This window comes from Shimia sp., assembly GCF_965227725.1.
Taxonomy (GTDB): Bacteria; Pseudomonadota; Alphaproteobacteria; order Rhodobacterales; family Rhodobacteraceae; genus Shimia.
Genome location: NZ_CBDDGH010000006.1, coordinates 648,513 through 705,972, shown reverse-complemented (window position 1 = coordinate 705,972; position 57,460 = coordinate 648,513). Strand labels below are relative to the sequence as shown.

The window sequence follows — 57,460 nt, the reverse complement described above, 5'->3', positions numbered from 1 at the left end:
GGCACCGACGACTCCGACACTGGCACCGGGGACAGCGGCAGCGGTGACGATGGAACGGATAGCGGGCAAGGCGAGGGCAATACGACTGAACCGACGCCGAGCGGATCAGCCGAGGACTTTGACAACCCGGCGATCACCAAGACAAACGCGGATGTCGTGATCACCTGGGCCTACGGCACGGCGCGTGTTGTGACGGATTTTGATCCTCAGAGCGATACCATCTTCATTGACTGGATCGGTGCGGATGCGCTTGAGATCACCGAAGAAAATGGCTCTGTTGTGATTGCGGTGCCGTCCAACGCGCAGTCTCTGAATTTGCAGGGTGTCACGCTGGATATGCTTATGACGAGCAATATTCACGCGCTTGATGCGACCGCGCGGGCGGAGCTTGCCACGATTGTCGGGCAAGGCGATGGGCACGACAGTGGCTCAGATACCGGGGATGGGGACACCAGCCACGGCAATGGCGGCCACGGAGATGACGGTCATGGAGGTGAGGGCGATGGAAGCGACGGGCATGGCGACGGCCATGATGGCGGCGCTGGGCACACCCATATGCATGTCACGATCAGCTATGACAGCCCCGCGCGCGTGATTGATGGCTTCCTGCCCAATATGGGGGATGTGATCGAAATCAGTGCGGATGTGACCGCCGCAGATTTTGAGATTTTTGAGGAATCCGGCGATGCACTGGGCCAGACCGTGCGGGTTGCGATCACCCAAAACGGCGTGACAACACAGACCATTCTGACCGGCATTGGGTTGGACGATCTCTCCATTGCCAATTTTTCAGCGGGCAATCAGGGTGTGCTTAACGAAATCGCCAGTGCCATCGGCACCCAGATTTCCACGCCAAATACGGGTGGTTACACACTCAGCTATGATGCCGACGGCTCTAATCCAGCAGAAGTCACGGGTAGCACAGATACGGGCGGACGGATCTTTCGGGCTGACAGCAACGCAGATGACATCGTCGGGTTTGATGCCTCCGTCGATCAGATCGATTTTGGCGGCACGTCGGTCCACGGCATGATCGTGACCAAATCTCTGTCGGGCGAAATTGTCATCGACAGCCCTTGGTCGGATGCCGCCCAGATTGTTCAGGGTGTCACCTATCAGGATGTCAGCATCGAGAGCTTCGGCATCGTCGGGAACGAGCATTTTCGGCAGGATATGGGCGGTGTGATTTCCTGGGAGCAGGGCATTGGCCCCCGCGAGGCGGACACAGTCTACATCCGTAGTCACGAATACGGCAGAGCAGAGGTGATCGACAACTTTGATCCCACCTCAATGAAAATCAGCTTCCTATACTTCGGCACCCGGGAACGTTTGAGCGTTGAGGATACCGAAGCGGGTTTGATGATCTCCTCTCTGCCGAGCGGGCAAAGCTTTACCTTCACGGGGGTGAGCAAGGCTGATCTGATCCCGGGCTTGGTCGAGTTCCACTTCGATCAGGTGATGGAGGACAATCTGGAAACGCCGTTTGGCTTTGATCAGAATGATGTCACGCTTGTCGATCGTACGGTTCTTCTGACGCCGGAGGCCCCTCTTGGGGCCACCACAGATGGCTATCAGACCCGCACGGGCGACTTGACGGGCAGCGCGGGTAATCCTGATGGTGCAGAAGGGGATGGCGGTGCAACCGAAACCGGCGGCAATCCTGATGACACTTCCGATGGCGCAGGGTCAGGCGTGGGGCCCAGCGGTGTGGTGACCCTTGGAGAAGGCGTCGATGTTGTTGACATTGATTGGAACTGGGGTGCGCGCACCACAATTGATGGCTTCAATCCCGATGAGGATATGTTTGATTTCAAATCTCTCAGCGGAGATCAGGTCGACATCAGCGAAGTGGACGGAAATTTGCAGATTGAAGTGCTCAACAATGGCGGGAACGTCACCACATTTACCGGCCTTCAGGCCGAACAGCTGAGCCTTGGTAACTTCACCGCAAGTCCAAATAATTCAATCCTTGATGAGGCTGGATTGTTGATGGCGCAGCTGAGCGAATATGGTTTTGACCCGTTGGGATAACCTGCCTCAAGAAGGGGCGGTGCGCTGCCCCTTCTTTCCATTTGGTCCGAGTTTGTTACCCACGGTTTCACGTTCGATAAGTCTCGACTGAACTTCTGTCGGCGCTGGCGGGCGTTGATCAACAACCCAATTTGCAATGCCTTCGGCCGCCTGCCTGCCCATTTGTTGCACCGGCAAATGCACCGTCGTCAGACGTGGATAGGTTTCCGCAGAGGCGGGCAAATCCTGAATACCCATGACTGATATATCTTTGGGCACAGATTTTCCGGCCCGGTGCAGAGCGTTCAGAGCGCCAAATGCGATGACATCTGACAGGCACAAAATGGCGTCATACTCATTTGGCTGGCTGAGCAATTCCCGCACAGCCTGTGCCCCTCCAGCGACCGAAAGCTCCGTTTCCAGCGCGTTGCGCAGCGTGCCGCCCTGCAGTTCCGCGATGGCGGCAAGGCGCGCTTGTGTGCGGTCATTGAAAGCTGTTGGGCCATGAACCACCGCGATGTTTTCATGCCCCGATGACCTGAGGTGCTGGTAGGCCAGCGCGGCTGCCTTGTGGTTGTCATATCCAATTGTGGGCAAACTATATTCCGGGTCAAAACAGGAAATCACCAAGGCTGGAACGTCTCGCCGCTCCAGCATGTCAAAGAGCGCCTTTGTGTGGGATTTGCCGGTGAGAACCAGCCCTTCCACCCCATTGTCCAAAAGCTCTTTTGCTTTGCGGGCTTCTTTCTCTGGGTCTTCATCTGTCGTCGCGACCACAAGCGAAAACCCCAGCTCCACAAGGCGGTTTTCCATCGCATTCAAGGTGATCGCAAAGATGTCGTTGTCCAGTGTGGGCACCAGCGCGCCAAGGATTTGAGTGCGGCCTGAATTGATGGCCCGCGCCGCGGCGCTGCGCACAAACCCAAGGTCGTCGATCACCCTTTGCACACGGGATCTGGTGGCTTCTTGCACCAGGTCTGGCGTGTTCAAAACGCGGGAGACCGTTGCCACCGAAACCCCTGCTTCGCGCGCGACGTCGCGCAGGTTGGCGCGTTTTTTGTGAGAAGGTGGGCGTGACATTCTGCGACAATAGGAGGGTTCTGTAACTGGTTACAGGAAAATCTTGACTCGTTGCGATTTTCGCCATGTAACTAGTTACATCAAATAAAAAGGAGAGTTGCGTGCAGCAAACGCCGGTTCTCAGAGAGTTTAGCAATATGGGGTTTGACGGCACCCGCCGCCGCTTCCCCGGCTTTCCCTCGCGTGCCCGGTTGCTGTCACAGGTGCTCTTTCCGCGAGAGGCCAGCCGGTTTGAGTTGAAGGCCGGTGACCTCCTGTCTTTTGAAACACCACTGAGCGCGCAACAGATCACCCTGCTGGTTTTGGATGCCCGAGGCCAGATTGCTCCCGGCGCTTTGGGCCTGTCTGCGAACGGGCGGCTGGATCTGGAGAGCTTTGACCACCGCGCGCTACTCGGCTGGAATGCCCGTCATGGCGGTGACGATCTTGATGGGGTCGTTGTCACTGAGGTCGAGGCAGACGGGCTGCTGGTGTTTGCGGCCAAGACAGATTGCACGGTTTGGGTGATCCGCGCCTTGCCGGTGGCGGCGCTGGTTTCCGGCGCACATGTTGGCCAGATCTTCGTCACACGTACCGCCGGCACCCCGAATATTGAGGACTTCCTCCCGACGCCATTGGGCGAGATACGGGATGAGTTCACGGTCAAGCGCGGCACAGCCATGGCCTATGAGCTGGCAGAAGGCGAGACCGTTCAGATCATCGATGTCGAAGGGCAGCAATGCTCCGATTTCACGGCGCTTCGGGTGGATGCGCTGGACCGGGGGCTGGAGCGCGACATCGACAGCACCGCAACCCGCACAATGGTGCGCGGCGCCTATCCGGGGCCGGGGCTGCTGGATAAGTTCTTTGACCGCGATCTGAACCCCATGATGCGCGTGCTGCAAGACACATGTGGCCGGCACGACGCCTTTGGCATGGCCTGCACCGCGCGCGGCTATGAGGAGCGCGGTTTTCCCGGCCATCTGAATTGTTCTGACAACATCTCCCACTCAGTTGCCCCCTACGGGGTTGGGGCGCGTGTGGCGTGGTCCGCGATCAATTTTTTCTGGAATACTTGGGTTGACCACCAGTCCCATCAGCTTCTGACCGAAGAAAGCCACTCTCGGGCTGGGGACTATGTGGCGCTTCAGGCCTTGCAGCCTTTGGTCTGTGCCTCAACGGCCTGTCCGGACGATCTTGATCCGATCAACGGCTGGAACCCCACCGACATACATGTGCGCATCTACAAAAAAGACGCACCGATCCGCCATGCCGTGGCATACCGCGAAAAGGAAGATGCGCCCATGTCGATCAGCCAGCAGAGCGCCTTTGCGCCGGAAACATCCAAGCTGACCAAGCATTTTGCCCCGGCGCGTGATCTTTGGGCGCCCGTCAGTTTTCCCGCCACCGGCACCATCGGAGAGTATTGGGCCTGTCGCGAGGCGGTCACAATTCAGGATATGTCCGGTCTCAGGAAATTTGACATCATCGGCCCGGATGCGGAGCGCTTGCTGCAACGCGCCACCACCCGTGATGTCTCCAGATTGGCGGTTTGGCGCGGCAGCTACACCTTGGTGTGTGATGAGGCAGGGCAGGTCATTGATGACGGCACGCTCTTCCGGCTGGGGCCTGAGCTGTTCCGCTGGTGCTGTGGCTCGGAAGAAAGTGGCCGACAGCTTGATGCGCTCGCCAAGCAAGAAGGCCTGCAAGTGCGTATCCATGCGTTGGGCAATGCTCTGCCCAATCTGGCCGTTCAGGGACCAAAATCGCGTGACCTCCTGCGAAAGCTGACCTTTACCCAAAGCACGGTTCCGGCTCTCGATGATCTCAACTGGTTTGGCGTCACCGTGGCACGGGTTCAGGATCGGGACGGCATCCCCTTCATGCTCTCACGCTCCGGCTACACCGGGGAGTTGGGCTACGAACTCTTTTGTGCGCGCGAAGACGCTGCCGCTCTCTGGCGGGCTGTTGTGACCGCGGGTGCGGAGTTTGGCATCACGCCCATGGGATCAGCGGCTTTGGAGCTTCTGCGTGTGGAGGCGGGGCTGGCGGCCGCACATGCTGAATTTGCGGCCGGTGTGGATGCCTTTGAAGCCGGGCTGGGCTTCGCCGTTAGCCTGAAGAAAGCTGGTTTTGTCGGACATGCCGCTCTGAGCCGGAACGCGCAAGCTCCGCGCAAGTTGCTGCGCGGGCTGTGGTTTGAAGGAGATGACGTGCCGGCACATGGCGCGCCAGTCTTCGCCGGAGAGCGTCCGGTGGGCCAGATCACCTCCGCTGTGCGCTCGCCGATGTTTGAGCGCGCCATCGCCATGGCGCGGCTCTCAGTGGAGTTTTCCGCGACCGACACGGCTTTGGAAGTGGGCCAGCTGGATGGCCATATGAAACGTCTCCCCACCAAGGTGTGTGACATCCCATTTTACGACCCGAAACGAGAGAAGGCCCGAGCATGAGCGATGCGGTTGTCGAAATAGACGGCGTCTGGAAAATTTTTGGTGCTCAGGCGGATGAGGCCATGGCCGCGATCCGGTCAGAAGGCATTGGCAAGGCCGAAGTGCTGGAACGCTTCGGCGCGGTTGTGGGCGTGAAAGACGCCAGCTTTCAGGTCGCTGAGGGAGAGATCTTCTGCCTGATGGGGCTGTCAGGCTCCGGCAAGTCCACACTTGTGCGCCACATCAACCGATTGATTGAACCCACCGCCGGTGCCGTGCGCATTCTGGGCGAAGACATTGGCAAAATGCGTCAGGACGCCCTGCGGGCAGTCAGGGGCACCAAGATCGGCATGGTGTTTCAGAACATGGCCCTGCTGCCGCACCGCTCTGTGCGCGACAATATCGGCTTCGCCCTCGAGCTGCGCGGCATGGATGCGTATCACCGCGCACAGCTCGCAGATCAGGCGCTCGAAACGGTGTCATTGCATGGCTATGGCGACAGGCTCCCCTCAGAGCTCTCCGGTGGGATGCAACAACGGGTGGGGCTTGCCCGGGCATTGGCTGCAGATCCTGAGATCCTGCTGATGGACGAGCCGTTTTCCGCGCTGGATCCGCTCATTCGGCGCAATTTGCAGGACGAGTTTCTGGGGCTGTCCGAAAACCTGAAAAAGACCACAGTCTTTATCACCCATGACCTCGATGAAGCGATCCGGATGGGGGATCGCATCGGCATCATGAAAGATGGCGAGATTGTTCAGATTGGCACCGCCGAAGACATCGTCACCGCTCCGGCTGATGACTACGTGGCGGATTTTGTCGCGGGCATTTCGCGCCTCAAGCTGGTGTCGGCGTCCAAAATCATGGTGCCGCCAGACGCCTATCAGGCCAAGCGAAAGCCGCTTGATCTGGCACTGGAGCATCCGGAGGCCCGGCCGGAGGATGATCTGGACACGCTTGTCGAGCTGAGCACGCACTCGGATTTGCCGGTCCTTATCAGGTCAGACGGCGCGCTGGTGGGCGTGGTCGACAAAAACACACTGTTGCACGGACTTCAGGGGAGTGCAGACCAATGAGCATGCAGGCGAGCACAGGGGCCGAACAGCGCAACATCGAGGACCGCGACGTCTCGATCGAGGCGTTCTGCGTCACCAAAGCGGACTACTACGCCCCGATCTTTGAGCGCCACCAACGCGGGCAACTGCCGCGCTGGCATATGAATATCTGGGGCGTGATTGCGCCTTGGCTCTGGGCCGCCTGGCGGGGTGTCTGGCTGATGTTCTGGGTGTCTCTGGCAATCGACATCATTGCCATTGTCTGTCTCATGCAGGTGATCAAGTTCGCGCCGCTTCTGGCAGAGGCACAACTCGATCCCAATGCCAATAAAACGCTCATTCCCCGCTACACCAACTGGATCAGCACCTACGGCACCATCGGGTGGATGCTCCTGATCTTGGGGCGTCTCTGGATGGGGAGCCAGGCGAACCGGTGGTATTACGACCAATACAACCGCTGGCGCATTGATCCCACTGTGGCCAGCGGCGCGACGCCAAAACGGTTGGGAATGGGATTGGCCATTATCCTGATCTGCAGCCCGATCACCACCTACCGCGCGACACAGCTGCGATTGGATGAACGGGCCTGTTTCAACCAGATCCGGGCCGCCGAAAGTGTCGAGAGCCTGATGGCGCAGTACCAGCTGCCCGACGTTGCCACGCTCAGCACAACGGTGCGTGCCGATGCCACTGCGGCGCAGGCGCTTTATGATCAGCTGGACGCGATTTCTGACCGCACCGCAGAGCAGAACACAGCCCGCAGCGCCGCCCGCCGCGATGCGCGTGACCTCGGTCGCAGCGCCGATCTGGTGGAAGAGTATGCGGCCATCACAACACGGGACCGGTTTGACTGCTTCTTTATTGATGATTTCCCAACACTGGCGCGCCTCGATCCACCGGAAGACGTGACCTACCGCCGTGTCACGGATGACGCGGGCAACACTGAGGTTGTCGCGCAAATCAAACCGCCAGTTGAAGGCCGCAAGGTCACGCTGTTCACCTATTCTGCGGAAAGCATCGACATCTCCATCAACTGGCTGCGCGCCTCCTTTGCCGGAGCCTTTGACGCGATGACCAATGTGCTGCGGCAATCGCTGATCCGGGTGGAAGTCGCCTTCATGCAGACGCCTTGGCCGGTTGTGGCCTTCCTGTTTTTGGTGCTGAGCTGGACCTTTACCGGCATGGGCACCACGGCTTTCGTGGCCTCGTCTCTGGCCTTTCTCGCGTTGTTTGAGCTGTGGCAGATTGCCATGCAAACCATGGCGCTTGTGGTTGTCTCGACCGCGGTCTGTGTCTTTGTCGGGCTGCCCATCGGCATATGGATGGCCAAAAACAAAATCGCGCGTTTCATCACCGAGCCCATTCTGGACGTGATGCAGACCATCCCGTCGCTCAGCTATCTGGTGCCGGCGGTGGCCTTCTTTGGCATCTCACAGCCGCCTGCGGTATTGGCCACGGTGGTCTTTGCGATGCCCCCCATGATCAAGCTGACAGCGCTTGGTATTCGGCAGGTGCCCGAAAGCACCAAAGAAGCTGCGCTTGCTTTTGGCGCATCAGAACGACAGCTCCTGCGCAAAGTGGAGCTGCCAATGGCGGTGCCTTCAATCATGGCCGGCCTTAATCAAACCATCATGCTGGCCCTCTCCATGGCCACCATATCCGCCTTCATCGGCGCCGAAGGCCTTGGCGCTATTGTGACGGCCGCGCTGGGCGATGCTCAGGCCGGCAAAGGCCTGCTTGCGGGGATCGCCATCGCGCTGGTTGCGATGATGATCGACCGCATCCTGCGCGGCATTCGAAACTCGTTCAGCCGTATCTGACCCAACCAAAAAACACACAGGGAGAACCACTCATGAAAACTCTTAAGACATCCGTTGCGCTGGCGGCCCTGCTCGGGGCGGCTGCGGGGGCCTCTGCTCAGGAGAAAGTCACCTTCTCAGATCTGAGCTGGAACGGGGCTCAGGCCATTGGCCATGTGCTCTCCACCATCATCGAAGACCAGATGGGCGGAGATGCGGAAATCGTTTCCGGTATGAACCAGGCCGCCGTTATCATGGCCGGTATGGACAAAGGCGATGGCTCCATTGACGTCTTTACCGACCTCTGGATGCCAAACCAGCAGGCGCTTTGGGACGAATATATCGATGGCAATCAGACCGTTGTGACCAACGCGCCTTATCAGGGCACGTCCAACATCTATGTGCCGTCCTACATGAGCGACACGGTCAAAAGCATTGAAGACCTCAAAAATCCCGAAGTGGCTGCCATGTTTGACACCGATGGCAACGGCAAAGGGGAATATTGGGCAGGTGACGTCACATGGGCCTCCACCAAGCGCTGGCAGATTAAGTTCAAATCCTACGGTCTGGATGGGTTGTGGGAGCCAAACATCGTGTCTGCCGACACGTTTAAGGCAGGTCTTGAAGCCGCTTATACAGCGGAGAAGCCGCAGCTTTTCTACTATTGGACACCAGAAGCCATCCACGTCAAATATGATCTGACAGCCGTGCAGGAGCCAGCCCGGACCGATGGCTGCGAGGATGTGGATCTCGATGCAGAGGACTGGCTCGAAGTGTCCGAATTCAACTGCGTGATTGCGTCCAACGACATCTACGTCGCCTACTCAAAATCACTGGAAGAGCGCAATCCGCCGGTCGCGCAAATGCTCTCCAACGTGCAGTTCACCGGAGATGAGATCAACGGCTGGATCGTTGAGATGTTTGAAAATAAACGTGATCCGCGCGAAGTGGCCGAAGACTGGATCGCAGACAATATGGACACGGTGAAATCCTGGATTGAGGGCTAAGTCCGACGTGTCTTCAAACGGAAACAGGCCGCATCAGATGCGGCCTGTTTTTTGAATTTGAGTGCGTGCGTTTCAAGTGATCGCCCAAAGAGGGCGCTTAGTTCTGCCCACGTGCTTCTTTGACCCAGGCCACAATCAGCTCGCGGGAGTCGCGATCCATCTCGATCGCGTTTGGCGGCGGCATGGCGTGAGACAGACCGGCTTGCAAGTAAATCTGATCCGCATGACGCGCCACATCTGCCTCGGTTTCCAGCACAACGCCCTTTGGGGGCCAGTGCATGCCCTCCCATGAGGGTTCGCGCGCATGGCACATCGAGCAGTTCCCGATCACCGCATAATAGGCGTCTTCAAAGCGCTCCGCAGATGCGTATTTCTGCTCGTAAGGCGTCAGTTGACGCGCTTCTGACTCCTCATAGCTTTCACCTGAGCGCGCGGTGGACAGCCACGCAATCACCACCATGAGCACCGCAGTGGCAAGCCAGGTCCAGTTCGGTCCTTTCCCGGTTTTGTGCATGGTGTTGAAATAGTGGCGGATGGTCACGCCGGTCAGGAAAATCAGGCTTGCGATGATCCACGAATATTCCGTCGCAAAGGCCAGAGGGTAGTGGTTGGACAACATCAGGAACACGACCGGCAAGGTCAGGTAGTTGTTGTGGGTCGAGCGGACCTTGGCAATCTTGCCGTATTTCGCATCAGGCGTCCGCCCAGCTTTCAGATCTGCCACCACAATCCGCTGATTGGGCATGATCTGAAAGAAAACATTGGCGGTCATGATGGTCGCCGTGAACGCCCCCAGATGCAGCAGCGCCGCCCGGCCCGTGAACAGCTGATTATACCCCCAGGACATGAACACGAGGATGGCAAACAGCAGCAGCATCAACAGGGTGGGCTGTTCGCTCAGTTTGGATTTGCACATCGCGTCATATGCCAGCCAGCCAATCGTCAGTGAGCCACCGCTGATCAAAATCCCTTGCCAGAGCGCCAGATCGGCTTTGGTCGGATCGAGCAAAAAGAGTTCGCCGCCAACCCAGTACACAATCATCAGCAACGCGGCACCGGACAGCCAGGTCGTGTAGCTCTGCCACTTGTGCCATGTCAGGTGCTCAGGCATCTCAGCAGGCGCGACGAGGTATTTCACGGTGTGATAAAACCCACCGCCATGGACCTCCCATTCCTCGCCAAACGCGCCCTTGGGCAGGTGCTCGGCGGGTTTGAGCATCAGGTCGAGTGCGATGAAATAGAATGAGGCCCCAATCCAGGCCATCGCTGTGATGACGTGAAGCCAGCGTACTGAAAATGCGATCCAGTCCCACAAGATTGCCATATCGTACATGGCGGTCCTCCTAAAAGTCGTGTTCTGACACACTTTATTGGAGGCATGTTTATTCTGCTATCGCAGTCAAAAGCCAAGCAGTATCAAAAAAAACGAAACAATGGTCGGCTTTCGGGCGGCTCGCACCATTGGTGGTGCGTATGAATTGGGCGGATTGGCGGTTTCTACGCGTCAGGATTGGCGGGGTCTGACATGCAAAAAAGCCCGGCGTCATCAAGACACCGGGCCGCGCATACAGTCAGGGGGAGTGAGTGAGATGCGCTGAAGGCGTTAGAAATCGACCTCGATGGCAACGCCTTTTTTGACAGCCAGATCGACAACAGCTGCCGCAACCGCGAGATCCTGAAGGCCGACACCGGTGCCATCAAACAGCGTGATCTGATCTGGCGATGTGCGGCCCGCAATCGTGCCATTGATGACCGCGCCGATCTCGGCAACATCAGTGCCTTTGATCAGCCCCTGACCAACCGCGTGCTGCGCTTCGCCGATGGATACCGATTGGGCAATCTCATCGGTGAAGACACTAGCCTTCACCAGCAGTTCCGCCTCAACCTCTTGTTTGCCCTTGGTGTCGGTGCCCATACAGGCGATGTGGGTGCCCTCTGAAATATGATCCGCCATCACCGAAGGTGAAAATGCCGAGGTGATGGAAATGATCACATCCGCCTCTCTCAGATCGGGTAACGCGACAGCCTCAAATGGCAGCCCGGCCTCATTGGCGACCTTCTCAATGTTTGGCAGCATTTCAGGGTGATAGTTCCAGCCAATCACCTTTTCAAAATTGCGCTGTTCCAGCGCCGCGCGCAGCTGGAATGTGGCCTGATGCCCGGCGCCAACCATGCCAATCACCTTGGCATCTTCGCGCGCCAGATGTTTGATCGACACAGATGAGGCGGCAGCGGTGCGCAATGCGGTCAAGAGGTTGCCGCCAACCATCGCTTTGGCTTTCCCTGTGTCCGGATCAAACAGAAATACCGTGGACTGGTGGTTGATCAGATTGCGTTTTTCCAAGTTGTTGGGCCAATAGCCGCCCGCCTTCAACCCAAGGGTCAGCCCCGCTTGATCAAAGCCCCCCTTGAAGCCATATAGCGCCTCTTCATGGCCGATGGCTTCGCGCACAACCGGGAAATTGTAAGCGTTGCCCGAGGCCATGGCTGCAAAGACACGCTCCACAGCGTCAAAGGCCGCCTCCCGCGTCATCAGGTCGGCAATCTCGCGTTCAGGAACAATCAGCATATTTTTCTCACTTTGCATTGGTGCGCCCGCGCGTCGGATCGGAAGAGAAACCGGCGCACAGGTGTCTTTCTGGCAGCTTCACCCTATCGGAGCATTTGCCTCAGGCGTTCAATCAATAGGCTCGGCCGCGCGCTGACACCGGCCAGACGCATTCCACCTTGCCGTTGCGCACACCGACGTACCAATCATGGACATTTGCGGTTGGATCACAGTGCCCCGGCACCAGTTTGAGCTTGTCATTCACCTTCAACGCGCCGTTCGGATCCATGACAACACCGTGTTCGTCAGAGCATTTGATGTATTCCACATCATCACGTCCAAAGATCACGGGCAGACCTGAATCCACGGATTGCGCCTTGAGCCCCGCGTCCACAATTGCTTTGTCGGATTTTGCATGGCTCATCACGGAGGTCAGGATAAAGAAGGCGTTTTCCCATTCGCCCTGATCGATGCGGTTGCCCTCTTTGTCCAGAATGCGACCATAGTCCGCGTCCATGAAGGCATAAGAGCCGCATTGGAGCTCGTTATAGACGCCCGAATTGGACTCAAAATAGTAGGATCCGGTGCCGCCACCGGAAACCAGCTCACATGTGATGCCCGCATCCTTCAAGCCGGCAATGGCGTCTTCCACCATGGCAATCGCGATATCCAGTTTGGCTTTGCGATCCTCATAGCTGTCCATATGTTGCATGGCCCCCTGATAGGCCTGAATGCCGCTGAATTTCAGGCTGTCCGCCGCCTTGACCGCCTTGGCGATTTTCACGACCTCCTCAGTGGAGGTCACACCACAGCGCCCCGCGCCACAGTCGATCTCGATAAACACTTCCAGTTCCGTGCCATGCAGCCCTGCGGCTGAGGACAGGTCGGCGACATTCTCCAGATCATCAACGCAAACGATGGTGCGGCTGCCGAATTTGGGCAGGCGGGCCAAACGGTCAATCTTGGCGGGGTCGCGGACCTGATTGGACACCAGAATGTCCTTGATCCCGCCACGCGCAAACACCTCGGCTTCCGACACTTTCTGGCAACACACGCCAACCGCGCCCCCTAACTTTTCCTGAAGCTTGGCCACATCCACCGATTTGTGCATCTTGCCATGCACCCGATGGCGCATGCCGTGCGCCTTGGCATAGTCCCCCATTTTCTTGATGTTGCGTTCCAGCGCATCAAGATCCAGCACCAATGCCGGTGTCTGAATATCCGCTTCGTCCATCCCCGGTTTGGCGGGAATGTCATAGCCGACTTCGAAATCATTGAGGTTGCTCAGGTCTTTCATTTCATGCTCCTCCGTCAGAATTTGCCCGCGCCTTGGGGCTGTCTCGATGATTGGGTCAGGGGGTGGTGAGCCAGGGCAGGGTGTCGAGATCGACATTCCCACCGGTGACAATCAGGCCGACACGTTTGCCCTTGAAGGCCTCGGGGTTCTTCAGAACCGTCGCCATCGGCACCGCACTTGAGGGCTCCATCACGATCCTCAGGTGTTTCCAGATGAGTTTCATCGCGTCGATGATCTCTTGCTCAGAAGCGGTGTAGATCTCGCTCACGTGGCTGGACACAAAGTGCCATGTCAGATCTTTGAGCGGCACAAGCAGACCATCCGCGATGGTCTTGGGGGCATCATCAGCGATGATATGGCCCGCTTTGAAGCTGCGATAGGCGTCGTCGGCCTGTTCCGGCTCAGCGGCAATCACCTGTGTTTCCGGCGCCAGCGTGGCGAGTGTCAGGCAGGTGCCTGAAATCATCCCGCCGCCGCCAATCGGCGCTACAACCGCATCGAGCCCGTCCACTTGCTCGACGAATTCCTTGGAACAGGTGCCCTGACCCGCGATCACCCGTGGGTCGTTGTAGGGATGGACAAAATCGCCGCCACTTTCCACCTGCACCTTGGCAAAGGTCTCCTCACGCGAAGACGTCGAAGGCGCGCATTCGGTGATTTTGCCACCATAGCGGCGCACAGTGTCTTTCTTCGCTTGGGGGGCCGTGCTCGGCATCACGACATTGCAGGGAATGCCGCGTTTCATGGCGGCGTAGCTCAGGCAGGAGGCGTGGTTGCCCGAAGAATGCGTCGCCACACCTTTCGCGGCCTGCGCGTCGTCCAAGCCAAACACGGCATTGGTCGCGCCCCGCACTTTGAACGCGCCCGGCTCCTGAAAGTTCTCACATTTGAAGAACAGCTTGGCCCCGGTCAGCTCATCAAGATAGTCCGATGTCCGCACCGGCGTTTGGCGAATATAAGGCTTGATCCGCGCGTGGGCGCTCAGCATGTCGTCATAGGTCGGGATATACATTCCAGCTGTCTCTCTCTTATGCGGCGTCTTGCCGGGGCACAGCTGTGTTGCCGCGGTAATAGTCCTGCGCTGCAGCGACGCCTGAGCCCAGTGTGATATCCAGTCCCAAGTCGGCCATGCACATTTCAGCCGTGGCGATGCCGGACAGGGCCATCACATCGGTGAGGCTGCCCAGATGGCCAATGCGGAACACCTTTCCAGCCACCTCGCCAAGTCCAACACCAAAGGCGACGCCGTACTTGCTGGCTGCGTGGGTCACGATGTCTGTGGCGTTGAAGCCCTCGGGCGTGCGGATGGCGCTGACCGTATCTGAGTAAAGCGACGGGTCAGCGGCACAAAGGTCCAGCCCCCAGGCCCGCACAGCCGCCCGCACACCTTCCGCGATGCGATGGTGGCGTGCAAAAACGTTTTCAAGCCCCTCATTGAGCAGCATGGTGCAGGCTTCGTTCAGACCATTGAGCAGGCCAACGGCGGGCGTGTAGGGATAAGCGCTGTTGGCATAGCCCGCGCGCATGTCGGCAATATCAAAGAAGGTGCGTGGCAGCGCGGCGCTCTGGCTGGCCTCAACCGCTTTCGGGCTGAAGCCCACAATGGCCAGACCCGCGCTCAGCATAAAACCTTTCTGTGAGCCGGTCACCGCAACATCCACGCCCCATTCATCCATGCGAAAGTCCATCGACGCGATAGAAGACACGCCGTCCACAAAAAGCAGAGCAGGGTGGCCCGCCGCATCCAGCGCCCGGCGCACGGCGGCGATGTCAGATTTCACTCCGGTCGCGGTTTCATTGTGCGTGGCCAGCACAGCTTTGATTTCATGCTGCGTGTCTGCGCTGAGGATCTCTTCATAGCGCGCCGCCGGCAGGCCTTCTCCCCACGGGGTCTCCACAACCTGAACATCCAGGTCATGACGCTCGCACATGTCGATCCAGCGATGGCTGAACATCCCATTGCGCGCTGCGAGAATTTTGTCGCCAGCCGACAGACAGTTGGTCAAAGCGGTCTCCCAGCCTCCGGTGCCGGTGGCGGGAAAGATGAAAATCTCCGCGTTTGCGCTTTTGAGAATCTCGCGCACGCCTTTGCGGGCCGGATGCAGGATTTGCCCAAACAGCGGGGAGCGATGGTCAATCGTCGGCATGTCGCAAGCCTTGCGCAGGCTTTCGGGAATGTTCGTCGGGCCGGGGATGAAGACGGGGTTTTGAAAGCTCATGGATAATCTCCTTGCGTCACAGAAACGACCATAAGCAGGAGTCCGGCACCTCGATATTTTTTTGATTTTTGGTCGTGAAGTTCGGATGGATCAAAAAATCTGTTTGTTGTCAGATGTTTGATTTTTTCATATAATGAATTTGTTTTTCACTTCGAAAATGTGAGTATTTATGGATTTTCAAGATAATCAGGTTTCGAACGCTCGAAAGTCCCGGGGACGGCCGCGCGGGTGGGATGACAAGACCGCGCAAAACACGATCAAATCTCTGGATCGCGCCATGGAGGTCTTCGAATATCTCAGCGAGGCGCAGGGCAAGCCCTTGTCTCAGCTCGCCGATGAGATGGGGCAATCTCCGGCTACGGTTTACCGGGTGCTGATCACGCTTGAGGGCCGCGGTCTGGTGGAATTTGATCGCTACGAGCAGGTCTGGCACATCGGCCCCCGCGCCTTTGTAATCGGCGCGCGGTATCTGCGCCGAACCAGCTTGGTCGACCGCGCCCGGCCAATCATGCGCCGTCTTATGGAAGAAACAGGTGAGACCGCCAATCTCGGCGTGGAACGTGAAGGCGCGGTGCTTTTTCTCAGTCAGGTCGAAACCCATGCCAGCATTCGGGCGTTTTTTCCGCCCGGCACCCTGTCTCAGATGCACGCCTCTGGGATTGGCAAGGCACTCCTCGCCCATATGGATGCTGACCGGCTGGAGCGTGTCCTCTCAGCCAACGCGCTTGAGGCCTTCACCGATTTTACCATCACAGACCGGGCTGCTCTGCACGCCGATCTCGCGCTGATACGCGAGAGGGGGTATTCGGTGGACAATGAGGAGAAAAATATCGGCATGCGCTGCATCGCTGCGCCGGTGTTTGACCTCAACAATGAAGCGGTTGCCGGGATTTCGGTCTCCGGGCCCACGAGCCGGGTCGGATCTGAAGAGATCGCCCGTTTCAGCCAGCCGGTGGTGGAGGCTGCGCAAGCTCTGACCGTGGCCATCGGGGGAGAAGCGGCGTCAACAATGTCCTGAAGAACGGCGCACTGTGCCCGGCTTATCCGGGCTTAGTGTGCAGGCCACCCACAGAAGGTCTTTGGGCAGCCTGCACGTTTGCTGTCTTGGCGGGGGTTTATTCCGCCGGTGCCGGTGCCTCTTCCACCACCGCGTTCTGGTTCACCATGTCGTCCTCACGGTGAAAGAGAGGATAGATATAGAGGAAGGCGGCGGAGATCAGGTAACCGGCGGTCACACCTGACAGCTCGGGCCAATGCAGGCTCGCGCCATGGATGATGCCAACCGCTGACATGGCTGATGCAGCCAGGGCAAACCCCCCGGCATTGCGGAAGCGGCCATCAATCACACTTGCGACAATCGCGCCCCAAATGAGGCCTGTCAGAATGGCCCCCTGGGACAGGGCGAGATGGCCTTCAAAATGCGCCCCTTGCTGAAGCAGAGCCGCAGTCAGCGCCTCGTCACCAAGCTGAGGCAGCCCGGCAACCCCGACCGCGCCCAAAGCGCCCATGAGGGAGCCCCATTTGACCATAAGAAAGGCTGAGACATGCGGCATCATCGCGATGGTCACAGCGGCCATATGCTCGGTTTTGACCGAATGTGCGGTGTTGGTGATCAGGCTCAGCGCCACAAACACCAGAACCGGCGCGGCGGCGGCCACTGGGATCAGGTTGTTGAGGAAGGCCAGCAGCCCCAGAAAGGCAGCGAGTGGAATGACCACGCCAACCCCGATGATATAACCCGCACGCGCGCCCATGCGCTTGTAAGCCGGATGTCCGATATAGGCCGTGGTTGGGAAGGGCGAGCCAAACACCGCGCCCACCATGGTGCCCAGACCGTCGGTGATCTGGCAGGTTGCCACAGGATAATGATCCCCTGCCGCTTCCGCGCTCTCCACGTTGTTCATCGTCTCAATGAAGTTGTAGATCTGGACCGGTATCAGCACCAGAAACAGCTCCGGATTGGCAAACAGATGCTGAATGCCGGCAATTAGATCGCCGAAATAGGGCAGGGGCGCATAGAAGCCAACGCCGTCCGCACTCAACTTGGCCTCACCAATGCTCAGCGCCACGATTGTGCCCACGATCAAGGCCAACAGACCTGCTGGAATATTGTACGGCAGGCGGAAACGACCAACGAGGCCCCAGAGAATGATGATCATGGAGGCAAAGCCGATGAACGGGTTCTCAAACACGGTGGCGAGCGGCACGGTGCCAATGAACACCAGCGCGATGCCGCACAAGGTGCCGAGCATCCCTGCGCGCGGTGTGACCCGTTTGAGCCAGGGGCCAATCACCGCCCCCAGAGCGGCGACGATGCCCCCCATAAAGCCTGCACCAATCCCGACCTGCCAGGCCAGCATCGGGTCATTGGTGGACCAGTAGATCGGGCCGATCACACCAAACAGGTAGACAAACATCACCGGTGTCGAAATGCCGTAGGGCATCGCGGTCACATCACGCCCATGCTGGGCGGCGGCGCGTTTGGCGAGGCCGACATAGACCGCAATACCGGCGAGAATGGCCACAGCAGCGCCCGGCACGATCCGGCCGTAAACGATGTCTGCGGGCATGTTGAACACGAACTGACAGATCCCTGCCAAGACCATCAGATTGATCAGGTTGTCGGTAAACAGCGCCCAAAACGCGCTGAAATCGCTGCGGTGAAACAGCTTGTAGGTATAACTACCATCCCTCATTGGGACCTCCATCTGTAAGCCGGAGGGCGGTTTCTCCTCAAACCGCTTACCCGGCGTTTCTCACTGCGCCGCGATATGCGGAACAGAGCCCCAAACTTGGGGAGTTGCGGCAGTTTCAGAGGTCAGAGCAGTAATGACGTCGCCTGCAAAAGTCGCGCCAATCACTGCAGGCCGCTTGTCGCGGCTACCGCCTGCCCCGATGGGGCAGATCAAGGGTGCGATGGATCGCCCATCGCAGAATTCAGCGCATCCGGATTTGAACCGGGCGCGTTTGGTTTGAGAACCGGTCAGGCAGACATAGGCGTCGACTCCTGTCACAGGAAGCGCATCTGCACCACTTTGGCAGCGTATTTCGTCCTGATGCGCCATGTGCCCTAGAGGCCTCCTCCGGTCCTATCCGGGTTTTCAGATTGTCGGCAGTCTAGGGATTCTGATTGCGCAAAATAGCGGTGGCTTTCCCGAAATATTTTCAAAGGATTTTTGATAAAAGACGCCGCGAGTCAGGTGCGCTCTGCGCTGTTTGACGTATCTAGAACGCGCCTGCAACCCAGCGAATCCGCATAGGATGCAGGGGTGAGGTGTGGTCTCAAAGAATCGCTTCGCGGCCTCTCAAACGTCAATTTGATAACTTGACAAAAATACTAAGATAAACCTATCAGTGCGCAGCCCATGGCCGCTGCCATGGGAAACATTTTCAGGGAGAGACCCATGTCCGTCACATCATTGACGCGGGGTCTTTGCTCCGCCGCCGCAGCTCTGACGCTATCCATCGCGTCCGCCACGTTCGCATTTGCAGAGACCATCAAATTGACCGACATCGCCGGGCGCGTTGTCGAAGTAGAGAAAAATCCGTCCAAAGTGGTGATTGGCGAAGGTCGCATGATCTATTCCATCGCTTTGCTGGATCAGGAAAACCCGTTTGCCCGTGTCGTCGGCTGGAAAGACGACATGGTCAACTATGATCCCGATGCCTACCGCAAATATCTGGCAACCTATCCAGAGATCGCGGATCTGCCGAGCTTTGGCAGCCCCTATTCTGACGAGTGGAATCTTGAGGCCGTGATCGCGCTGGGCACCGAGGTTGTGTTCATGAACCTTGGCAACCTGCTCAAGGCGCAGGAAAGCGGCATCATCGACAAGCTGGAAGAAGCCGGTGTTGCGACCGTCTTTGTGGATTTCCGCCAGAACCCGACTGAAAACGCCCTGCCCAGCATTCAGCTGATGGGCCGTATCTTTGACAAACGCGATGAAGCAGACGCCTTTGCTGATTTTTATCAGCAGCAAACCAAGCTGATCTACTCCCGCGTGGCGCAGATCCCGGCGGAAGAGCGCCCCATCGTGTTCATTGAAAATGCTGCGGGCTACAATCCAAACAAATGCTGCTCCACCTATGGCGCGGCCAACTTGGGCCGCTTGGTGGACCTGTCTGGCGGTCGCAACTGGGGCTCGCTCAAATTCCCGGGCTTTAAAACCAATGTCAGCCTTGAGGCCATCTTTGCGGATGACCCGGACGTGATCATCGGTACCGGTGCCAACTGGTCCGAGGCCAACCCGGACACCATCGCCGTGCTCTTTGGCTACGAGGCCGATGCCGCCACAGTGCAGGAACGTCTGGCAGGTCTTGCCGCACGTGAGGGATGGCCAGAGCTGTCTGCCGTGAAAAACGGCCGTTTCCACTCGGTCTACCACCAGTTCTACAACAGCCCTTACCACTTTGTGGCCATGCAGGCCTTTGCCAAATGGCTGCACCCGGAGCTGTTTGCCGATGTAGATCCAGAGGCCACCATGCAAGAGCTGCATGACCGCTTCCTGCCGATTGACTATTCGGGCGTCTTCTGGGGCACCCTGAAATCCGGCAGCTGATCACGCTGCTCTTCGCCCCGATTGGCTTTGTGTCAGTCGGGGCTTTTTGCCTTAAGAGGATTTTTGATGAGTGCGGAACTGACAGCGCAGCAGATGCGGCAGAGCTATGGCGCGCAGGTCGCCCGGCGATATGGCATGATTGGCGTGATCGCGACGCTTCTGGCCATAAGCTTCTTTCTCGATGTGGCGACCGGCCCCGGGCATTATCCACTGTCGACAGTGGCCGAGGTGTTTCTTGACCCGCTCTCGCACGGCGTTCGGCTGAAGGTGATTGTCTGGGACTACCGCTTGCCGGTGGCGGTGACCGCCGTGCTGGTCGGTGCCTTGTTGGCTGTGGCCGGCGCGCAGATGCAGACCATCCTGAACAACCCGCTGGCAGAGCCTTTTACTTTGGGCGTGTCTGCGGCGGCCAGTTTTGGCGCCTCCTTGGCAATTGTGCTCGGGGTTTCGGTGATCCCGGCGGTTGGCCCGCTGCTTGTGACAACCAACGCCTTTGTCTTTGCGCTTGCCACCTGTGGGTTCATTCTTTTGGCCACACGCCTCAAAGGCGTCGGCTCTGAAACCATGATCCTCTTTGGCATCGCTATTTTCTTCACCTTCTCGGCGCTTCTGGCGCTGATGCAATATATGGCCTCTGAGGATCAGATCGCGCGGATCGTTTTCTGGATGATGGGGTCTCTCAGCCGCGCGAGTTGGGAAAAGATCAGCATCGGCGCGCTGCTTCTGGCCATTGCAATCCCGTTCAGCCTGCTGCGGACCTGGCCCATGACCGCCCTGCGCATGGGCGAGGCCACTGCAGAGAGCATGGGGGTCGATGTGGCCCGCTTGCGCGTGGAGATGCTGATCTGCGTGTCGCTGCTGGCCGCGACAGCGGTGTCTTTCGTGGGCACCGTTGGTTTTGTCGGCCTTGTCGGGCCGCATATTGCCCGCCTTCTGGTCGGGGAGGATCAACGCTTCTTTGTGCCTCTGTCCGCTCTGGTGGGCGCATTGGTGCTGTCGCTCACCTCGCTCATTTCCAAATCCATCACCCCGGGCATCATCTACCCGATTGGCATCATCACCTCGCTGATCGGGGTGCCGGTCTTCATCTCCATCATCCTCAGCACACGACGGGAGAAATTGTCATGACGCTGCGCGTCACAGATGTGAATGCCGGATATGGTAAGGTGCAAATCCTGCGCGATGTCTGCCTGCCGGACATCGCCCCCGGCAGTTTTGTCGGGCTGATCGGCCCGAATGCCGCGGGCAAATCTACGCTGTTCAAAGTTCTTGCGGGCCTGCTTGCGCCGTCTTCAGGACAGGTGATGTTGCAGGGACAGGACATCACCCATCTATCCCGCAAGGAACGGGTGCGCCGCATCGCCTATATGCCGCAGGCCTTTGGCTGCAACGCTTTGCTTACGGTGTTTGAGGGCGTTTTGCTGGCGCTCAAACAAACCACGGGCTGGCGCGTGCGCAATGACAATCTGGACCGTGTGGCCGACACGCTCAACGCGCTTGGCCTGTCTCATCTTGCAGATCGTGGAATAGCGGATCTGAGTGGCGGTCAGGCGCAGATGGTGGCTGTTGCCCAAACCATCGTGCGCGCACCGGATGTTATCTTGCTGGATGAACCAACCAGCGCGCTGGATTTGCATCATCAATTGTCGATCATGACCTCCATCCGCAGCGAAATGGAGCGCAAGCACCCCATCGTGATTGCCGCTTTGCACGACCTCAATCTCGCAGCCAAATTCTGTGACCGTTTGGTGCTCCTGCGCCAAGGCGCCATCCTTGCAGATGGGACGCCAGAAGACATTCTTGCACTTTCCGAGATCGGCGCCACCTACCGGGTGCAAACCGATCTGGAGCGCACCAAACGCGGCGTACTCTATGTGGACGCAAGGCTGTCTGCATAATCGCAATCAAACGATAAGGGGCGCAGATCTGATCCGCGCCCCCTTGTCAGGCTCTTCCTGTCTCTCGCGCGGAGCAGGTCTATCGCCCCGCGCTTCTGACTATTGTGCAGACGCCACTGGCGTGCCTGCATTCTGAGACCGCACCACACCAAAGCTGTGTCCGCGCCCATCTTTGAACGAGACATAGCTTTTGCTCTCATAATAGCCGAGGAACCGCATTTTGAAGCCAAGGTCCTCAATGCTGTCCGCCGACATATAAAGCGTGAGAACACCGGATTTGTCATAATCCACCCAGGCCCGCGCCTCGCCGTCCTGTGCATAGGGGAAGACCTGTCCGGTTTCCTTCAGATAAAGATCTGCCAATTCCTCAGTCGACCCAAATACCAAGGCGGCATCATACCGCTCCGTGTCTGGGTCCCAATCAAGATCAAACTTGGGAAGCATCTCGTCCAAAGTCTCCCGCATCTCTTCAGCCTGTGGATTGCTTGCATCCGCAAGCCTTGCCTCAAAACCGCTCAGTTCAAACGCGCGGCTGAGGGTTGGGCTCAGCTCATTGTCCACCGGATGCCTTGCAACGTCAAAATCCGGGTCAAGCTGCACAGATAGAGCGGCCGCCTTGAGCGGCAGAGTGATGCTGTCCGAGCGCGCGCTCAGCTCTATCACATGCCGCTCTACCCCGGCTTCCGTTGTGACTGTGACGGGGAGTGTCAGATCATAGGTTGGTTCGGTTTGTGTGATGTTGAGCACCACGCCGTGTGTTTCGCTTACCAAGGCTGTGGCCGAAGCCAGCGTCACATGCGGCAACCCGGCTCTTGTCAGCCATTGCGCAAAGAAGGCTGAGAGGTCACGGTCAGCACTCCGCTCAAATGCGGCCTGAAGGTCGGACCAACTGGCCTTTTGCCCGGCGTTGATCCGGTAGAATTCCTGCAGCCCGGCGGTGAACGCAGCCTCTCCGATCTCTGAGCGCAGCATATGGAACACATAGGCCGCTTTGCCGTAGCCCTGACTTTGATTGCCGTCATGGGCCGCATAGCGGAAACTCGTGAGCGGCTGCATCTCATCGTCTTCCAACAAATCCAATGCGGTGATCCAGTCCACCCGCATTTGCCGCGCCGCATCCGCGCCCTGATCTTCGGCAAGTGTGTAGTCTGCGAGATAGGTAGTCAGACCCTCCGCCCAATTGCCTGCCTCATAGTCCACGCGCACAGCGTTGCCCCACCAATTGTGCAGAATCTCATGCGCAAGCGAGCGCCCCGTCATGTAAGAATGAGACAGCACCGCACTGCCCACATAGGTCAGACCGGGAAAGGCAGCGCCCACCGGAATAGGCGCGGCAACAACCGAAAACCCCTCATAAGGGTAGGGGCCGATCAGCGCCTGATAGCGGTCGATGTAGCCAGCGGAGGCCTCAAGGTAGCGGGTGGAAAGCTCCCTATTTGGCGCATCCATATAGGTGCGCAGTGTCAGATCGCCATGCGCCTGCTCGGTCACGGTGTAAGGCCCGGCAAACAGACCCAAAAGCTTGCTTGGCCCCTCAAATGCAAATGTGACAGAGCGCGTGTCGCCCGTCACTTGGTTTGACAGAATACGTCCGGTCCCGGCGACAGTCTGATCTGCGGGCACCGTCACGGTGATTTCATGGGCAAACTCTTCGGAGTCCGCAACGGGCAGCCATGCGCCCCCCGTCAGATAGCTCCCTGTCTCTGCCCATCCATTCACACCACGCTGTTCTTTGACGTTGGGCAAGGTGCCGGCATAGCTGTCCTGCTCCTGCGCTAGCCAACTGGCAGTGGGCGTTTGACCTGCCTGCTCAAGCGCTGGGCCAGTGGTCTGGATTTTCACCGCGCCTGTTGTGGTATTCAGGTCAATTTTGGTGATCAGCTTGGCCTCAGAGGCCATCCCCGGTGTGCTCAGCAGCGCAGCAAGAGAGACTAGGGTCGGGGCGGTTCTTGGAAATTTGAATGTCATATCATGTGACCTTACAACTGAAGGCGGTTGGTCATGCCCAAAGCGGGTTTTGGGCATGACCCGTTTGTGCTGTCTTAGAACGTCATGCTGGTGCCGAACCAGATGCTCCGTCCACCGATCCACGGGCTGGAATCGGTTGCGGTGCCTTCCGGTGTCTTATCCAGCAGGTTGTTGATCTTCACATCCAGCCGCACCTCTTTGTCAGCGGCAAGTCTTGCCACACGGAAAGAGGTGTTGAGGTTCAGCTGGATCAGGCTGCCAAAGGCATGATCTTCGTAAACATCGTGCCGGATGCCGCCAACGACCTGATTGTCGCCTGTATCAATGACCCCGTCATAGGCCCCGGTGATATCGGCGGCCAAAGCTGCGCGAATACCGCCATTATACCACGAAGACTGGACCTCCACAGAGGCACGCAGAGGTTGGTCAAAGCTGCCTGAAACCGCGTCCCAATCGTCTCCGTCATAGGAGTTGCCATTGTAGAGCACGCGATCCCCAAACACATCACCATTGCTGAAATAGGTGTTGTTGGAGCGGTTGTTCTTGGACCAGGTCACCGATGTCAGAATGCCGATGCCATCAAGGTTTCTGATGCTCTTTGGCTGCCAGGACTTCTGATACTCCAGAACCAGAGATTTGTACTCGCTTGTGCCATCGTTGGTCAGCGTCGCCGTGTCTGCATTGCTGCCGTCTTCAGCTGCAAACAAATCACGCCCCTTACGGTGCAGGGCACGCAGGCGCCATAGGCCCGCCCAGTTGTCGGTATAGGCCAGCGAGACGCTCAGCTCGTCGTTGTAGGGGGTATCCAGATTGCTGCCGGTATAAGATGTTGCCCCGCGATCAACCAACTGGTTCCAGTCCGCGGTGGGTGTCCCCCGAAGCCAAAGCTTGGTCAGCGGGACAGCGTCGTGTACCGCGTAGGCCAGGAAGTTGTCGTCATAGTAGCGGTTTGCACCAAAGGTCAGGGACATGTTGTTTTTTGGTTTCCATGTCGCCGTCAGGCGCGGTGCAATATCGACGTTTTTCAGAACGTCATTGCGGTCCATGCGCAGACCCCCGCGCAGATACCAATCGCCAAAGGTCTGATCAATTTCGGCAAAGGCACCAATCGCATTGGCATTCACGTCCACATCATAGGCATCCTGTGTGTTGCGAATGAAGAAGTACTGATCCGCATTACAGGAGGGATCGCCGGCGTTGCAGGCGCCCGAGAAGTTTCGCAGGGCGTTGGTGTAATACTCCAGACCGGTGCCTTCCCGACCAGCCTTATAGTGGTCAAAGCTCATTCCGGTGATGAGCGTGCCGTTGCCAACCTCGCCAGAAAGCGTTGCATTGAATCCGATCCGTTGATCGGTCAGGGTGCGGACACCGCTGCCGCCCAACAGACAGTTCTGAATGCCTCCAACCGCAAGATCCGCATCGCAGCCGTCAATCGCATCGGTGAAGTCGTTGCCGCTGCGATCAAGACCGATCCAGGAAAAGGCTTGCCGCTCGCCACCGTCGTTTTCTACCTCGTTGTTTTGCAACGTCGTGCCGAGTTCCAAGGTGGCGTTGCGCAGGAAACCGACCTGGCCGAGGTCTTTCTCATAGCCCAGTTCGCCCAACAGCGCCTGATTGGTGATATCCAGCCGGTTGTTGGCGGTTTCCGCGAGGTTCCATGTCTGATCGTAGTCAGTGAAGTTCACAGACCCGGACAGAACGCCGCCATTGTCCAATTCATGCAAAAGCCCAAGGCGGTAGAAGTCGCTGCGGCTGTCGGAGTCCACCTCTTCCGATCCGTATTGCACGGCGCGCTGCTTGGTCGCGGAGGCCCGCTCTGTTGTATAGGCAAACAGCAGGGCAGTGCGGTCAGACACAGGCAGGGAGTAGTCAAAGGCAAACTGCTGTTTGTTCCACTCCGGCTTGTTGCGATCCTGAGGGTTTTCACCATCCTCGGTGCCAAGGGTGTATTTTGTCGTGTCATCGCTTTCAAAGGACAGGCTCGCCGACCCTCTGGGGCCGTCCAGTGTAGGCTTGCGCAGCTTGTAGTTCACAACCCCGCCAAGGAAGCCGCCGTGGCGTGCTGAGACGTTGGAATCAAGCACCTCCGCCTCATCCACTAGGCTGCTTGGGATGTATTGGGTTTGTGAGTGAAGGCCATAGAACGAGGTCAGGTTCGGAACCACCGCCACCTCTTCAAATTCGAGAGTTTCGTTCGGCAGCGCGATCGAGTTGATGCCAACGCCGTCGATCATGATGTTGTTTTCACCAACCTGCGCACCGGAAATCGAGAATTCCTCGGGCTGCAGGCTCAACACGTCATCCGCAGAGTCCCCCAGCTCATCATTCAGCTTGTTTTCGCCGTTGACGTCAGAGCGATACTGCACGTTTGGCAGGGTACGGAAAGCGGTGTTGGCGTCATTGCCAATGGCGCGGACTGCGATGGATGCGCCATCCAGCGTGGTCTTCCCGGAGTTGGCCGGATCATCGCTGTCAATCGCGGTCCCTGCCAAAACTGCAGTCGCCTGACCCGGCGCGGTATTGCTGGCGCCTGCACCCTCATCGCCAGCGTCGCCGGAGGCCAGGGTTGCGTCTGTCTGGTCCGCGTCGGTTTCCAGCTGAACGGTGATTTCATCGATGTCGGTTACTTCTTGAGCCTGCAGCGCCGCCATAGGCAACGTCGCAAGCACGGTCGAGGTCAGAAGCAATGTTCTGACGCTTTTGGAGGAGGTCATATGCAGATACTTGAGTTTTGTCGTTCTGGGAGGATCGGCTGGAAGACTCGAATCAACGCGGTCTGTATCTGGCTGCCGTGGCGGAAATTTCAGCTTCCTTAACGGGATGCAAGGCCGTTTCTGACATTTTTGTGAAGTCCCAAATAGTGGAACTTAATTGGGGTGAAATCTATCTTGAGTAGATTTTTCTGTCAGTGCTTTGCCGCTTGACAATCCCTGGCACGAGGTAGAGATAGCCGCCGTCGCACGCCAAGTCTGCACCCCAGCACCGCCAGCGAAACTCCAATTCTCTGAAGTGATCTCCGTTGCCCTTTGGGTGGCGCAGCCACTCATGTTTCATGCACCACAGGGCGGCTCGGCTATGAATGAACTCTTGGACATTGTTGTTTCCGGACAGGAGGAGGTTCTTGGTTTTCTGAGCGAGGGCGGGGTGGTCATCTGGCTCATTGCCCTGCTCGCTGTTCTGACGCTCACGGTCATCATCTGGTGCCTGTTGCGGCTCTCGATGTCAGGCGTCTGGACGGGTGGTCATAAAACAGAGAAAGCGATCCGCCACTGGCGCGCCGGTGAAGTTGATGCGGCTGTTCAAACGGTGGCCCACCGCCGCTCTATCCGCGCCACTGTGGCCCACACAGCCTTTGTGAACCTGTCCATTCCCGCCTACACCGAGCAGCACGCGCTGTCTGAGGTGGAGCGTGTGGCCAAACGCAAACTTGCCGAAACCCGCGCTGGGCTCAAGTTTCTGGAGCTGATCGCAACCATCGCGCCGCTGCTTGGGCTGCTTGGCACCGTGCTGGGCATGATCGCCGCGTTTCAGGCGATGCAGGATGCCGGTGTCCGCTCAGACCCCGCTGATCTGGCAGGGGGCATCTGGGAAGCTCTGTTGACCACTGCGGCGGGCATGGCTGTTGCGATCCCGGCCACCATGGCAGTGTCTTGGCTGGAGTCCCAGATCGACCGCCTGCGGCTTGATCTTGAGGATGTGGCCACACGGATTTTCCTGCCGCGTCACGAGCCGGTCTCCGAGGTGCAAAAGGCCGCCTGATGTTGTCTCTGGAAAGTCAGCGCACCAGCCGCAAACCCAGCCTGACGCCGATGATTGACGTGGTGTTTTTGCTCCTCGTCTTCTTCATGCTGGCCTCGCGCTTTGGTCAGGACATGAGCGTGCCGCTGATGCTGGGAGGCTCGGGGCAAAGCTATTCCGGCCCACCACGTCTGGTCGACATCTACACCGACACGCTGCGCCTCAACGGGGTCGAGCTGGAATTGCCCCAGATCGCGCAACAGCTTGATGATCTGACCAAAGACCCCACCGATGTTGTCATCCTGCGCGCCCGCGAAGACACCACCATGCAGCGCACAGTCGAGGTGATGGAAGCTCTCGGCAGTGCGGGCTTTCCGGCGCTCACATTGGTCGACATGCCATGAACTTCGAAGAGCTCCGTCCCAAAGCCAACGCCGAAAGCATCATACCGATGATCAATGTGGTGTTCCTGCTTTTGATCTTTTTCCTGATGTCCGCCGAGATTGCGCCGCCGGAACCCTTTCAGGTTGCCCCACCTTCAGCCACGCTGGACACCCCCGCCTCAGGAGAGCTTATCCTGTTTGTCGACGCCGAAGGGATCGTCGGGTTTGAGGATGTGGTGGGCCGTAACACCGAAGACCTCGCAGCCCTAGACGCCATTGTGCAGAGCTATCTGGCGCTTTGCGGTGCACCCGACTGCGATGTCATTGTCAGAATTCGCGCAGACCAGCAGGCCCCGGCGCAGGCGGTGGCGCGCCTTTTGCCCAAACTGGCCGAGGCCGGTGTGCGCAAAGCAGAATTCGTGACTGTGGTTCAATAAGGCACCGCCAGATGAAATTTGCGCAGCTCCTGTTTTCCTTCACCCTGTCTGTTTGCGGTCTCCTGATGGCCTTTGGGTTTTCGCTTTCCCCCGCCGGTATGGACGCTTCCGGAGATGCGGGCGTCTATGAGGTCACCCTCGCGGCCTCAAATCAGACCATGGTGTCCATGGTACAGGCATGGGAAACCCCGCCAAGTGTTTCTGTGCCACAAGTCGAGATGCCGCAAACGCCCATGGAGCAAAGCGACGTGGCGCCCCAAATGGCACCACCGCCTGAAGTGCCGGAACGGCCCTCCACCATGGCGCCTCAGATGGTGGCGATGTTTGAGGCGCCCAAACTGCCGGAGATTGACCGCGCGGTTTTCGCGCCGCCCCTGCGCGAGGTTGCTGCCGCCAAGCCCAAAGCGCCGCCGCCGACGCCTCAAGCTGCTCCGGCCCAAACGCGGCAGGCGCAATCTGAAGCATCTGCGATGCAGTTTGCCCAACGCGCTTCCGGGTCGGGGGGAGGGGGCAATGCGGGCAAGGTCAATACGGCCACTCCGTCGGCAAATGGTAAGGCCCGCCAGGCCAAGCTCGCCCGCCAATGGGGGGCGCAGATCAAACGTCTGGTCGAGCAAAACAAACGCCAGCCGCAAAGGCTGGCGCAAAGTTCCGGTCGCGTGGTGCTTATGATCTCCGTGCGCGCCAACGGCCGCGTGATCCGCGCAAAAGTCGCGACCTCCTCCGGCATTCGCGCCATCGACAACGCTGCCTTGGCCGCTGTGAAACGGGCCGGTCGCCTTCCGCCCGCCCCCGATGGCTTTGGCAAAAAGAAGCATGCCTTCCGCCTGCCCATCAATTTCACCAAATAACCTCTTCTGTCCGCTACGAAGTGGCGCGTGATGGCAACTCTTGGGGTGGCATGAGCGCCTGAACCCCGTTTTTTGTTTACCGGTTGTTTTGTTGGCGGCTAGGCTTGGCGCAGGTTGCACCTTTGGTTTTGGTATGTGCTCTATGCGGTTGTCTTTGCGTGTTTGCGCCAGTTTTGTACTCTGTTTGGCGGTTTGGGCTGCTCCCCTTCGTGCGCAGAGCTGGGATGCGCAATCCACCCACAGCGTCCAAGGTGTCACCGTTTATGACGCCGATGTCCTGCTCACTTTTGCCGGCCAGGTTGCCTTCGAGCGTCACGGGCAGATCACAGCAGAACAGGTTGCCGCCGCGATTTCCCAGATCTATCGCGAGGACGGTTATTTTCTGGCCGAGGCCCGTGTGGCGTCTGATGGCCGCGCGATCGTGGTGGATGAAGGTCACATTCAGGAGGTGATCATCGAAGGTGTCGACGCCCACACATACGCCGCTCTGGAGCGTGTGTTTGCGCCGTTGCTCTCCGTGCCTGCGCTGCCGCTCCAGCGTTTTGAACGCGCGGTGATGCTGGCAGAAGATATCCCCAACATCGACCTCTCCACCGAGATAGATTTCCCATCGTCAAACGGGGCTCGTCTGCGCGTGCTGGTTGAGGAACAGGCCAAATCCGCAGGCACAGCCACGCTCGACAACCCGCCGCGGGAGCTTGGCGAAGCCCTAAGCCTCTATTTGGCTCAGGAATTTTACTCCACATTTGCTGTTGGCGATCTTCTCCGGCTTGAGGCCTCAGGCACCATCAACTGGGATCAGGACAACGAGGAGTCCCTTTGGGGCGCACTCACCTACCGTTTGCCTCTGCACAGCAACGGGCTTTATGGCGAGCTCTATTATGGCTCTGTGAATGCGCGCCGGGACATCTCCGGCAGTTTCGCCAGAACAGAGATCGACGGGGAAAACCTGACGCTCGCTCTGGGCTACCCGGTGGTCAGGGATGTCGAAAGCTATGGCTACCTGCTGCTGGATTATCGCCTGTCCCAATCAGATTCAGAAAGCGGCGGCGTTCCTCTGTCCAGCGAAGCGGATGTCATCGGGCTGACCTATCTTTATGGCAAAAGCTTCGCCAGCGGCGGGGCCCTGGAAGCAGGGGCCACGCTGTCTTATGGAGAGAACGAAGACAGCAATACCGCACCGGGATTTGATGATGGGGATGCCTCCTTCTGGCATCTGCGCGGCGGTTTTGGGTACGAGAGCCCGCTCAGCGCGCTTGCCGCCAATACCGCGTGGCGCACCGAAATCTGGGGCCAGTACACCAATGATCGACTGCCTTCTGTCGAAGAGTTCTTCCTTGGCGATCGCTATGGATTGCGCGGCTACCGCTTTGACGAAGTGGATGGAGATTCCGGCGTCAGCGCTCTGTTCGAGCTGTCCCAAAGCTATTTTCCAGCCACACCCGGCATCAACCGCGTCTCGCCATTTGCGTTTTTGGACCTCGGCTATGTGTCCAACAACGCACCTGCAGATTTTGAAGTCGATGACGCCACGCTGGCCTCCGTCGGGATTGGCGTCGACATCGACTTCCGCCGTAACCTCTTCCTGTCAAGCTACGTGGGATTTCCGCTGAAAGACGGCCCATTGACCGAGGCAGGGGATGCGGCCGCCTATATCGCTTTGACAACCAGTTGGTGAGGGGACCATGCGCAGACAAACACTTGTGATGTTGCTTGCCACCTGCCTGAGCGCAGAGCTGTTTTCCGGTCCGGTACTGGCGCGCGGAAACCACTACGGTTGGTGTCGCGGTGTCGGCAATCCACACCAGTCCGCGCAGGGATGCGGTCAATCCGGATCACAGCACCACAATACCCAAACCTCGGGGCCTTCAAGCCCGACAGCCACCCAACTGCCCCCCAAAGGCACGCCCAGCACGCCGCAATCTGTCGCGGTACCTGTGTTGGCCCCCACAGCGGTGCCTGTTTTGGCACCGCAAAGAACGCCGATTGCAACGCCGGTGGCCATCCCGCCTCAGGTGCCGCCCTTGATTGTCGCGCCACCCCTTGCACCGCAGGCCACGCCTCAGGCAACCCCGACGCCCACTCCCGTGGCTGTCCCCAACGCCGTGCCCACGCCGGTGATCGCACCGCCGCTGGTCCCGCAAGCGGTGCCGCAGGCTGTGCCACCACAGGCGCCACGCCCGATTGCGACGCCCCAACCGATACCACAAGCGAACCCGCAGCCAACCGCGATCCCGACACCCACGCCCACGGCGGTTCCCACTGCGGTGCCGCCGTTGCCAAACGCGCCGGTCCCAACGCCACAGGCGGTGCCCCAAGCCACACCCATCGCGATCCCTTACGCGGTGCCTGCCCGCATTCCACAGCGCGTTCCTGCTGTGATTGCGACCCCAACCGCAACGCCGCAGGCGATCCCTCAGGCGACACCGACACCCCTGCAAACCCCAATAAAAACACCGGTGCCGACACCCGTGGCGGTGCCCAACCAAATCCCTCAGGCCATTCCCCAGCCTGTTGCCAGCACCGCGAAACCTACGGCGACCCATCTGGCGGTTCCCGGTCACAAGTCGCCCACCGGATATGCGGTCATTGTGCGTCCGAAGCCCCGCCCGGCAAAGCTCACCGCCCCCTCAGGGCAGGCCGCGGCTTCCGCCACTCATCAGCCAAAAATCCAATCCGCACCCAAGAAGTTTCAGCACATCGCCGCCGTACCAGGACGGCACGCGCCACATGATCCCCCGCGCTTCAAGGAGAGCGCTTCAGGTGAGGAATGGGAATGTGTCGCCAGCGGCTTTGGGCCACGCCGCATGGCAAATGAGAGAGGTCAATTGCTGGCGTCAGGCGCGCTCCGCCACATCGGCAATGTGGACGCAATGGCAAGAGACGTTCCCGCGCGCCACTTGAAACACTCCGGCTGCATCATCTCAATCAAACGGCGCAAATAGACAGCCTGACAGCGGTTTGCGCGAGATCGTATCAGCGCATCAAACAGTCGCACAGCCCAGCCGGATTACCAGACGGCAAATTCACCAGTAAGAGCGGCGCTCCTCTGTTGACATGCCGTCAAGGCCTATCTAATTACCTCCGTTACCGGGCCCTTAGCTCAGCTGGATTAGAGCAGGGAACTTCTAATTCTCAGGTCGGGGGTTCGAGTCCTCCAGGGCTCGCCATTTGTCCTTTTTCTGCTGTAAATCGACGCCCAAACACCAACGTTTCGACGGGCATTGGTTTATTAAGGCGTTGGCGACGTACTGCTAAGGCGAAGCACAGTTCATTTCGGAAAGGAGGCGGGAATAAACGATCTTCTGCCTCGTAGACCGTACCCCTGAAGCTGCGCTCTGGAAACCTCTCAACGGCACCGGCGCGTTCTTCGCCTTGCCGGTTGCGGAGGCAGTGACCCTCGCACTGGCTCTGGTTCCATTCGGCAATAGAGACCGTGGCGAGACCTCCTCCTGCCCGCAGTTTCCAGTCAGACATCACAGGACGCGCCGGTAAACGGTTTATCAAGCCTATTTCCTCATATTCCGTTTGAAAAATCCCGCCAGCAGAAAGCCGGTCCCAATGCCTATTGCCTCATCCTTGCGTTTCAGCCTTCTGGCTCTCGGCCTCGCGGCGTCCGATGTGCAGGCAAACAGTGTCTCATTGATCCAAAACGGCTTCTTTGCGCAGCGCGCTTCCTTTGACGATACCTCTTCCTTGGTGCCGAACCGTACCGCTCTCGCGCAACCGTCCGGCGCCGATGTCAGCCGCGGTGCGGTGGCCTTGCGCCCCGGCGCCGCCAGCCTTTTCCGGGGTCGTGCCAGTGGCGGTCTTTTTGCGCCGGTCCAGGTGCAGGTCCTGCCGTCCGCAGCCAAGCAGCTCATGACTCTGATTGCAGGAGCAGAAGCGGGCAAGGCTGGCTATGATGCGGTGCAGCATGGCGCCCGGACCCGGCCCGCTAAACGGCCAACGGAAATGACAATCGCCGAGATTTATCAATGGATTGACGCCACCCCGGGCCAGCCCCATGCGATCGGGCGCTATCAGCTTATCCCCGCCACTTTGCGCCGTCTTGTGCGCCATCAGGAGGTGCCGCACAGCGAAGTTTTTGATCCTGAGCTGCAGGACCAGCTGGCACACCAGCTGTTGGAAGAGGCCGGCTTCAGCGATTTCCTCGCCGCTGAAATGCCGCGTGGGGACTTTATGCTCAATCTGGCCAAGATCTGGGCCGGCTTGCCCACGTCAAACGGCAAATCCTACTACGAAGGCTATGCCGGCAATAGCGCTGTCTACACGTGGGACTATTTCGACAGCCACTTTAGAAAGATCTTTCCGGGCTAGCGATTGAGTTGGGTCGGAAGGGGACGTTGCATTGTCGTTTGAAAGTTCGAACTGGATGAACGACAGGCGGGACTTTCGCAACAATCGCGCCCAAAACGCCCCAAGTAGCGGCCAACAGCACTACATTGCTACGCCGAATTCAGAGCAATGTCGGCACTCTACGCGACGCCTCCAACCAGATCATCGCCACGCCGGTTTCGCCAAAACTCAGTAAATTCTTGGCTATGACAGAGACGAGGAAGTTGCTGGCTGATATACAATCGGCCAGCCAGCAAGCAAAACCTCAGATCTTGAAGCTGTCCTCGAGAGCACGAAACCCGCCGATAAACACATCATTGGCCACGAAATCATGCCAATGCTGACTCTGACCGTCTCCGGCCTCAAAATCTGCCCACCATTCCGCAAAAGTCTCGTTGCGGTCAGTGATCGGCGTGAATTTCATCTTGGCGATGTAGTTCACAAACGGCAAAGGCCCATTGGGGAGCATGTCATATGACAACGTATGCTCGAGATCGGAGATCGCCAGCAGCGTTTCGCGGATGCGGCCAGAGCCATCGGTTAGGGCAAAGTTGCGCACGCAGCCCACCTCGCCATTGGCATGCCCCTCTTCGATCTTACTGTCCGTGGCGGCGGGATGCCAGCTCGGCAGCCCATTAAAATCGCGCACCCGCTCCCAGACCTGCGCCACCGGCACGGCGATAACGGTAGAAGAATAAGCTTTAATCATCAGGCAACTCCCTTTTTGACGGCGGCCCCGCGACGCATCGCGCCGAATTTTGCGGTTTGCTCGGAAATGGCGCGCTCGGTCGGCAAGCGCTCCATCGATGAGGCACCATAGAACCCATGACAGTCAGGGCAAAGATCAAGGAAGGCTTGCGCATCCTCAGGCTCGGCCAGTGGGCCGCCATGGCAGATAAAAATCAGGTCGTCGCGGTGCGCACGGGCCGCAGCGGCCCATTCATCATAAAGGCGCGCGCAGTCTTCGATTGCTGGTGCGCTATCGCCCGCGCCGATTGCGCCACCTGTGGTCAGGCCGAAATGCGCCACAATGACATCTGCGCCCGCTTTGGCCATGTCCGCTGCATTCTCAGCGCTGAACACATATGGCGTCGTCAGCAGATCACGCTGGCGCGCCTTGGCAATCATCTCAACTTCCATCTCATAAGACATGCCCGTCGCTTCAAGCTCCTGACGGAAGCGACCGTCAATGATGCCCACTGTGGGGAAATTCTGAACACCGGCAAAGCCCATGCCTGCCAAATCATCGAGAAACTCATCCATGATGCAGAACGGGTCGGTCGCGTTCACACCCGCCAAAACCGGAGTTTTTTTCACCACGGGCAGCACTTCGCGCCCCATGTCTTTGACGATCTCATTGGCGTTGCCATAAGACATATAGCCTGCAAGCGAGCCACGACCGGCCATGCGATAGCGGCCTGAATTGTAGATGACAATCAGGTCAATTCCGCCTGCTTCTTCGCATTTGGCCGACAGGCCCGTGCCCGCGCCGCCGCCGATGATGACCTTCTCTGCCGCGATCTTCGCGCGCAACCGATCAAGGATGTCTTTGCGTCCTGTAACCGCCATGTCAGCTGTCCTTTTCCGTATAGATTTCTTTGAATCTGCTGATCGCCGCCGTGGCGAAAGCAGGATCGTTGATATGCATGTCCAGCTCGACAAGCTGGCGATCTGCCGTGATTTTCACGGTGTCGCGCAACGCCTGAAAAAGCGCGGCGTTTGCCTCTGGATCGTGGAAGGCACCGCCTTCGATATCGAGCGCCGAGACCCCGCGCAGCGGCAGCAAGAAGCGCACCGGCCCTTTGCAGGCATTGAGCTTTTCACCAATCCACCGTCCGATCTGGGCGCATTCCTCGGCTGTGGACCGCATCAATGTCACTTGAGCGTTGTGGTGATAAAACGTGCGTCCCTTGAACTCGGCCGGCACGGACTCTGGCGACCAGAAATTCGCCATATCGAGCGCGCCGCAAGAGCCTACGTAAGGGATTTCGGTGCGGGCCACGGCATCCAGCCGCTCTTCACCCGCAGACAGAAATCCGCCCACAATCAGGTCGCATATTTCGGTGGTTGTGATGTCCAGCGCACCGGCGATCTCCCCCTGATCGATCAGCTGCTCCATTGAGCGACCACCAGAGCCAGTGGCGTGGAACACCAGACAATCAAACGCGCTCGACAATTCGTCGGTGATGGCCTGGACCGCTGGTGTGGTCACGCCAAACATCGAGAGGACCAAAGCCGGGCGATCATCTGCGCTCTCAGGAATGGCGTGGACCATCATGCCGGTCAGCGCATGGGCCGCATTGGCCAACAACTTGCGCGACACGCGGTTGATCCCGGACACATCCGTGACCGGATGGAACATATTCACATCCGACGCGCCCACATAGGCCGAGACATCGCCAGAGGCGAGCGTAGAGACCAACACCTTTGGAAGGCCAATGGGCAATGCCTGCATGGCAGGGGCAATAATGCCCGACCCGCCGGAGCCGCCCAGACCGATGATGCCGCCCAGATCCTCCTGCCCCAATACATAAGCCTCAAGCGCCTTGGACATTTCGACCACGGCGCGCCCGCGATCATTTACGAACACCGTGGCAGGGCCTTCAGGATGGCAGGCCGCGACGGTTGCCGCGCTGACATCCGCCACATCTTCGCCGCCTTTGGTGCCGACATTGACCAGAACTGTCGGCGTTCCAGCAGCTTCAATCAGATCGCGCACATACGACAGCTCCGCCGCCTTGGTGTCCGCCGTACCTACGACATAGGCTTTCTTGATCATCTTCACGTTCTTCTCCTCCTGCCGCGCCTCAGCCCGCCTGGCCAGGCTCAAGCCCCAGATGTCGCTTTTGCATGGCGGTATCTTCCTCAAGCGCCTGCGCGGTCATCCGCTCGACGACCTCGCCGCCGACCATGATCGCCACATCTTTGACCGAGGCCAAAGCCGCATGCAGGTTCTGTTCGACCAAAAGCACAGCGATGCCTTCTTGGGCGATTAATTCGATCAGTTTCACCACATCCGAAACAATTGCCGGGGCCAGCCCCTCGGTCGGCTCATCCAGAACCATCAGACGCGGGTTCAGCAACAGCGCGCGGCCGATGGCCAGCATCTGCTGCTCCCCGCCAGAGAGCGCATTGCCCAAATTTCGGCGACGTTCCTTAAGGCGCGGGAAGGTCTCGTAAACCCGGTCAATCGTCCACGCGCCGCCTTTGCGCGCCACGATTTTCAGGTGCTCTTCAACCGTCAGCGAGCGGAACACACGCCGCCCCTGCGGCACATAACCGATGCCCATGCTGGCGCGTTTTTCCGGGGCCAGCTCGGACAGATCAACGCCGTCAAAGCGGATCGTCCCGGCTGAGTTCGGATGCAGGCCCAAAATGGTGTTGCACAGGCTGGTCTTGCCCATGCCATTGCGCCCCAGAATGCCCAGAGGCCGGTCGCCCAGATTCAGATCCACCCCATGCAAAACATGGCTAGACCCATAGCGCAGGTCGAGCCCGCGTATTTCAAGCAAAGCGTCAGTGGCCATGTGCGCCCCCGATATAAACTTCATGCACCTGTTCATTGCGCATGATCTCGTCAGGTGCGCCTTCGGCCAGCATCCGGCCGTTATAGAGCACCGACACGCTCTCAGAGGTTTGCAACGCAATATCCATGTCATGCTCGATCAGCACGACAGTCACGTCTTTGGGCAGTGACATCAGCAATGCACTCAGCTTGGGGCGCTCCGCCGGAGACAGGCCTGCCGCCGGCTCATCAAGGAGCAGAATTTTAGGGTTCTCCGCCAGAGCAATGCCAATCTCGAGCTGTCGGCGCTGACCGTGGCTCAGCTCGGACACTTCGCGACTCAACACATCGGCGACACCGGCGACATGAGCCAGCCGCTCTGCCTCGACCATGCGTGCGTCGGTCTTGCGCACGGGCATGATCTGCCCCCAGCCGCCGCGCACCCCGGCCACCGCCAGAAACAGAGTTTCCTGAACGGTTAATCCGTTGAACAGATGGGCGTGCTGATACGTCCGGCGCAGCCCACGCCGAATACGTTTGTTGATCGGCTCGCGTGTCACATCTTTCCCAAAGAGGGTGATCGAGCCAGTCGATGCGCTCAGATCGCCGGTCAGCACGTTAAACAGGCTGGTCTTGCCCGCCCCGTTCGGACCAAGGATCGCGCGGCGTTCGCCGGGACGGACTGACAGGGTGATGTCCTGCACAGCCCAGAACCCGCCGAAGCGCTTGCCAATGCCCTGAGCTTCCAGGGCATTGACGGTGGTATTTGCAGCACTTACGGGCACGAAGGATTGTCCCGGCTCACCGGACCTGCGGCCAGGAAGGTCTCTTTGTCCTGCCCCAGCAGCTGGTTCACATCGCGCACAACTTTCACCACGCGGTTGCCCAGAGTGCCGTCTTCACGCTCAAACACTTCGGTCACAAAGTTGTCGACGATGCCGTTGCGGTTTTCGTCCAGACGCATGGTGCCGCCGGTCGGGGTGACAAAGGTCAGATCGGTCAGAGCCGCGCGGAACGCTTCCTGATCGCTCGACAGATCCGCGTCCACCTCGTCCAGCGCCAGCATCGCCGCCTTGGCACTCATGTAGTAGTGATGCGCAAAGATCGACGGGGCCGAGAAGCCATCGGGAAAGGCTTCGGTGTAGCTGGCAGTGAAGGCTTTCCACTCTTCGCCGTCATAATCGCTCACCGTCGGGGTGCCCGCAGGCGCGCCAACCAGAAGCTTCTTGAAAGGACCCTTGGAGTCGAGGATCGACTGGTCGATGGTGATTGAGCCGCCGATGATCGGCTTGTCGCCTCCCGCCTGGCTGTACTGCGTCAGGAAGTTGACCGCATCCGCGCCGCCAAGCGCGACAAAGATCGCGTCCACATCCTGTGGGATCGAATACACAACCGAGGAGTAATCCTTGTTCCCGATAGGGGTCCAGAACTTCTCAGGCACCTTGCCACCGGCTTTGCAGTACTCGCTCATAAAGCCCAGAACCTGCGTGTAGGGGAAGGAATAGTCCTCGGCGATCACGGCCACCGTTTCATAGCCCATTTCGTTGTAGGCGTAGTCGCCCACACCCACCATCCACTGGGCACCGTCGCCGCCAAAGCGGAAGAAGTTTTCGGAGCTGTCACGCAGCGTGGTGTCCTGCGCGGCCGAAGAGCCGTTGAGGAAGGTCACAGCCGGGTAAGATTTGGACAGATCGCGCAGCGCCAGACCTTCGGACCCCGAAAGCGGGCCCACGATCATGTCAACGCCATCCTGCTCGATCAGCTTGCGGGCTGCGTTTACGGCGCTGTCAGGGCTTGCGTCCGAAGACATGGTGATCACTTCAATGGACTTGCCGTCCACTTCACCGCCCACTTCTTTTACCGCCAATTCGGCGCCACGGATCCCATCCTGACCCAGCGCGGCAAAAGCGCCTTCAAGGATCGAGATCACTCCGATTTTGATGTCGGCGGCCGAGGCCGGCATGGCCATCGCGCTGAGCGCGAGCACCGATGCTGCGAGTTTGAGCTTGTTCATGTTAAGGTTCCTCCCTTTTGATTTGCTCAATTTGTTGTCTTGGGCGCTGGCTGCGGTGGAGTCGGGCGCAGGCGTGCACCCCAGTCCGTCACAAGCTGCTGCAACCCGTTGGGCGCCGCGATCACGATCAGCAACAGAACGGCGCCGATCAGTGTGTTGAAGCGTTCGCGGTCAATCAGATCGACGGCAAAAGTGTCGAGCAGGACAAAGACCACCGCTCCGACAAACGCCCCGCTAGGGTGACGCAGGCCACCGATCACCGCGATGATCAGCAGGTCGATGATGGGCCCGAGCCCGACCGAGAAGGATGAAACGCGCTCCTGATACCAGGCGTTCAGAATGCCGCCGGTCCCGGCCAGAAAACCCGAGAAGGCGAAGGCTGCGACGATCGGCGTGGTGACTGAAATGCCCAGGGCGAGCACGCGCCCCGGCGCGTCACGCACGGCCTGGATGGCCAAACCCAGAGGCGAGCGGACAAAGCCGTTGACCAGCACCAGCGCAATCACGGCAATTGCCAATGAGAGAAGGTAAAGCGGCAGCGGATCACGCAGGCTCATGTCGCCAATCATCGGAGCGCGCACGCCGGAGAAACCGGTCCAACCATTAAAGAAGGTGTAGTTCTGGCGAGTGAAGTAGAAGAAGGCCACGCCAATCGCCAAGGTGATCATGATGGCGTAGATCCCGCGCGACCGACGCGCGATCAGGCCGACAATTGCACCCGAAAGGGTCGCCAAAACCAAGGCCAGCGGCACCGTCAGCCAAAATGAAAGTTCAGTGCCCACACCCACAGTGTTCGGCCCGAAATAGGCAACTGTGTATCCCGCCACGCCGGCCAACGTCGCTTGCGCAAAGGAGACAACGCCCAGATAGGTGGCCAGAAAGCTCAGGCTCAGCGCCATCACTCCAAGGATCAGCGCGCGGGTCGCAACCTGGGTCAGCCAGAAATCATTGAGCATCAGAGGCAGGAGCAAAAGCGGGGTCAGGATTGCAGCGTGTTTCATTATTGTTCGGCCTTTCCAAGCAGCCCCTGCGGGCGCACCGCGAGAACCAGCACCATGATTGCGAAGGTGAAAACGACCCCATAGGTCGGCGCATAGGCGAGCCCGTATTGCTCGGCGAGCCCCACCAAAAGCGCCCCAAGCGCCGCACCACCGATTGAGCCCATGCCGCCCACGATCACCACAACAAGCGACGACAGCAGGAATTGCAGATCCGTGCCCGGTGCAATCGACAACGCACTCGCCGCAACCACACCGGCCATGCCAGCCAGCAAACCACCAAGGGCAAAGACCAGAACAAAGATGCGATTGATCGGATAGCCAAGTGCCCGCAGCATGTCTTGGTCATCCACGCCTGCGCGGATCACGGCGCCAAATCGGGTCTTTTGGATCAAGAGCCACAGCGCAATGCCCGCCACCAAGGCAAAGCCCATCAGCGCCAGACGGATATTGGCATAGCCCACGCCGAGGATCGGCAAACGCTGACCGCCCGCCAACGCCTCCGGCAGCTCAACCTGATAGGTGATGCCGCCCCAATACCACAGCATCAGGTCCGCCATGATGATCGAAATCGCAATGGAAGCCAGCGTCTGGCGCAGTTCGTCGCCCTGCATCCAGCCAAGAACGCCGAACTGAACCAGCGCCCCTGCCAGGGCCGCCGCAACACCACCGCCCATGACGCCAAGCGCCCAGGAGCCGGTGAGGTCAACAACGCTATACCCGACATAGCCGCCCAACAGCAAAAGCGCGCCATGCGCCATATTCACGGTCCGCATCAGACCGAAGATGAGGCTAAAGCCGCTGGCTGCGAGAAAGTAGAGCGCTGCCAGCGTCAAACCGTTCAAGGTGACAATAAGAAAAAGTGTCATGAGTCCTCCGTTGGCGAAGACCATGCCGGAAATTTCTGCAAGGGCGCAGGTTTTGATGAATTGTTACGCGAAAAATTAGTCTTTATTTTCAAGCCCTTAAAGAAACATCAAGAAGCCTTCCTTTACAAAAATCGGAATTTTTCAGAATTTACTTCCAATTAAGACCTGTTTCTTCCTACAAATCGGAATGCAGAAACTGACCCTGACCGGACATTGCGTCACAGCACCTGCCCCGCGAAACCGCATCTATTGCCCTGCGCTTGATGGCCTGACACCCCGTCAGGCAGATATGTCTTTTGTGATGCCGCGCATGGACCACAACCGGGCGCTGCGCGAAACGGCGAACCAGGGCGACTGGGCGTCAATACTGGCCAGCGATCCGTTCGGCTCCACCTCCGCCTTCTTCGCACGCCTCAAAGAGCTGGGGTACAAAGGCGTGGCAAACTGGCCCTCCTCGATCCTTTTGGAAGGCATCTTAAAAGAGACAATGGCCACAATCCCCGCCACGCCAGAGTTTGAATATGACGTTCTCGCGTCAGCGCAGCGCGCGGGTTTGGATGCGATAGCGTTCTTTCTGTCATTGCAACAGGCGCGTGCAGCCATGCAGGCCGGTCTCAAGCGGTTGGTGCTGCACCCGGGATTGCTGGTCTCAGAAGGTGGCATCGCGCCAGACATGGTGCTCGGATCTCTGCAAAGGTTGATCAACGCGCTCAAATCTGAGGCCGAAACGGTCGAGGTGTTGGTCTACACATCCGCATGGCACGAAAGGTCATTGCCACTCAGCACGTTGACCGCTGACGGGGTGATCTGGTTCGGGGACGCGCCATGAGCACATCCGAAAAACCATTCCTTTTTGCAGCCGTTGTCGGCTCGGGCCTGACGGCAAAAGCCGCGGACAAAGCCGGCGCGGATTACTTGCTTGCGCTCAACGCAGGCCGGTTCAGAGTGCAAGGTGCATCATCACTGACCAGCTTCCTTCCGGTCCGTTCCGCCAATGATTGGGTGATCGAATTCGCTGAACGTGAAATGCTCGGCCGCTGCGATGCCCCGTTGACGGCTGGATACTCCGTAAGTGACCCAACCCTCGATATCGAAAACCTGGTCAGCCGCACCCGCGATCTGGGCTTTTCCGGCATCTGCAACTTTCCCTCCACAACCCTGCTTGACGGGCGCATTTCCGAAGTTCTGGAGCAAGAGGGTTTGGGCTTTGCGCGTGAGCTTGACCTCGTGCGCCTCGCCTCCAAGGCCGGGCTGACCTCTTTCGCATATGTACGCACGAACCAACAGGCGCGCAGGATGGTTGATGCGGGTGCCACAGCGATCTGCGTGAATGTCGGCTTTACCAGCGGCGCGACCGGGGTCAGCACCCATTTGACCTTGGACACTGCCGCCCGGTTGATCGACCGTGTGCTGGAAGGGGTGCCCGCCACCGTCGACAAGCTCTGCCACGGCGGCCCAATCACCTCTCCCGAAGAGGCCTTGGCCGTCACGCGCATCTGCAGGGTCGAAGGCTTTGTGGCCGGCTCCACGCTGGACCGCTTGCCTGTCGAGCAAACCCTGAACGAAGTGACGCGCGGCTTCACCGCCATCCCCGCGCTGGCGCGCAGCTCCTCCAGCTCAGAAAGTTCCGGCCACGACCTCGTCGGCTCGTCCCATGCCATGCAAAACATCCGCGCTGATCTCAATGACCTTGCTCACGCGGATGTCCCCGTTCTGCTCGTCGGAGAAACCGGCACAGGCAAAAGCCGCGCCGCACTGCACCTTCATGAAAGCGGCCCCGCCGCGCGGCGTCAGCCGGTTGTGGTCGACTGTCCTGCCCTGACATCAGAAGATGGCGCAACCTATCTGTTGGGACGCGGCGGCGGCAGCAGCGGCAGCCAGCGAGGCGCGCTTGAACAGGCGGCGGGCAGCACGGTGATCCTTGACGAAGTCTCAGCCCTGGCCTTGGACCATCAGGGCAAGCTCATAAAATTCGCGGATGAAAGGGTCGTGCAACGCGTCGGCGATCATACCCTACGCGATGTGTCGGCCCGGATAATTTCCACCACCTGCGAACAGCTTGACGAGATCGCTGAGACTGGCGCATTTCGCCGTGATCTGTTTTATCGCCTCTCCGGTCACGAAGTCATCCTGCCCCCGCTGCGCGAGCGGGTGGATGACATCCCCGAGCTCGCCCTGCATCTGGGGCGCAAGCAGACCGGCATGGAACCAAAATTCTCAAACGCCGCCTTGCGCGCGCTTTTAGAGCATCCGTGGCCCGGCAATGTGCGCGAACTCGGCTTTGCCGTGCAGCGCGCCATCCGCAATGCAAATGGCGGCACCATCGACCTGCGCGCGGTCGAGTTCCTGCGCAGCAAGCCGCAAACGGCCCCTGCCACACCTGAAGAGCCCGCGCTCCCCGCAACCGCTAAATCGGAAAAAGAATGGATCGCCGAAGCCTTGGCCCGCAACGGCTTCCGCCGCGGCCAGACCGCCGCAGAGCTCGGCATCACCACACGTACGCTCTACAACAAAATCAAAAAACATGGTCTGCAGACCTGATGAAGCGGGGCATCCTTCAGAACTGAAGGAACCTGCAGCGCAGTCATGGCGCGATGCCTGACCAAAGCAGGTCTTTCGATCAACTTAGATCTGGGACGGTTAGATGTCTGCATTGTTGGCGGGTTTGCAAACTTAGTTCAACGCAAGAGCAGCATGCCCGACAGGCTTTATTCACGCCATAATTTCAAATTCATAGTGCTAACAGAGGTCGCACACATCGCTTGGCGGGTTGACTCCTGCCGTCTACGCCAACCTCAACCGAACCACTCGGCCTGCCTCGCTAGAGCTCCGCAAAGTCCGGCTCAGCAGGCCTTGGCCGCAACCAAACTAACAGAAAGAAACAGGAACGGATTCTGCACTTCAACGGCCCGGATCATAGGGCCGGGTCAAGTGCGAAGTTCCAAGGCGGCACAACCACGGAAGCCGACACCACCAACTTTAGAGAACAGGCGTTTTTGTCCGACGGCCTAATCATAGGAAAGATCTTGTCGCCCTTCCCAGGGGGCCGTCGTTATCAGAAAATCTTGGCGGATCTGAGAAGATACGAAGTAGAGCCTAGCATGTTGCGAACACAGCTACGCTTTAGTGACGACTTTGATTGGAAGCCGATTACGCACGGGTCACCTAGGGTCTTGGAAACACCTACCTATCGCGCATTTACCACTCAGACGACGATCTGGTAGCAGGCTTCCGTGTCTCGAAACTGGGGCGCTGTCGACCGGCTCCGCCCCTAAGGTCGCTCAGCAATCGTGAGGATTGTCTGGGTTTGGACTATTTGTCCTTGCCGCCACCGGGGGGGCGACCGCGGCCAGATGGGTTTCCTGTTGTAGACGGCCATCCGCCTGTGTTTCCTTGACCTTTACCCATCTCGAAATCCTCTCATTTGTTTGGCGAGGGGCATCAAGCACCTCATACAATAAACCTAATTCGATGATCTTTACGCGGGTAGTGGGTATGCGGTGACATTTGCTTACGTGGGCTTCTTTCAAGCGCGCTGATCAATGGTGAGATTGCTTAGCCGACCAGTTGTGCAAATGAATTTGAGACATTCAGAAAGCAAAAAGCCGCCCCTCTCGGGGCGGCTCTTAATTTCTCAACTCAAACCGACGCTTAGCCGATGATCGCGTTCAGTGTCGCGCTTGGGCGCATCACTTTGGCTTTCAGCTCCACAGACGGACGGTAGTAGCCGCCGATGTCTGCTGCCGGGCCTTGCGCTGCTGCGAACTCGGAGAGGATGGCTTCTTCGCCTTCTGCCAGCGCTTTGGCCACGCCTGCGAACTCTGCCGCCAGATCGGCGTCGTCAGACTGTGCTGCCAGAGCTTCGGCCCAGTAACGTGCAAACCAGTAGTGGCTGTCGCGGTTGTCAGGCTGGCCCACTTTGCGGGATGGGGAGCGGTTGTCGTCCAGAATGCCTTGGGTTGCGGCTTCGGCAGCGACACCCAGAACACCCGCTTTGGCGTTGCCTTTGACATCCGCGAGGAAGTTCAGGCTTTCACCCAGCGCACAGAACTCGCCCATGGAGTCCCAGCGCAGGTGGTTTTCTTCGACCAGCTGCTGAACGTGCTTGGGGGCAGAGCCGCCCGCGCCGGTTTCAAACAGACCACCGCCCTGCATCAGCTTCACGATGGAGAGCATTTTGGCCGACGTGCCCAGCTCAAGGATCGGGAAGAGGTCGGTCAGGTAGTCACGCAGCACGTTGCCGGTGATGGCGATGCTGTCGTTGCCCGCGGTGATTGTTTTGAGGGACTGTGCGGTTGCTTCGCGTGGCGCGAGGATCTGGAACAGGTCCGCTTTGCCCGCAGCTTCCAGCGCAGGTTTCACGTATTTGATCAGCTCGGCGTCATGGGCGCGGTTTGCGTCCAGCCAGAAGATCGCCTCGGAACCGGTCAGGCGCTGACGGTCCAGAGCCAGCTCGATCCAGTTCTCAATCGGTGCCTTCTTCACGGTGCAGGAGCGCCAGATGTCGCCTGCTTCAACGTCGTGGCTGTGCAGGGTGTCACCGTTGGCCAGAACAACACGGATGGTGCCGTCTGCTGGCGCTTCAAAGGTGGTTGGGTGGGAGCCGTACTCTTCCGCCTTCTGTGCCATCAGGCCCACGTTGGCAACGGAGCCCGCGGTGGTCACATCCAGCGCCCCGTTGGCTTTGAAGAAGTTCACGGTCTCATCGTAAACGGATGCGTAGCAGCGATCTGGAATCACACAGTTGGTGTCACCCTTGTTACCAGCCTCATCCCAGCCTTTGCCGCCTGCGCGGATCACGGCAGGCATGGAGGCGTCGATGATCACATCGGACGGCACGTGCAGGTTGGTGATGCCTTTGTCAGAATCCACCATATACATGGACGGACGCGCGAGCGCGGCGATCTCTGCTTTGATGGCGTCGGCGTTGTCGAGCGTGTCGATGGCTGCCAGAACAGCCCCCAGACCGGAGTTCGGGGAGCCGCCCGCCGCTGCGATGGCGTCGCCATGTGCATCCCAAACCGGACCAAGCCATGCTTTGACCGCGTGGCCGAAGATGATCGGGTCAGAGACCTTCATCATGGTGGCTTTCATGTGCAGGGAGAACATGGTGCCGTCAGCTTTGGTATCCTCAATCGCGTCAGCAAGGAACGCGCCGAGCGCTTTCGCGGACATGAAGGTCGCGTCAGCTACGGTGCCTTCTTCCAGCGGCCAGCCGTCTTTCAGAACGGTCACGGCGCCGTCTTTGGCCACAAATTCGATTTTCGCGTCACCAGCCTGATCGGCGGAGATGGTCGCGGAAACTTCGTTTGCGTAGAAGTCGTTGCCCGGCATGGAGGAGACTTTGGTTTTGCTGTCAGACGCCCAGGCACCCATGGAGTGCGGGTTGTTCTGTGCAAAGTTCTTCACTGCACGTGCGGAGCGGCGGTCGGAGTTGCCTTCGCGCAGCACAGGGTTCACAGCGGAACCTTTGATGCCGTCATAACGCGCGCGGATGGCTTTTTCTTCGTCAGACTGCGGATCTTCCGGGTAGGCCGGGATGTCGTAACCCTGCGCCTGCAGCTCTTCGATGGCCGCAACCAGCTGAGGCACGGAAGCGGAGATGTTTGGCAGCTTGATGACGTTGGCGTCTGGTGTTTTCACCAACTCGCCAAGCGCGGCCAGATCGTCAGACTGGCGCTGATCGTCGGTCAGGTTTTCCGGGAAGGTTGCGATGATGCGGCCGGCCAGCGAAATGTCCGGTGTGCCCACGGTGATGCCAGCGGCAGACACGAACTTGCGGATGATCGGCAGGAAGGAGGCAGATGCCAGCTCCGGCGCTTCGTCTACAATTGTATACAGAATGTCTGGTGTCTTGTTATCAGCCATATTTATCACAACCTTTTTTAAGTCAGGGGTGTCTCTAGATTTGCGGGTTCTGGGCAGAATGCCCGAAGTAATCCGTGTGGTCCTTCCGCCGTCGAGTGCTTTTGGCGGCAGCTAAAAGCCCGCACGACGGCATCGTGCGGGCTCGGTATAGGCCGCATGCGGCCAAAGATCAATTCCGCGATCTCTCTCAGGCGAAGGCTTTTTGCCGCGCAGCCTGCATATGGGCGTTGAGCGCCTCAATTTGTGCCTCTGAGAGCCGCAGGCCCAGCTTGGAGCGCCGCCAGACCACATCCTCGGCCGCCCGCGCATATTCCTTTTCCATCAGCCAGCGCACTTCGGCCTCTGTCAGGGTTGCGCCAAAATCGATCCCCAGATCCGCCGCTTCTTTGGCCTCGCCCAGCATGGTCTCGGCCTCGGTGCCATAGGCGCGGATCAGGCGTTTGGCCCAAGCCGGTGTCAGGAATGGATAGCGGCTTTGCAGCGCGGCTATCTTGCCTTCAACCTCATGCACCTGAAAATCACCGCCGGGCATCGCCACGCCCGCTGTCCACGGGGCGGTGGCTTCGGGGAAGAACGGCACAATCTTGGCCATCGCCGCCTCGGCCAGCTTGCGATAGGTGGTGATCTTGCCGCCAAAGACATTGAGCACCGGCGCGCCGTTGTCATCAAGCTTCAGCACATAGTCGCGGGTCGCCGCGGTCGCGGAGGAGGCGCCATCATCATAAAGCGGGCGCACACCTGAGTAGCGCCAGACAATGTCCTCCATCGTCACCGGCTTCTCAAAATAGTTTGAGGCAAAGTCACACAGATACTGCGCTTCTTCATCGGTGCAGGTCGGGGCTTCATCGGCGTTGGTATGCTCCTGATCGGTGGTCCCGATCAGCGTGAAATCTTCCTGATAAGGAATGGCGAAGATGATCCGGCCATCCTCACCCTGGAAGAAATAGCAGCGGTCGTGATCAAACAGGCGCTTGGTCACAATGTGCGAGCCGCGCACCAGACGCACGCCCGCAGAAGAGTTCTGTTTCAGTACACCTTGAATGACATCGGCCACCCACGGGCCACCCGCATTCACCAGCGCCTTGGCGCGGGCCGTGCGGCGGGCGCCGGTCTCCACATCTTCCATCTCGATCTGCCACAGACCATCGGTGCGCGCGGCAGAAAGCACCTTGGTGCGGGTATGGATCGTCGCGCCACGTGCTTCGGCATCGCGCGCGTTCAGAACAACCAGACGGCTGTCCTCGACCCAGCAATCGGAATATTCAAACGCCTTGGCAAATTTGCCCTTCAGCGGTTTGCCCGCCTCGTCCGACTTCAGGTCCACCGTGCGCGTGCCGGGCAGAATTTTGCGCCCCCCAAGGTTGTCATACATAAAGAGACCGAGACGGATCAGCCAGCTAGGGCGGCGGCCCTTCATCCACGGCATGACCAGCGACAGGATGCGCGATGTTGGCGTGTCATTGTCAAACCGCATGTCCTTATGCATCGGCAGCACAAAGCGCATCGGCCAGCTGATATGCGGCATCGCGCGCAGCAGGGTTTCCCGTTCAATCAGCGCCTCACGCACCAGACGCACCTCAAAATACTCCAGATAGCGCAGCCCGCCGTGAAACAGTTTGGTGGAGGCCGAAGAGGTCGCCCAGGCCAGATCGTTCATCTCTGCCAGTTCCACGGAGAGGCCGCGGCCCACCGCATCCCGTGCGATGCCGCATCCGTTGATGCCACCCCCGATCACAAAGAGATCTACGGTGCTGTCTGCCTGCGCTGTCATGGGATTCCCTTTCGCGGAACGCTTACGAACATTTTCGCGCATCTTCGAACATTTTCGCATCTGAGAGTCAAGAAAAACCACCTCTCCGGCATAGGTTTTCATTGTAAATTCACAAAAACCCTGCCACGGCTGAAATTGCAAAACGAAGATAACCGAACATGCACAGCAGTTTCCGCGACCGTGAAATCCTCGAAATCGCCCGCACAGAGGGCAAAGTGACCGTCGAAGGGCTGGCCGCGCATTTTGATGTGACCGTGCAGACCATCCGCCGCGATCTCACCCAGCTCGCCAATGCCGGGCGGTTGGAGCGCGTGCATGGCGGCGCGGTTTTGCCCTCAGGCGTGCGCAACATCGCTTATGAGGAGCGCAGCCGTGTGAATGCAGAGGCCAAAGCCGCCATGGCACAGGCCTGCGCTGCAGAAATCCCCAATGGCTCCGCACTCTTCATCAACATCGGCACCAGCACCGAGGCGCTGGCCCGCGCGCTTCTGGGCCATGACGGGCTATTGGTGGTCACCAACAACCTCAATGTGGCGCAAATCCTCTCCGGCAATGAGCGCTGTGACGTCTTGCTGACCGGTGGCAAACCCCGCCCCGAAGATGGCGGGCTTGTTGGCCCCATCGCAGAACGTATGGTGCGTGATTTTGCCTTTGATTACGCCATTCTGGGCTGCTCCGCGATCTCCGCAGACGGCGCAGCCTATGACTTTGCCATGGATGAAATCGCGGTGTCGCAGGCCGCGCATCTCGGCGCACGCGAAACCTGGCTTTTGGCCGATCACAGCAAATTCCAACGCAACGCCCCCGCGCGGATTTTGGATTTTGCCGAAGTAGACCGCCTGTTCACCGACGCGCTGCCTGAGGCGCTACAGGCCATCTGCGCAGAGAAAACCATCCGCGTGCAAGAAAGCGGCTAGGTTGGCAGACCGCAGGGTCTGGCAAAGGCGCACGGGGCCATCAGATCCGCTTGGCATTCGGTCTGCGCGGGCCTATGTAACACTATCACATTTTCTGCAGACAGGTGCCCCGTGACCGAGCTCACCATTGATCCTCAGCGTTTGAAATCCGTGCGCAAGGCACGCAAGCTCGGGCGCCCCAAGCTTGCCAAACTCACCAGCCTCACAGAGCGTCAATTGACCAAGCTTGAAACCGCCTCCAAAGGCGCAGCCTTGCCCGAGGCGACGGTGATCCGCATCGCAGGCGCGCTTGGCATCCCCGCGCTTGCGCTCACCGGTGAGCTACCGTTGATTGAGGATGATCTGCAGCCGGCAGCCAAAACCTCATCCTGCAGCTGCTGCAGCTAGGTTCGTCTCGGGCCGCGTCTGCCAGCGGCCCTAAACCGGCACCTGCAGCCCGGCTTTGACGCGATCTATCACCACATTGCTGTGAAACCGGCGAATGTTGGGGTTGTCGTTGAACACCCGGCGGCTGAACTCTTCATAGGCCGTCATATCCGGCGCGGTGACGACAAGAATAAAATCCGCCTGTCCGGTGACGTAGTAACATTGCTGCACATCATCCAGCTGCAGCATCGAGCGGCGGAACTCATCCAAAAGATCCGTGCGTTCCCGCTCCATTTCCACCTCCACAATGAAGGTCATGGGCCGCCCCACGGCCTTGGCGGACACCACCGAAATATCCGCTTCAATCACGCCAATCTCCCGCAGCCGCGTGACCCGCCGCTGCACGGCGGAGCGTGAGACCCCCGCGATCTCTCCCAGCTCATCTGCGGTCAGCCGGTTGTTCTTTTGCAGCGCGGTCAGCAGCCGCCGGTCCGTGTCATCCAATGTCATGGCCAATTTGGTCGCTCATGTCTGAAAATGAGAGCACATTGCCTCTTATTTGCCAATCTGAGGGCAGGATGCCCAGATCTTGGCGCTACCCTCTGCTCTGCACCTCTCTTCTGTCAACCCAAAGCAAGCATTGCCATTCCTGCCCGCGGCACCCAATCTGGCCGATGAACTGGCCACAATCGGAACCACCCCATGCGCTTCACTCATGAGCACCACCACCACGTTGTCTTTGGCGATTGCGATCCGGCGGGCATCGTCTACTACCCCAATATCTACCGGTGGATGGACGGCACCTTTCAGCGGTTTCTGCAAGCCTATGGCGGCCACGCGCAGGTCTGTGCGCACCTCGGGGCCAAGGGTCTTGGCCTCATGGAAACCCAAGCCAAATACCGCCGCCCGCTCAGGGATGGCGATCTGCTGACCATCCGCATGGAAATCACCGATTGGGCCGCCAAATCTTACCGTCTGTCCCATCTCGGATATGTCGGAGAGGATCTCGCCTTTGAGGGCACCGAAGTGCGCGCGTTGTTTGAAATGCGCGATGGCCGGATGCGGGCAGGGGAGGTGGCACGTCTGAAATCCCTTTTGGAAAGTCCCCCAATACCATGACCGACACCCTAGCCAACCCGTTTCGCAGCCAAGGCCTCCCGACCCGCCAGTCTGACACGCTCCCGAGCCGGGATGCCGCAGCGGTGGCCAAGCTGCTCGCGCTTTGTCCGGCCCACGCCGAAACCCCGCTGCGCGACATGGCCGATCTTGCTGCCAAGCTTGGGGTGGCGCGCTTCCACATCAAAGACGAGCGCAGCCGCATGGGCCTTGGCTCCTTCAAAGCGCTCGGCGCGGCCTACGCCATCGCCCACGACGCGGCCCGCACAGACCCGTCCGACTGGTCCCACGCCCTGACGGGCCGCACCTATGTCACCGCTTCGGCGGGCAATCACGGCATGTCGGTCGCGGCGGGCGCGCGCATCTTCGGGGCCAAGGCGGTGATCTACCTCGCCCACACAGTCCCCGCCGCCTTTGGCGCACGCCTTGAGGCACAGGGAGCGGAGGTTGCTTGGGCAGGTGATGATTATGAGGCCAGCATGGCCGCCGCCGAAGCCGCCGCAAAGGCCAACGGCTGGACGCTGCTGTCTGATAGCACATGGATGGGCAATGAGGCGTCGGGCTACCGCGTCATGGAGGGTTATCTGCAAATGGCCTCGGAAGCCGCCGCCCAAATTCCCGCGCCGCCCACACATATCTTTCTGCAGGCCGGTGTTGGCGGCCTCGCCGCCGCCGTCGCCGCCTTCGCCCGCGCCACTTGGGGTGACGCGCCGCAGATCACCGTGGTGGAACCCGAGGCCGCCCCCGCTCTGATCGAATCCATCCGCGCAGGCCAGCTTGTGGACACCACCGGTCCGGTTTCCGATATGGGCCGCCTCGATTGCAAAACCGCCTCCATGGTGGCGCTCAACGGGCTGGCGGTGGATGCCGACAGCTTCGTGACCATTTCTGAAGAAGAGGCTCGCAATGCGGTGGATATCCTCAAAGCCCACGGCATCGCCAGCACCCCCTCTGGTGTGGCCGGTGTCGCTGCCGCGCTGCTCAAGCGCCCGCGCCTTGGCGTAGACGCCCGCATCCTCACCATTGTCAGCGAAGGCCCGGAAGATGTCTGAGCCGATGCCCGCCCGCGGTTTCCCTCCTGCAGAGTTCGCGGCCCGCATCTCCCGCCTGCAAACCGCTATGGCCCGCGCAGGCCAATCCGCCCTGCTGCTCACCTCTGCCGCCGAAATCTTCTACACCACGGGTTTTCTCACCCGCTTCTGGGAAAGCCCCGCCCGCCCGTGGTTTGTCCTCATCCCCGCCACCGGCACCCCCATCGCCGTGATCCCCGCCATCGGCGCAGACCTCATGAGCAAAACCTGGATCACCGACATCCGCACTTGGGACGCCCCCTTTCCCGGCGATGATGGCCTCAGCCTGCTCAGCGACACCCTTGCCGAGATCGTCCCTGAAACGGGTAGCATCGGCCTGCCCATGGGCCTTGAAACCCAGCTGCGCATGCCGCTGGCCGACTATCATCACCTCACGCAAACCCTCGCGCCCCGTCGCTTTGTCGACGCCACCGACACCGTCCAGCGCACCCGCGAAATCAAATCAGAGGCCGAGATCGCCAAAATCCGCGCCACCTGCGGGGTGGCCGACCGCGCTTTTGCCCGCATCGCGGAATACGCCGCCGAAGGCCGCACCCATGCGCAGGTCTTCCGCGATTTCCAGCGCGTGCTGCTGGAGGAAGGCGCCGATTGGGTCAGCTACACCGCTGGCGGCGCAGGGCAGGGCGGCTACGGCGATGTCATCTCCCCTGCTGGCGATCAGCACCTCACCGCTGGCGACATCCTCATGCTCGACACCGGCGCAGTGCTGGATGGCTACTTCTGCGATTTTGACCGCAACTTCGCCATCACCCGCGCCGATGAGGCCGCCAAACGCGCCTACGATCAACTCTACCAAGCCACCGATCATGTGCTTACCACCGTGCGTCCCGGCCACCGCGCCTGTGACGTGCACGCCATGTTTGTCGACAGCCTTACCGCTCAAGGCGCCACCCCCGGCGGCGGGCGGCTCGGCCATGGCCTTGGCATCACGCTCACCGAATGGCCCAGCTTCACCCCGCATGACACCACAGAGCTGCGCACCGGTATGGTGCTCACGCTGGAGCCGGGCGTGGAGATCGCCCCGGGCCGTTTTCAGGTGCACGAAGAAAACATCGTCCTGCGCGAGGATGGTTGCGCGCTCCTCTCCACCCGCGCCCCCGCCGCCCTCCCGATCCTGAGGTAACCCTATGGACACCATCCCCTTCACGCTCGGCACACCCGCCTCTGGTCACCACACACTGGGCCTCATCGTGCTCAAGTTTGACGAAACGCTGGAGCAGGATTTCCGCCGCCTCTTCCCCTCCCGCGACCTCGCGCTTTACACCTCCCGCGTGCCATCCGGGGCCGAAGTCACCACCGACACCCTGCAGGAAATGTCCCAAACCCTGCCTGCGAGTGCGGCGCTCTTTCCACCCGCCGCCCGCTTTGATGTGGTTGGCTACGGCTGCACCTCCGGCACCACCATGATCGGAGCCGCCAAAGTCGCCGCGCTTGTTGAACAGGGCGTAAGCACCCCCGCCGTGACCGATCCGCTCACCGCGGCCATCGCCGCCTGCCGTACGCTCAACATCACGCGCCTCGGCATGGTCACGCCCTATGTGGCAGAGGTCTCCCTCCCCGTGCAGCGCGCCTTTGAGGCCGCAGGCATTTCGGTGCCTGCGCTGGTGTCTTTTGGCGAGGCAGGGGAGGAAAACGTCGCCCGTATCACCGCAGAGTCTGTCAAATCCGCCGCCCTCAAGGTTGGGCAACAGGCGGTTGATGCCGTCTTTCTCAGCTGCACCAACCTACAGACGCTGGATGTGGTCGCCGATCTTGAGGCCACGCTCACCAAACCAGTTCTCAGCTCCAATTCGGTGCTGGCCTGGCATATGGCGCAGCTCTCCGGCGCGCCGCTTTCGCCGGAGGCACCGGGGCAGCTCTTTGCCCATAGATCAGCCAAAAACGCCACAAATGTCGCTCCTTGACCTGATCTGCTGACACCCCCCGCACAGGCTGGGGGCAATCAAAATGCGGGAGAGATCATGAAAATCGGCTTCATCGGATTGGGCAATGTGGGCGGTAAACTCAGCGGCAGCCTGCTTAGAAATGGCAAAGAGCTTTATGTCCATGATCTGAACGTCGATCTTGTGGCGAACAAACTGGCCGACGGGGCCAAGGCGGTCTCCGGCCCGGCAGAGCTGATGCGTCTCTGTGATGTGGTCATCACCTGCCTGCCGTCCCCCGCCGCCTCAGATGCGGTGATGCAGGAGATGCTGCCGGAGGTGCGTCCCGGCAAAATCTGGATGGAAATGTCCACCACCGATGAAGCCGAGGCCAAGCGCCTTGGCGCGCTTGTCATCGCCGCAGGCGGCGCGGCGGTGGATTGCCCGGTGTCGGGCGGATGCCACCGCGCGGATACCGGCAATATTTCCATCTTCGCAGGCTGTGAGCGCGCCACCTTTGAGCGCATCCTGCCGCTGCTGACCACCATGGGCCGGCGCGTGCTGCACACGGGCGATCTCGGCTCGGCCTCCGTGCTCAAAGTGGTCACCAATTACCTCGCCACCGCGCATCTCGTGGCCAGTGCCGAGGCGCTCACCACCTGCGCCGCTGCCGGTATGGATCTCAACACCGCCTATGAGGCGATCAAGATCAGCTCCGGCAATTCCTTCAGCCATGAAACCGAAAGTCAGGTCATCCTCAACGGCTCCCGCGACATCTCTTTCACCATGGATCTGGTCAAAAAGGACATTGGCCTGTTTCAAGATGTGGCCGACCGTGCTGGCGTGCCGCTGGAGCTCAACCCGCTGATGATCTCGATGTTTGACGACGCCATCGCGCGCTTTGGAGAAAGAGAGCTCAGCCCCAACATCATCAAGCGGCTGGAGGAGGTCACCGGGCTTTCCGTGTTGGCCCCCGGCTTCCCGCCTGAGATGGTGGATGATGAACCCGAAGAGCCCGGCTATGAAGTTGTGCCGCAAGGGCGCGGCTGAGGCTGGCCGGTTGGGGCGTGTGAGCGGTTGGCTAGACGGTTGGCGCCCATGCCCCGTCAACGTGAGAGGCTTCCTGATCACCCGGCCATGGCGGCATGGTGATGCATATGAATGTCAGCGGCACCTCGCCGGTGCATCGGTACTGAAACGCGGTTCCCACCGGAATATCAATCGACACACCGGGCGCGAGGGAGGTGACTCTTTCCTCGCTCTCGTCACGCCGCCAGATCTCCCCTTCTCCTTCCAGAACGTACCAAAACTCGCTGACGCTCCGATGAACGGTTGCTCTGTTGATCTGGCCCGGGGGAACGCTGCTGTGGATCATATTCCCCGTGGTGCCATCCATAATGAAACGAATGTCGGCACCGGCGGGCGATTTGGCATCCGGCACCTCCGGCAGGACGGTTTCTTTCATATGTCAGCTCCTTGAGCATCTGGCACCAATGGCAAAATACGGGCGCAGCATCGCCCAGTCTTCTCATTCCCTCAATATCCCGGGGGTGAGCCGCGTCTCAAAAACTGTCCGGTGGACAGTTTTAGCGGCGAACGGGAGGAGCCCCACGCAGCTTGCTGCGGTGGAGGGGCTGGCCCCTCAACCCCCTGCGATGTCGCCCGGTTAACCATTTTAGGCCCCGATTTTCGCACCTCCGCGATACAGCCGCGATACAGACGCAATACCGACGTTCAAAACAGGCGATTTTCGCCGTTAACCTTTTGACGCTCACGCCTTCGGATGGGTGGCGTTATAGACTTCCATAAGACGTGCCGCATCGACCTGCGTGTAGGTCTGCGTGGTCGCAAGAGAGGCATGTCCCAACAGCTCCTGAATGGCGCGCAAATCACCACCGGCGCTCAGCAGATGGGTGGCAAAACTGTGCCGCATCGCATGGGGGGTGGCGGTCGCGGGCAGGCCCAGCTGTTGCCGTGTCTTCTGCATGGTCATCTGCACGATCCGTGCACTCAAAGGGCCGCCACGCACGCCGCGAAACAACGGTGCATCCCGGCTAAGATCATGCGGGCAAAGGGAAATATAATGGTCAACCGACACCCGCGCCGCGTCCAGCACGGGCACGATCCGCTCCTTGCCGCCTTTACCGAGAATGCGCAATGTGCTGGGCAGAGGGGCATCTGCGCCGGTCAGGCTCAGCGCCTCTGAAATCCGCAGGCCACAGCCATAGAGCAGGGTGATCACCGCGGTATCGCGCGCGCCGACCCAGTCGTCTTTGGATTGTAGTTCAACGGTTTCAAGCACTTGCTTGGCCGCATCCTCAGACAGCGGGCGCGGCAGCTTGGCGTTGAATTTGGGCGCTCGGGTGGCCAGAACTGCGGTTGGATCACAGCCTTCCCGCTCTGCAAGCCAGCGGAAAAAACTCTTTACTGCCGAGAGCTTACGCGCCAGAGAGCGCGGCGCAATTCCGGTTTTTCGCGCGTTCGCCATCCAGCTGCGCATGTCCTGCACAGACACCTGCATCAAAGGCGCAAGCCCCTGCGGTTCGCCCTTATGCAGGGTCAGAAAGCTCATGAATTCAATAAGATCGCGCTCATAGGCGGCGATGGTGTTGTTTGAGGCCGCCTCCAATGCGGCCTTATGGGCCAGAAAGCGCGTGATCGCGTCAGACGCTGCGGCGCTGATCACGCCAGCCAGCGGCGCATGGCGCGCTCAAAGACACCGGCAAAAAACGCCAGCAAATCAGTGCCTTGTTGCGGGGTGAACTGATGCGGATCTTCCGCGCCCATCACCAGCAGCCCGGGCAGGCGGCCCTTGCCAAAATCCAGTTTCAGACAGGCTTCCGAGCGGATCCAGTCGCTGTCCTCGCCATAGACCTCCGTACGCACGCCCTGCACCTGGCGCAACGTGACCTGTCGTTGTGGTATGTTGCGCCCGCCGGTCAGGTAATCCTCGACAAACCCGGGAGCCGCTGTTGACAGCACATCACCAAGCCGCGCCAGAGCGTTGTCACCTTCGGTTTCCTGCTCGGTTTCCAGCACCAGCCGGATCGCGTCCACACGCAGAATATCTGCCACTTCGCCGCCAAGATCATGGAGGAACCGTTCAAATTCCACCGGATCCAGCATCCGCAGGATCGCACGATGCACCTGATTGGTGCCCGCCAGATTGTCATAAGCCGCCGCAATCACGCTGCGGTGGGTGTCCTCCAACCGGTCCAGACGCGCCTCGAGACGCTCCATGGCAATGCCACGCAGGTCGACAATATTGCCGCCCATGGTCTTTTCATTTGCCGCGATCAACGCGCGCATCAGATCGCGATCTTCAAGGATCACATCCGGCTGCGAGATGATTTTCTCACGCAACCCGTCTTCAATCTTAGGAGTGCTGCTCATATCGGTGCCATTTACGGTCGTTGCCCAGAGTCTACCAGAGCGTTCTGCCAAATGCCTCAACTTTTTGCGCCAATCCGCCGAAGGGGGGCTATTGGCGC

At 59.3% G+C, this 57,460-nt stretch carries 49 protein-coding genes and 1 tRNA gene (1 of these 50 running past the window's edge); 26 read left to right on the top strand and 24 right to left on the bottom strand.

What is annotated here, in order from left to right:
• On the top strand, positions 1-2,031 hold the 3' portion of the coding sequence (locus ACO07T_RS20970) for a hypothetical protein (RefSeq protein WP_422051010.1). Its footprint begins 1,215 nt before the window's first position; only the last 2,031 of its 3,246 coding nucleotides appear in the window; the start codon falls outside the window, past its left edge; its stop codon occupies positions 2,029-2,031.
• A gap of 6 nt (positions 2,032-2,037) precedes the next feature.
• Here ACO07T_RS20970 and ACO07T_RS20965 read toward each other — a convergent pair whose 3' ends face one another.
• A complete protein-coding gene (locus tag ACO07T_RS20965) occupies positions 2,038-3,090 on the bottom strand; it encodes a LacI family DNA-binding transcriptional regulator (RefSeq protein ID WP_422051009.1) in 1,053 nt (350 codons plus the stop codon).
• A gap of 101 nt (positions 3,091-3,191) precedes the next feature.
• Between ACO07T_RS20965 and ACO07T_RS20960 the strand changes: the two genes are divergently transcribed.
• From ACO07T_RS20960 to ACO07T_RS20945, 4 genes are read left to right on the top strand one after another with little or no spacing between them, the layout of a single operon-like run.
• Positions 3,192-5,519, top strand: coding sequence for a DUF1989 domain-containing protein (locus ACO07T_RS20960; protein WP_422051008.1), 2,328 nt, complete (start codon positions 3,192-3,194; stop codon positions 5,517-5,519).
• A complete protein-coding gene (locus tag ACO07T_RS20955) occupies positions 5,516-6,571 on the top strand; it encodes a quaternary amine ABC transporter ATP-binding protein (protein ID WP_422051007.1) in 1,056 nt (351 codons plus the stop codon). Before ACO07T_RS20960 ends, ACO07T_RS20955 begins: the two co-directional genes overlap by 4 nt.
• Positions 6,568-8,370, top strand: coding sequence for an ABC transporter permease (locus ACO07T_RS20950; RefSeq protein ID WP_422051006.1), 1,803 nt, complete (start codon positions 6,568-6,570; stop codon positions 8,368-8,370). The genes ACO07T_RS20955 and ACO07T_RS20950 overlap by 4 nt, the downstream gene beginning before the upstream one ends.
• 32 nt (positions 8,371-8,402) lie before the next feature.
• Complete coding sequence (locus ACO07T_RS20945; RefSeq protein WP_209065395.1) at positions 8,403-9,356, top strand: glycine betaine ABC transporter substrate-binding protein; 954 nt, start codon at positions 8,403-8,405, stop codon at positions 9,354-9,356.
• Positions 9,357-9,453: 97 nt separating this feature from the next.
• Here ACO07T_RS20945 and ACO07T_RS20940 read toward each other — a convergent pair whose 3' ends face one another.
• The 5 genes from ACO07T_RS20940 to bhcA all read right to left on the bottom strand — a co-directional run bounded on the left by ACO07T_RS20940 (position 9,454) and on the right by bhcA (position 15,420).
• Positions 9,454-10,689 carry a urate hydroxylase PuuD gene (locus tag ACO07T_RS20940; protein WP_422051005.1) on the bottom strand — a complete coding sequence of 412 codons (1,236 nt, stop codon included), beginning with the start codon at positions 10,687-10,689 and terminating at the stop codon, positions 9,454-9,456.
• A 270-nt stretch (positions 10,690-10,959) separates the two neighbouring features.
• Entirely contained in the window at positions 10,960-11,925 is a 966-nt protein-coding gene (bhcD, locus tag ACO07T_RS20935; protein WP_422051004.1) for an iminosuccinate reductase BhcD, read from the bottom strand.
• 112 nt (positions 11,926-12,037) lie between these two features.
• Positions 12,038-13,201 carry a 3-hydroxy-D-aspartate aldolase BhcC gene (bhcC, locus tag ACO07T_RS20930; RefSeq protein ID WP_422051003.1) on the bottom strand — a complete coding sequence of 388 codons (1,164 nt, stop codon included), beginning with the start codon at positions 13,199-13,201 and terminating at the stop codon, positions 12,038-12,040.
• Between the two features lie 55 nt (positions 13,202-13,256).
• A complete protein-coding gene (gene bhcB, locus ACO07T_RS20925) occupies positions 13,257-14,213 on the bottom strand; it encodes a beta-hydroxyaspartate dehydratase BhcB (RefSeq protein ID WP_422051002.1) in 957 nt (318 codons plus the stop codon).
• A gap of 16 nt (positions 14,214-14,229) precedes the next feature.
• Positions 14,230-15,420: an L-aspartate--glyoxylate aminotransferase BhcA gene (gene bhcA, locus ACO07T_RS20920; protein WP_209088748.1), complete on the bottom strand. Its 1,191-nt coding sequence runs from the start codon at positions 15,418-15,420 to the stop codon at positions 14,230-14,232.
• 169 nt (positions 15,421-15,589) lie between these two features.
• Here bhcA and bhcR point away from each other — a divergent pair, with 169 nt between their 5' ends.
• The gene (gene bhcR, locus ACO07T_RS20915; RefSeq protein WP_422051001.1) at positions 15,590-16,438 is read left to right on the top strand and encodes an HTH-type transcriptional regulator BhcR; all 849 of its coding nucleotides are present in this window, start codon (positions 15,590-15,592) and stop codon (positions 16,436-16,438) included.
• Between the two features lie 97 nt (positions 16,439-16,535).
• On the opposite strand, the gene ACO07T_RS20910 is transcribed toward bhcR, so the two are convergent.
• Both ACO07T_RS20910 and ACO07T_RS20905 read right to left on the bottom strand, forming a co-directional pair.
• On the bottom strand, positions 16,536-18,116 hold the full coding sequence (locus ACO07T_RS20910; protein ID WP_422051000.1) for a xanthine/uracil/vitamin C permease: 1,581 nt from the start codon (positions 18,114-18,116) through the stop codon (positions 16,536-16,538).
• 60 nt (positions 18,117-18,176) lie between these two features.
• Positions 18,177-18,485: a hypothetical protein gene (locus tag ACO07T_RS20905; RefSeq protein ID WP_422050999.1), complete on the bottom strand. Its 309-nt coding sequence runs from the start codon at positions 18,483-18,485 to the stop codon at positions 18,177-18,179.
• Positions 18,486-18,824: 339 nt separating this feature from the next.
• On the opposite strand from ACO07T_RS20905, the gene ACO07T_RS20900 reads away from it, so the two are divergent.
• From ACO07T_RS20900 to ACO07T_RS20890, 3 genes are all read left to right on the top strand, one after another.
• On the top strand, positions 18,825-19,979 hold the full coding sequence (locus ACO07T_RS20900) for an ABC transporter substrate-binding protein (RefSeq protein WP_422050998.1): 1,155 nt from the start codon (positions 18,825-18,827) through the stop codon (positions 19,977-19,979).
• Positions 19,980-20,045: 66 nt separating this feature from the next.
• Complete coding sequence (locus ACO07T_RS20895; RefSeq protein ID WP_422050997.1) at positions 20,046-21,107, top strand: FecCD family ABC transporter permease; 1,062 nt, start codon at positions 20,046-20,048, stop codon at positions 21,105-21,107.
• Complete coding sequence (locus ACO07T_RS20890) at positions 21,104-21,877, top strand: ABC transporter ATP-binding protein (RefSeq protein ID WP_422050996.1); 774 nt, start codon at positions 21,104-21,106, stop codon at positions 21,875-21,877. Before ACO07T_RS20895 ends, ACO07T_RS20890 begins: the two co-directional genes overlap by 4 nt.
• 99 nt (positions 21,878-21,976) lie before the next feature.
• Here the strand turns inward: ACO07T_RS20890 and ACO07T_RS20885 are convergent, their stop codons facing one another.
• Both ACO07T_RS20885 and ACO07T_RS20880 read right to left on the bottom strand, forming a co-directional pair.
• Positions 21,977-23,845, bottom strand: a complete 1,869-nt coding sequence (locus tag ACO07T_RS20885) for a M1 family metallopeptidase (protein WP_422050995.1) — start codon at positions 23,843-23,845, stop codon at positions 21,977-21,979.
• A 74-nt stretch (positions 23,846-23,919) separates the two neighbouring features.
• Positions 23,920-26,559 (bottom strand): hypothetical protein, encoded by a 2,640-nt coding sequence (locus ACO07T_RS20880; protein ID WP_422050994.1) that lies wholly within the window; start codon positions 26,557-26,559, stop codon positions 23,920-23,922.
• Positions 26,560-26,890: 331 nt separating this feature from the next.
• Here ACO07T_RS20880 and ACO07T_RS20875 point away from each other — a divergent pair, with 331 nt between their 5' ends.
• The 8 genes from ACO07T_RS20875 to ACO07T_RS20840 all read left to right on the top strand — a co-directional run bounded on the left by ACO07T_RS20875 (position 26,891) and on the right by ACO07T_RS20840 (position 33,574).
• Positions 26,891-27,604 carry a MotA/TolQ/ExbB proton channel family protein gene (locus ACO07T_RS20875; protein ID WP_422050993.1) on the top strand — a complete coding sequence of 238 codons (714 nt, stop codon included), beginning with the start codon at positions 26,891-26,893 and terminating at the stop codon, positions 27,602-27,604.
• Positions 27,604-27,987: an ExbD/TolR family protein gene (locus ACO07T_RS20870; RefSeq protein ID WP_422050992.1), complete on the top strand. Its 384-nt coding sequence runs from the start codon at positions 27,604-27,606 to the stop codon at positions 27,985-27,987. Before ACO07T_RS20875 ends, ACO07T_RS20870 begins: the two co-directional genes overlap by 1 nt.
• Positions 27,984-28,403 carry an ExbD/TolR family protein gene (locus ACO07T_RS20865; RefSeq protein ID WP_422050991.1) on the top strand — a complete coding sequence of 140 codons (420 nt, stop codon included), beginning with the start codon at positions 27,984-27,986 and terminating at the stop codon, positions 28,401-28,403. Before ACO07T_RS20870 ends, ACO07T_RS20865 begins: the two co-directional genes overlap by 4 nt.
• A gap of 11 nt (positions 28,404-28,414) precedes the next feature.
• The gene (locus tag ACO07T_RS20860) at positions 28,415-29,254 is read left to right on the top strand and encodes a cell envelope integrity protein TolA (protein WP_422050990.1); all 840 of its coding nucleotides are present in this window, start codon (positions 28,415-28,417) and stop codon (positions 29,252-29,254) included.
• 142 nt (positions 29,255-29,396) lie between these two features.
• Positions 29,397-30,932 (top strand): ShlB/FhaC/HecB family hemolysin secretion/activation protein, encoded by a 1,536-nt coding sequence (locus tag ACO07T_RS20855; RefSeq protein ID WP_422050989.1) that lies wholly within the window; start codon positions 29,397-29,399, stop codon positions 30,930-30,932.
• Between the two features lie 7 nt (positions 30,933-30,939).
• On the top strand, positions 30,940-32,199 hold the full coding sequence (locus ACO07T_RS20850) for a hypothetical protein (protein ID WP_422050988.1): 1,260 nt from the start codon (positions 30,940-30,942) through the stop codon (positions 32,197-32,199).
• 147 nt (positions 32,200-32,346) lie between these two features.
• Positions 32,347-32,424, top strand: a tRNA-Arg gene (locus ACO07T_RS20845).
• Positions 32,425-32,782: 358 nt separating this feature from the next.
• Complete coding sequence (locus ACO07T_RS20840) at positions 32,783-33,574, top strand: hypothetical protein (RefSeq protein WP_422050987.1); 792 nt, start codon at positions 32,783-32,785, stop codon at positions 33,572-33,574.
• Positions 33,575-33,857: 283 nt separating this feature from the next.
• Here ACO07T_RS20840 and ACO07T_RS20835 read toward each other — a convergent pair whose 3' ends face one another.
• From ACO07T_RS20835 to ACO07T_RS20800, 8 genes are read right to left on the bottom strand one after another with little or no spacing between them, the layout of a single operon-like run.
• A complete protein-coding gene (locus ACO07T_RS20835; protein ID WP_422050986.1) occupies positions 33,858-34,301 on the bottom strand; it encodes an SRPBCC family protein in 444 nt (147 codons plus the stop codon).
• Positions 34,301-35,161 carry a phosphoenolpyruvate hydrolase family protein gene (locus ACO07T_RS20830; RefSeq protein WP_422050985.1) on the bottom strand — a complete coding sequence of 287 codons (861 nt, stop codon included), beginning with the start codon at positions 35,159-35,161 and terminating at the stop codon, positions 34,301-34,303. The genes ACO07T_RS20835 and ACO07T_RS20830 overlap by 1 nt, the downstream gene beginning before the upstream one ends.
• 1 nt (position 35,162) lies before the next feature.
• The gene (locus ACO07T_RS20825; protein WP_422051061.1) at positions 35,163-36,371 is read right to left on the bottom strand and encodes a Tm-1-like ATP-binding domain-containing protein; all 1,209 of its coding nucleotides are present in this window, start codon (positions 36,369-36,371) and stop codon (positions 35,163-35,165) included.
• 28 nt (positions 36,372-36,399) lie between these two features.
• The gene (locus ACO07T_RS20820; RefSeq protein ID WP_422050984.1) at positions 36,400-37,119 is read right to left on the bottom strand and encodes an ABC transporter ATP-binding protein; all 720 of its coding nucleotides are present in this window, start codon (positions 37,117-37,119) and stop codon (positions 36,400-36,402) included.
• The gene (locus tag ACO07T_RS20815; protein WP_422050983.1) at positions 37,109-37,882 is read right to left on the bottom strand and encodes an ABC transporter ATP-binding protein; all 774 of its coding nucleotides are present in this window, start codon (positions 37,880-37,882) and stop codon (positions 37,109-37,111) included. The genes ACO07T_RS20820 and ACO07T_RS20815 overlap by 11 nt, the downstream gene beginning before the upstream one ends.
• Positions 37,873-39,111: an ABC transporter substrate-binding protein gene (locus tag ACO07T_RS20810; protein ID WP_209065703.1), complete on the bottom strand. Its 1,239-nt coding sequence runs from the start codon at positions 39,109-39,111 to the stop codon at positions 37,873-37,875. Before ACO07T_RS20810 ends, ACO07T_RS20815 begins: the two co-directional genes overlap by 10 nt.
• A 26-nt stretch (positions 39,112-39,137) precedes the next feature.
• Complete coding sequence (locus ACO07T_RS20805) at positions 39,138-40,112, bottom strand: branched-chain amino acid ABC transporter permease (RefSeq protein WP_422050982.1); 975 nt, start codon at positions 40,110-40,112, stop codon at positions 39,138-39,140.
• Positions 40,112-40,978 (bottom strand): branched-chain amino acid ABC transporter permease, encoded by an 867-nt coding sequence (locus ACO07T_RS20800; protein ID WP_422050981.1) that lies wholly within the window; start codon positions 40,976-40,978, stop codon positions 40,112-40,114. Before ACO07T_RS20800 ends, ACO07T_RS20805 begins: the two co-directional genes overlap by 1 nt.
• A gap of 187 nt (positions 40,979-41,165) precedes the next feature.
• On the opposite strand from ACO07T_RS20800, the gene ACO07T_RS20795 reads away from it, so the two are divergent.
• Entirely contained in the window at positions 41,166-41,807 is a 642-nt protein-coding gene (locus ACO07T_RS20795) for a phosphoenolpyruvate hydrolase family protein (protein ID WP_422050980.1), read from the top strand.
• The gene (locus ACO07T_RS20790; protein ID WP_422050979.1) at positions 41,804-43,519 is read left to right on the top strand and encodes a phosphoenolpyruvate hydrolase family protein; all 1,716 of its coding nucleotides are present in this window, start codon (positions 41,804-41,806) and stop codon (positions 43,517-43,519) included. The genes ACO07T_RS20795 and ACO07T_RS20790 overlap by 4 nt, the downstream gene beginning before the upstream one ends.
• 1,110 nt (positions 43,520-44,629) lie before the next feature.
• On the opposite strand, the gene ACO07T_RS20785 is transcribed toward ACO07T_RS20790, so the two are convergent.
• Positions 44,630-46,846, bottom strand: coding sequence for an NADP-dependent isocitrate dehydrogenase (locus ACO07T_RS20785; RefSeq protein WP_422050978.1), 2,217 nt, complete (start codon positions 46,844-46,846; stop codon positions 44,630-44,632).
• 187 nt (positions 46,847-47,033) lie between these two features.
• A complete protein-coding gene (gene glpD / locus ACO07T_RS20780) occupies positions 47,034-48,617 on the bottom strand; it encodes a glycerol-3-phosphate dehydrogenase (protein WP_422050977.1) in 1,584 nt (527 codons plus the stop codon).
• 158 nt (positions 48,618-48,775) lie between these two features.
• Between glpD and ACO07T_RS20775 the strand changes: the two genes are divergently transcribed.
• Together ACO07T_RS20775 and ACO07T_RS20770 are read left to right on the top strand one after the other, a co-directional pair.
• Positions 48,776-49,534: a DeoR/GlpR family DNA-binding transcription regulator gene (locus ACO07T_RS20775; RefSeq protein ID WP_422050976.1), complete on the top strand. Its 759-nt coding sequence runs from the start codon at positions 48,776-48,778 to the stop codon at positions 49,532-49,534.
• 111 nt (positions 49,535-49,645) lie between these two features.
• Positions 49,646-49,921, top strand: coding sequence for a helix-turn-helix domain-containing protein (locus tag ACO07T_RS20770; protein WP_422050975.1), 276 nt, complete (start codon positions 49,646-49,648; stop codon positions 49,919-49,921).
• A gap of 30 nt (positions 49,922-49,951) precedes the next feature.
• Here ACO07T_RS20770 and ACO07T_RS20765 read toward each other — a convergent pair whose 3' ends face one another.
• A complete protein-coding gene (locus ACO07T_RS20765) occupies positions 49,952-50,410 on the bottom strand; it encodes an Lrp/AsnC family transcriptional regulator (protein WP_247742979.1) in 459 nt (152 codons plus the stop codon).
• Between the two features lie 192 nt (positions 50,411-50,602).
• Between ACO07T_RS20765 and ACO07T_RS20760 the strand changes: the two genes are divergently transcribed.
• The 5 genes from ACO07T_RS20760 to ACO07T_RS20740 are packed head-to-tail and all read left to right on the top strand — an operon-like array spanning position 50,603 to position 55,019.
• Entirely contained in the window at positions 50,603-51,019 is a 417-nt protein-coding gene (locus ACO07T_RS20760; protein ID WP_422050974.1) for an acyl-CoA thioesterase, read from the top strand.
• Entirely contained in the window at positions 51,016-52,068 is a 1,053-nt protein-coding gene (locus ACO07T_RS20755) for a pyridoxal-phosphate dependent enzyme (protein ID WP_422050973.1), read from the top strand. Before ACO07T_RS20760 ends, ACO07T_RS20755 begins: the two co-directional genes overlap by 4 nt.
• Positions 52,061-53,230 carry a M24 family metallopeptidase gene (locus tag ACO07T_RS20750; protein ID WP_422050972.1) on the top strand — a complete coding sequence of 390 codons (1,170 nt, stop codon included), beginning with the start codon at positions 52,061-52,063 and terminating at the stop codon, positions 53,228-53,230. The genes ACO07T_RS20755 and ACO07T_RS20750 overlap by 8 nt, the downstream gene beginning before the upstream one ends.
• A gap of 4 nt (positions 53,231-53,234) precedes the next feature.
• Positions 53,235-54,011 (top strand): maleate cis-trans isomerase family protein, encoded by a 777-nt coding sequence (locus tag ACO07T_RS20745; RefSeq protein WP_422050971.1) that lies wholly within the window; start codon positions 53,235-53,237, stop codon positions 54,009-54,011.
• Positions 54,012-54,068: 57 nt separating this feature from the next.
• Positions 54,069-55,019, top strand: coding sequence for an NAD(P)-dependent oxidoreductase (locus ACO07T_RS20740; protein ID WP_422050970.1), 951 nt, complete (start codon positions 54,069-54,071; stop codon positions 55,017-55,019).
• Positions 55,020-55,050: 31 nt separating this feature from the next.
• Here ACO07T_RS20740 and ACO07T_RS20735 read toward each other — a convergent pair whose 3' ends face one another.
• The 3 genes from ACO07T_RS20735 to ACO07T_RS20725 all read right to left on the bottom strand — a co-directional run bounded on the left by ACO07T_RS20735 (position 55,051) and on the right by ACO07T_RS20725 (position 57,362).
• Positions 55,051-55,434, bottom strand: a complete 384-nt coding sequence (locus ACO07T_RS20735) for a cupin domain-containing protein (protein WP_422050969.1) — start codon at positions 55,432-55,434, stop codon at positions 55,051-55,053.
• A 306-nt stretch (positions 55,435-55,740) separates the two neighbouring features.
• Positions 55,741-56,655, bottom strand: a complete 915-nt coding sequence (locus tag ACO07T_RS20730) for a tyrosine recombinase XerC (protein WP_422050968.1) — start codon at positions 56,653-56,655, stop codon at positions 55,741-55,743.
• Complete coding sequence (locus ACO07T_RS20725) at positions 56,652-57,362, bottom strand: DUF484 family protein (protein WP_209065367.1); 711 nt, start codon at positions 57,360-57,362, stop codon at positions 56,652-56,654. The genes ACO07T_RS20730 and ACO07T_RS20725 overlap by 4 nt, the downstream gene beginning before the upstream one ends.
• Between the last annotated feature and the right edge of the window lie 98 nt (positions 57,363-57,460).

Excerpts from the sequence above, each read along its gene's own strand:
- ACO07T_RS20785 (WP_422050978.1), bottom strand. The coding sequence starts at position 46,846 with ATGGCTGATAACAAGACACCAGACATTCTGTATACAATTGTAGACGAA.
- ACO07T_RS20805 (WP_422050982.1), bottom strand. The coding sequence starts at position 40,112 with ATGAAACACGCTGCAATCCTGACCCCGCTTTTGCTCCTGCCTCTGATG.
- ACO07T_RS20735 (WP_422050969.1), bottom strand. The coding sequence starts at position 55,434 with ATGAAAGAAACCGTCCTGCCGGAGGTGCCGGATGCCAAATCGCCCGCC.
- bhcA (WP_209088748.1), bottom strand. The coding sequence starts at position 15,420 with ATGAGCTTTCAAAACCCCGTCTTCATCCCCGGCCCGACGAACATTCCC.
- ACO07T_RS20945 (WP_209065395.1), top strand. The coding sequence starts at position 8,403 with ATGAAAACTCTTAAGACATCCGTTGCGCTGGCGGCCCTGCTCGGGGCG.
- ACO07T_RS20800 (WP_422050981.1), bottom strand. The coding sequence starts at position 40,978 with ATGACACTTTTTCTTATTGTCACCTTGAACGGTTTGACGCTGGCAGCG.
- ACO07T_RS20870 (WP_422050992.1), top strand. The coding sequence starts at position 27,604 with ATGTTGTCTCTGGAAAGTCAGCGCACCAGCCGCAAACCCAGCCTGACG.
- ACO07T_RS20885 (WP_422050995.1), bottom strand. The coding sequence starts at position 23,845 with ATGACATTCAAATTTCCAAGAACCGCCCCGACCCTAGTCTCTCTTGCT.
- ACO07T_RS20890 (WP_422050996.1), top strand. The coding sequence starts at position 21,104 with ATGACGCTGCGCGTCACAGATGTGAATGCCGGATATGGTAAGGTGCAA.
- ACO07T_RS20790 (WP_422050979.1), top strand. The coding sequence starts at position 41,804 with ATGAGCACATCCGAAAAACCATTCCTTTTTGCAGCCGTTGTCGGCTCG.
- bhcB (WP_422051002.1), bottom strand. The coding sequence starts at position 14,213 with ATGTATATCCCGACCTATGACGACATGCTGAGCGCCCACGCGCGGATC.
- ACO07T_RS20760 (WP_422050974.1), top strand. The coding sequence starts at position 50,603 with ATGCGCTTCACTCATGAGCACCACCACCACGTTGTCTTTGGCGATTGC.
- ACO07T_RS20795 (WP_422050980.1), top strand. The coding sequence starts at position 41,166 with ATGCAGAAACTGACCCTGACCGGACATTGCGTCACAGCACCTGCCCCG.
- ACO07T_RS20950 (WP_422051006.1), top strand. The coding sequence starts at position 6,568 with ATGAGCATGCAGGCGAGCACAGGGGCCGAACAGCGCAACATCGAGGAC.
- ACO07T_RS20765 (WP_247742979.1), bottom strand. The coding sequence starts at position 50,410 with ATGACATTGGATGACACGGACCGGCGGCTGCTGACCGCGCTGCAAAAG.
- ACO07T_RS20810 (WP_209065703.1), bottom strand. The coding sequence starts at position 39,111 with ATGAACAAGCTCAAACTCGCAGCATCGGTGCTCGCGCTCAGCGCGATG.
- ACO07T_RS20755 (WP_422050973.1), top strand. The coding sequence starts at position 51,016 with ATGACCGACACCCTAGCCAACCCGTTTCGCAGCCAAGGCCTCCCGACC.
- ACO07T_RS20895 (WP_422050997.1), top strand. The coding sequence starts at position 20,046 with ATGAGTGCGGAACTGACAGCGCAGCAGATGCGGCAGAGCTATGGCGCG.
- glpD (WP_422050977.1), bottom strand. The coding sequence starts at position 48,617 with ATGACAGCGCAGGCAGACAGCACCGTAGATCTCTTTGTGATCGGGGGT.
- ACO07T_RS20820 (WP_422050984.1), bottom strand. The coding sequence starts at position 37,119 with ATGGCCACTGACGCTTTGCTTGAAATACGCGGGCTCGACCTGCGCTAT.
- ACO07T_RS20955 (WP_422051007.1), top strand. The coding sequence starts at position 5,516 with ATGAGCGATGCGGTTGTCGAAATAGACGGCGTCTGGAAAATTTTTGGT.
- ACO07T_RS20850 (WP_422050988.1), top strand. The coding sequence starts at position 30,940 with ATGCGCAGACAAACACTTGTGATGTTGCTTGCCACCTGCCTGAGCGCA.
- ACO07T_RS20965 (WP_422051009.1), bottom strand. The coding sequence starts at position 3,090 with ATGTCACGCCCACCTTCTCACAAAAAACGCGCCAACCTGCGCGACGTC.
- ACO07T_RS20910 (WP_422051000.1), bottom strand. The coding sequence starts at position 18,116 with ATGAGGGATGGTAGTTATACCTACAAGCTGTTTCACCGCAGCGATTTC.
- ACO07T_RS20740 (WP_422050970.1), top strand. The coding sequence starts at position 54,069 with ATGAAAATCGGCTTCATCGGATTGGGCAATGTGGGCGGTAAACTCAGC.
- ACO07T_RS20875 (WP_422050993.1), top strand. The coding sequence starts at position 26,891 with ATGTTTCATGCACCACAGGGCGGCTCGGCTATGAATGAACTCTTGGAC.
- ACO07T_RS20775 (WP_422050976.1), top strand. The coding sequence starts at position 48,776 with ATGCACAGCAGTTTCCGCGACCGTGAAATCCTCGAAATCGCCCGCACA.
- bhcR (WP_422051001.1), top strand. The coding sequence starts at position 15,590 with ATGGATTTTCAAGATAATCAGGTTTCGAACGCTCGAAAGTCCCGGGGA.
- ACO07T_RS20900 (WP_422050998.1), top strand. The coding sequence starts at position 18,825 with ATGTCCGTCACATCATTGACGCGGGGTCTTTGCTCCGCCGCCGCAGCT.
- ACO07T_RS20865 (WP_422050991.1), top strand. The coding sequence starts at position 27,984 with ATGAACTTCGAAGAGCTCCGTCCCAAAGCCAACGCCGAAAGCATCATA.
- bhcD (WP_422051004.1), bottom strand. The coding sequence starts at position 11,925 with ATGCTGATTGTTCCTGAACGCGAGATTGCCGACCTGATGACGCGGGAG.
- ACO07T_RS20880 (WP_422050994.1), bottom strand. The coding sequence starts at position 26,559 with ATGACCTCCTCCAAAAGCGTCAGAACATTGCTTCTGACCTCGACCGTG.
- ACO07T_RS20745 (WP_422050971.1), top strand. The coding sequence starts at position 53,235 with ATGGACACCATCCCCTTCACGCTCGGCACACCCGCCTCTGGTCACCAC.
- ACO07T_RS20855 (WP_422050989.1), top strand. The coding sequence starts at position 29,397 with ATGCGGTTGTCTTTGCGTGTTTGCGCCAGTTTTGTACTCTGTTTGGCG.
- ACO07T_RS20725 (WP_209065367.1), bottom strand. The coding sequence starts at position 57,362 with ATGAGCAGCACTCCTAAGATTGAAGACGGGTTGCGTGAGAAAATCATC.
- ACO07T_RS20940 (WP_422051005.1), bottom strand. The coding sequence starts at position 10,689 with ATGTACGATATGGCAATCTTGTGGGACTGGATCGCATTTTCAGTACGC.
- ACO07T_RS20830 (WP_422050985.1), bottom strand. The coding sequence starts at position 35,161 with ATGGCGGTTACAGGACGCAAAGACATCCTTGATCGGTTGCGCGCGAAG.
- ACO07T_RS20835 (WP_422050986.1), bottom strand. The coding sequence starts at position 34,301 with ATGATTAAAGCTTATTCTTCTACCGTTATCGCCGTGCCGGTGGCGCAG.
- ACO07T_RS20825 (WP_422051061.1), bottom strand. The coding sequence starts at position 36,371 with ATGATCAAGAAAGCCTATGTCGTAGGTACGGCGGACACCAAGGCGGCG.
- ACO07T_RS20905 (WP_422050999.1), bottom strand. The coding sequence starts at position 18,485 with ATGGCGCATCAGGACGAAATACGCTGCCAAAGTGGTGCAGATGCGCTT.
- ACO07T_RS20860 (WP_422050990.1), top strand. The coding sequence starts at position 28,415 with ATGAAATTTGCGCAGCTCCTGTTTTCCTTCACCCTGTCTGTTTGCGGT.
- bhcC (WP_422051003.1), bottom strand. The coding sequence starts at position 13,201 with ATGAAAGACCTGAGCAACCTCAATGATTTCGAAGTCGGCTATGACATT.
- ACO07T_RS20750 (WP_422050972.1), top strand. The coding sequence starts at position 52,061 with ATGTCTGAGCCGATGCCCGCCCGCGGTTTCCCTCCTGCAGAGTTCGCG.